A 56,413-nucleotide genomic window follows, 5' to 3' on the forward strand; every position below is an offset into this window, starting at 1 on the left:
AGATGTGTATAAGAGACAGGGCCGAGGCAAGGCTCTACGGCTCACGTACCCTGGGCCAGTGGATCAAGCTCGTCGTGCTCTTCGCCGTCGGCGGAGTGGCCGCCGCAGCGATTCTTGTGCTCGCCGCGCGCGGCGTGACGACGCTGCCGGGCGTGCCCGAGTTCCTCGAGAGATACCCCGGCGCGTATGACCTGCCCGATACGGTGGAGCCCGGCTTCCCGTGGTGGGCACAGTGGGCGCACTTCCTGAACATCTTCCTGATGGTGCTCATCATTCGCTCCGGCTATCAGGTGCGCATGCAGCAGAAGCCGCCGGCGTACTGGACGCCGAAGCGCGGTGGCAAGAAGATCAGCATTAACCTGTGGCTGCACCAGTCGCTCGACATTTTGTGGCTGGCCAACGGGCTCATCTTTGTGGTGCTGCTGTTTGCCTCTGGCCGCTGGATGCGGATCGTGCCGAGCAGTTGGGAGGCCGTCCCGAACGCGCTCTCCGCGCTTCTGCAGTACATGACACTGGACTGGCCCGTTGAGACCGGCTGGGTGAACTACAACAGCCTGCAGCAGATCATGTACTTCGTGGTGGTCTTCATCGCGGCCCCCCTCGCTGCGATCACGGGTGCGCGCATGAGCGAGTTCTGGCCGAAGAACGCGAAAACGCTGAACAAGGTCTACCCGGTGGAGGTTGCGCGCGCGGTGCACTTCCCGACCATGCTGTTTTTTGTGCTGTTCATCCTCATCCACGTGTTCCTCGTGTTCGCGACCGGTGCGCTGCGCAACCTGAACCACATGTTCGGCGGCACCGACGTGGTGAACTGGGCCGGGTTCTGGCTCTTCGCGGCCGCCATCGCCATCACGGCGGCCGGATGGTACGCCGCCCGCCCGCTGGTGCTCGCGCCCATCGCGAGGCTGTTCGGCCAGGTGAGCAGCCGCTAGGCCGGAATTCCCGCGTTCAGCGGCTCAGCAGGTAATCGGCCACGCCGTCCGGGTTTGCCAGGGCGAGGAGATGGCCGCCGGGCAGGACGTCGGGCTCCATTCCGAGGCGTTCGCGGGCGAGCCGTTGTTGGAAGGCCAGGGGAAAGAACCGGTCACCCTCTCCGGCCAGGACACGGGTCGGGATACCGGGCCAGGCCGTGAAGTTGCAGGCCGACTCGAACACCGCCTCTGCTTCGGGGCGTTGGTGCGGTTCGCCTTCCGCGGCGACTTCCGGCGGAACGTCGTGCAGGAAATAGGTGTCCGTGTCGAACTCAGTGCTGTACCCGTGGGCCCGGGCCGCGCTTTGCTGCGCCGCAGCCCAGCCGGTGGTGTCCCACCATGCGCCGGGGGTCTCGCCCGGTACGGGAATCATCGCATTGACCAGGACAAGCCCGGCGACGGGGGCTTTTTCGCACACCAGCGGGGCGGTGAAGCCACCCAGCGACTGCGCAACGAGCACCACGTCCTGGCGTCCACCGACGGCTTCGAGCACCAGGCGCGCGTACTCGGGCAGCCCGGCGCTTTCATCGTCGCCGGGCAGATCGACGGCAACGGCTTCGTGGCCGGCCCCCTGCAGCAACGGAACGACGCGGCTCCAGTACCAGGCCGCGCCGCCCGCTCCGGGGATCAGGACGAATCTGCTCACCGCAGCACCAGCCAAAGCACGACGGCGGGACCCCGGGTCCGGACCGGCAGGCGGCGGCCGTTGGGCCGGCTTCGTTTCGATGCGGATCTCATCTCCCCATTGTCACCCCGCCCGCGTCGACTCCGGCACCCGCAATACCCCCACCGCCGCCATCAAATACGGCACCGGATCCGGGTCCGTCCCGGCGGCCCACTGCATCCAGGCCTCGAACGTCGCGCCGATCAGGGCGGCACAAAGATACCCCGCGACGTCCCCGGAGACCCCCGCGGACATCAGGTAGGCCCGGGTCCGTTCGCGCTGCGGGGCCAGGGACTCGTAGCTGCGGCTGGCCAGCTCGGGGTGCTCGGCGATCAGCCGGAGCCGGCCGCGCGTGACTGCAAGGTCCGGCAGGACAGCAACGCCCGCGACGGCCGCGTCGCGCAGCCCCGCCTGGATGTCGCCGCCGGGACCTTCAGCGCGGGCCGAATCGAGCACGAGACGGGAAGCCTCGACCACCGGCTCCATGCCGCCCCAGACGAGCTCGGCCTTGCTGGAGAAGTAGCGGTACAGGCTCTTGCGCCCGATCCCCGCCTCGCGCGCGATGTCCTCCATGGAGGTCTGCTCGTAGCCGCGCTCGGCGAACAGCCGCAGCGCGAGGGCGGCCACGGCGTCGGGATCAATCGTCACCGGGCGCCCGGGGGGGCGCGGAACGGCGGTGGTCACGGCATCCGAAGGCATCCCACCAGTATTCACCCTTACATAATGACACAGAGTGTCATAAGCTGGGCCGCATCAGGATGAGCAACGTCTGGAAGGACATCATGGGCAACGCAGCTTCATGGCAGGAAGCCACCACCACCGGCCGGTTCGCCGGCAAGACCGTCATCGTCACCGGCGCAGCCTCGGGTATCGGCCAGGCCACCGCGCTGCGCATCGCCAGGGAAGGCGGCCGCGTCATCGCCGCCGACATCAGCAAGGAACGCCTGGATGACCTCGTGGCCGAGAACGCCGGGCTGGACCTGGTCCCGGTGGCCGGCGACATCTCCACCGAGGAAACCGGGGCCGCCGTCGTCGCCGCTGCCGGCGGACACATCGACGCGCTGGCGAACGTCGCGGGCATCATGGACAACTTCGCCCCGATCCACGAGGTGGACGACGACACCTGGGACCGTGTCTTCCGGATCAACGTCACCGCCCTCATGCGCCTCACCCGCGCGGTGGTGCCGCTGATGCTGGACGCCGGCACCGGCTCCGTGGTCAACGTCGCCTCCGAGGCCGGCCTGCGCGGGTCCGCCGCGGGCGCTGCATACACCGCGTCCAAGCACGCCGTCGTGGGCCTGACCAAGAACTCGGCTGTGATGTACGGGCCGAAGGGCCTGCGCTTCAACGCCGTGGCCCCCGGCCCCACCATCACCAACATCGTGGCCACCTGGGGTTCCCAGCTCGCGGCCGAACGCCTCGGCCCGCTGATGCAGGCCACCGTCCCGACGCCCGCCACCGCCGCGCAGCTCGCCGCGTCCATCACGTTCCTGCTTAGCGATGACGGCACCAACATCAACGGCGCCATCCTCGCCTCCGACGGCGGCTGGTCCGCGCTGTAAAGCACCTCACCAAACGCAGGCGGGCGACGGCGGGAAGTCCCGGCGTCGTCCGCCTTCCTGTAGGAAGGGAGCGCACCGAGGAACCCCGGCGTTCGTGGTGGCTGCGGCCGGGAGGGCCTGTTTCTATGGTGCCGACCGCCGTAGGCTATGGGCATCCACCACATCGAGGAGGCACTCATGCGCACGGCAACACCCAAGAACCAGGCCGACCAGATCCGCCATCTTTCAGAGAATCTCATCTCTCAGCTCACCGAGGGGAGGGAGTGGGCCACTCCCGGGGTCGAGGCGGCATTGAAAAGAGTGGTGGCCGGGCTCGATGCCGGGATTGAATCTGCGTCTCCGAGGATCCAGACCGGACTACGGCGGCTCGCTGACGACCTCGCCGGGGGAGTGGAAACTCTGGCTCCCCGTGTTCAAGAGGGCCTGAAACGGGTTGCACCGAGTGTTGTCACGGCACCCGGCCGGGCTAAGTCGCGGCGGACGGCGTCCGGGAAGGCTTGGGTGATTGCCGGAGTGGCGGCGGTTGCGGTGACCGCGGGAGTCGCGGCCTGGCTCTATCTTCGCCGTGCGGATAACGAGCCGGTGCCGTCCGTGGATGCGCAGCGAACCAGGGGCGTGGACCCCGACCTGCGCGCCGCCTCCACAGAGGACCAGACCTGAGGGACCCTACGACACCTGGGAGCCCTCCGCGTCCGACGCGGACAGGCCCGTCAATCCTCAGGCGCTTCGACGGCCCCGCCCGTTGACACTCCGCTCAGGGTGTCAATGTAATCGAGCGTTTTGGGACTGACATGCCGCACGGCCCCAAGAGCCTCCCGGAGAACGGCTCTGCGGGCGTCGTCGCCAAGTGCTCCTCGGAGTTCGACTACAGTCTCGATGCCCTGGCTCTCGAACACGCGCGTCATGTCCTCAACCTGGGCGAGGCGGCCGGGGGACGGCCAGCTGATAACTTCGGAAAGCATCCCGGTATCGAGGCGCCGCCGGAATCCACTGGTCGTGGCGGCATCAGGCCATGCCCCGACCAGAGCGGCAACGCGCGGCCTGACGGTCGCGTGGTAGTTCTGTCGCCGCTGCAGCGCCGCATCGACAATGATGGCCCCGATGTGGTCCCAGCCACGGCTGACTTCGATCGAGTCGTCCGTGCCGTGGGAGTCCGATTGCGCCGGGAGGTTGGCAGCATCATTATCGATAGTCATAGGTGAATACTCCCATGCGACAGAAGTGAGCGTGCGGCTGCGGCCGCCCAGATCGGAGCGAAACCGGGGGTATTCCGCTATCAGCAGTCCTGGCTGCCGTCCGACTGCCGGTTATGTGCCCCCGCCGGCGGGATTCATCCGGGTGACTGACGTCTGATGGAAGCTGAAATTCGATCCTCCATGGCTCGAACGCCGCCGACCGCCGCGGGCCCCATCTGCTGCCTTGCACGGTTCACCGCGTCACGGACTTCGCGACGCACTACCCGTTCATTCTGGCTCGACGACTTTTCTCGCGTTTCCCTGGCTAAATCGAGCAGAGCCTGCGGAGCGTAGTGATTGACGCTCATGTCCGTGAGCAGGGGTAGCTGCACCCTCAGATCCTGTTCGATGGCGGTGCGGAGCGGGCCCAAGCGAAGCAGTTGGGTGAGGAAATCCGGACTCAACACCGGCGACGCAGGGGCTTGCGGGCCAAGGCGCTCCCGTAGGTGGTCCTTCATCTTCATGGCTGTTCTGTCGAACGTCAGCCACCATGCAAGGTAGCCCATGGGTGATGGTCCAATCGTCCGCCGATACTCGATGACGCCGACTGAGTTTTCGACGTCGTGGGCAACCAGGCGAGACCGGGTCCCTTGCTCGGCTCCGTAGTCACCTCGTTGACGCCTTCTCTCGTGAGTCTCATTCCATAGTTCCTGAACTGCACCCCGGAGTTCGGTCGAGGCGGCATTCGAGTACTCAAGGAGACTCTTGGTCTCGATAGAGAATTCGTCGGCAAGGTAGTCGCTGACGTCCTGCAACGGCTGTTCTCGTCCACAGATGTTCCGTTGCCAGTCCAGGAATTCAGTCTCTGGTCGGCCCGAGAGCACGAAGGCCGAATAAAGGAAGGGCACTCTTCCCGACCAAGGCGACGTTCTGTTGTGACCATAAGCAACCGCCAGGTTGAGGTGTCTTTCAACTTCTTCGACGACTCCGTCCGTTACATATAGAAGCAACCCTGCGTCGACCGCTGCGCGCATCAGAATCGTAAAGTGGCGCTCTTCCGGATCGTCTACCAGGCTCTCTCCGATAAGGGGCAGGATCGCGGTGGTGTCCATCCATATGTCGCCTTCACTGAAGACGTTGAGCACGACTTTTTGGACGTCCGGGGTTTGTTTCAGGAACGCGAAAAGCGTGTATGCGTCGGCTAGCCGCCGAAGATGTGATTGTGTTTGCGGCGAGGGCTGTTCCAGTACGTGCATTATGGCCGCGGCCGCGGCATCAGAGCTGAGCTCACGGATGCCACCATTAGCTGTAATTCGGTCAGCTATGGCTACAGGGCTGAGTTGGAACGGTGCACCTTTTTCCACGGCTTCGGCAAAAGACTCACCTCGTTCCAGGAGTGTTTCTTCCAACACTGTTCGCAGTTGCCGAGAAATCTCCGTCAACTGTGCTTCGCTCAGTGCCTTCGGTGCTTCGACGGCTCGAACCGCCGCAATGAGTTTCGCATCGAGGGCAGCTTCATCAAGAAGGAACTTGGCTGTCTGATCATTTATCCTCTTGGCCTCCTCAAAACTGAGATGGTAGGTGTCCTCGGCCCCGGACGCTGATTTGTGTTGTTTGATGGGGCCCTTCCGAGACAGGCGGTTCAATGCGCTCAGGGTCAGAGCATCGACCTGCCCTCGCTTCCCCACGGGCATGCGGAGGGCGACGCCATCTTTGATTTCGCTCAGGCGCAGCCTGTTGTATGTGTTCGAATCGTGAAGCGCCGCCAAGACCAATGACTCGAAGCAGCTCTTGGTAAGACTCTGATCGGTTGCCTGATCTTCGCCGTCGAGAGCCAAGTGCAGCACCGCGACTTTGCTCTCATCGGCGGTCAAGGTCGATATTCTTCCGAGGACCCCTCGTTTGGACAGCAGCGGATCCACAAATCGCTGAGCCAGCTCTTCACTGGCCACTCGTCGTTGCGGATAGGACTTCTCGCGGTCCACAAACCACGACCGGTCCCGGATGTCTACGGTTATATTCCGATCACGTCGGGACTCTTCCCTGAGTTCATCGGCAGCCGGACCAATCACCTGGTTAGTGAGGTAGATCACGGTGCTGACCGAAGGAAAATTCCTCTTGAGGGTGTCCAGCGTGCTCGCAATTTTCGACTTCCAACTCGCCGTGACAGAGTACTGAAATGCAACTTTTGGCACCCCATCAATCGTGAATATTTCGGCGTCTCTACCCTTGTCTCCGTTCGGAGCTGCCATCGTCCGCAGGGCTGGATATTCGACCGCTAAGAACTCCGACGCGAACGATTCGAATATCTCCCAGTCGCCAGGGCCAATCCGTTCTAGGGCGAGAGACAATCGCGGGTTCGGCATAACCGAATCATAACCACCACAAACCTTCCTTGAACATCTTCCCCGGTCTCGATAGCCGATTGATTTTCGGGGGGAGCGGCGGCCCGGTTCCGGTGCTTAGCCTCGCGACCTGCTTAGGTTAAAACTTCCGCGCGGAATCACTTGTAAACAGCCCGTTGACTTTCACGTCTCCTGCGAGGACCATGACGAGTGAAAGTCAATGATGGGGGGGATAACTCAAAGTCTGACGTGCCGAAAATATGCATGTGTGCCGATTATTCCCGCGCCAAATTTTAGGCTGCCGCGGAATATCACTTACGCGAAGCTCGTGCTTACGCGTCTGTTAGACAACTCCGAATCTGGGGATCAACGGAGAGAAAATGATTAGCAATTCCTTTAAGCCGGTTGCAGCTGCGCCCGGTGTTTTTACATCTGAACCTCTAGCGTTCGGCCAGAGCGATCGAATTCGTGCAATGGTGCACGGTCGGACAGCAGTGTTAACAGCCGAATGCGATGCAGAGCGCAAGACGCCAGATTTCGTGGTCTCAGGGCCAGCGAGCCCTGGGTTTGACGCAGCTGCGTTCAGTCTGTCGGGTATATGGGACGCGGCTAAGGACCTCACCGGTCGCGCTTGGGACGCAATTAACGATGTTCTGACTAACGAGGGCGGCGGCGGCGGTGGCGGTGGCGGTGGCGGCGGCGCCCTCATAATAGCGAGCCCGGACGAAGCCGAAATCGTCACAACCACTCGCGCGCCGGCACTGTAGGTAAATGACACCAAAGGCAAGCGGACGACGGCGGGAGTCCCGCCGTCGTCCGCTTTGTACGAAGGTGCCGCTGACCCGCCGGGCGGCTATTTGGGGCGGGCGGCCAGGGCGGATGCCAGGCCGTGGCCGCACCCTGTCCTCAGCCGCGGGCTTCCGCCCTTCGAACGCGCTTATCGCCAGCCGGCCCGAACTCAGCCACGGCTATGTAGGTCTCAGACCGACGCTCCTTCCCATTCGGGCGCGAACAAGGAATGATCTTATTGATCAGTAGACTTACTAATTTGGTTGCGACTGAAGGAGCGAATATGAGGGCACTTACCTGGCAGGGAAAGCGGTCGGTCAGCGTGGAGATGGTTCCGGATCCGGTCATTGAGAAGGGCACGGACGCCATCGTCAGGATCACTTCATCGGCCATATGCGGCTCGGACCTCCACCTGTACGAGGTCCTTGGCCCCTACATGAAGGCCGGCGACATCCTGGGGCACGAACCCATGGGCATCGTTGAGGAGGTCGGCTCCGAGGTCAGGAACCTCAAGCCGGGCGACAGGGTGGTCATCCCCTTCAACATCTCCTGCGGCCATTGCTGGATGTGCAAACAGGGGCTGCAGTCCCAGTGTGAAACCACCCAGGTCCATGCCCACAACAGCGGGGCGAGCCTGTTCGGGTTCTCCGAGCTCTACGGGTCGGTCCCCGGTGGACAGGCGGAGTACCTGCGAGTGCCCTACGCCGACTACGGGCCGATAAAGGTCGGGCACGAACTGCCCGATGAGCGGTACCTCTACCTCTCCGATATTCTTCCCACCGCCTGGCAGGGAGTGAAATACGCCGATGTCCCCGCGGGCGGCACACTGGCCGTCTTTGGGCTCGGCCCGGTGGGGCAGTTCGCCAGCCGGGTCGGTCGACACCTCGGCCAGCGCGTCATCGCCATCGAACCGGTTCCGGAACGCCGCCGCATGGCCGAGCGGCACGGGGTGGAAACGATCGATTTCACAGAGGACGTCAGTGACCAGCTTCGCGATATGACGGATGGAAGGGGCCCTGACGCGGTCGTCGACGCCGTCGGCATGGAAGCGCACAATTCGCCCGTCGGCGCCTTTGCGCAGAATGCGGTGGGGCTCTTGCCGGATGCCTTGGCAAAGAAGGCCATGGAGACTGCGGGCGTAGACCGCATGACGGTCCTCCATGCAGCGATCGACTCCGTGCGCCGGGGAGGCACCGTTTCGCTAAGCGGGGTGTACGGGGGTACAGCGAGCCCCATGCCCCTGCTGAGCATGTTCGACAAGCAGATCCAACTCCGGATGGGCCAGTGCAACGTCCGCCGGTGGACGGACGAGCTGCTCCCGCTCGTGGAAGATTCCGCAGACCCGCTCGGCGTCATGGACCTGAAGACTCACGAGGTCGACCTCGACGGTGCCGCGGCCGCCTACGAGATCTTCCAGAAAAAGGAAGACGGCTGCATCAAGGTGGTCCTGAAGCCGTAGCGAAGATGCCCCCGCTCCGGGAGATCTCCTCAGGTCTTCCGTCAGCCGGACCCAAGCGCAGCTGGGCTCCCCATTCGACCGGAACGGGAGCCCAGCTAGGCGACCTCGGTGAAGAGGAATCCCGCCGTCGTCCGCTTGTGTGTGAAACGGCCGCTATTCGCCGGCGGGTTGGAATAACTCGACAACGTTCCCGGACGGGTCCTCCAGCAGGATCTGCTGTCCGCCTGGGCCCTTGACAATGTCGTTCCGGAACGTGACGCCTGCGCCGCGCAACCGCTCCACTTCGGCCGCGATATCGCCCACGATGAGGTGAATGCGGTTCCACCCTCCCGGCACGGGCACCGTGCCGTCCGGCATGGGACGGCCTGCCGAGCTGGCCGGCCCGCTCAGGAGGAGCCGCAACCGGCCGCGGGTGACGTCGGCGAACGCCGGCGCGGCGCTCATCCTGACGGTGAATCCGAGATGCGTTGTATAGAAGTCGACCGCGGCATCGACGTCGGCCACCATGTACCGGACGCTCACCAGCTCCGTAAGGTCGTTGGGCATTTTCAGCTCCTTTCCGAATTCGTTTGGTTGGTGCTCGATGTAGATAGATCAAACTGTCGATCTGTTTCGCACCCAGCGCAAGCCCACGACGGCGGGAGGTTCGCTACGCCCGGGAGGCGCCGGGGCCGGACTCCAGCAGCCCGCCGCCGGCCCAGCGCCTGAGCGCGAGCTTTTCGGCGTCGTCGAACTCCATGAGGGCCAGCCGGCACAGCTCTTCCACGTTTCGGGTCCACGCGGCAGCGAGTTCCCGCGCTGAAATCTCCCCTGCGAGGGAGCCACCGGCGTACACCACGCCCTGGATCACGAAGTTGACGGCAGAGCGGGACACCGGCTGCCCGGCCGCCACGCAGTCGTCCCGAACGGAGCGTGCCAATTCGCTGCGGTTGCCCGAATGGTCGCGCAGCTTCGCCGCCAGGGACAGGAAGACCTGTCTGAACTGTTCTGCCGACAGCGCCGGAACGTCCGTGACCCGGGTGACCTGCTCCTCGATCGCGGGCCGGGCGTCTGAGGCCAGCGAGGAGGGCTCCGGGGAAAACCGCTTCGCGTCCCACACCCAGCCGGGCGACGGCGTGGACGAGTATTGGACGCCCTGGCCGATCTGGGCGATCCAGGCCCCGAACTTGCCGTGGCCGCCCCAATCTGTCTTCAGCGACGGGTCCGCGGTCAGGGCCCGGTGCGCCGCGACCGCTCCCGTGACCGGACCCGGCGCGGCCTGCACCAGGGCCCGGACCTCGTCGGCGGCCGACGTCGCGGACCCGGGCGTGCCCGGGACGGTGCGGATCGGGGCGCCAAGTCCGGCGGACGGGACCATGCGGGGGATGCCGGCCGCTGTCCCGTTGAGGATTGCCACGAAATCGTGGGACTCCACCACGCTGTCGGCCATCTCCCGGTACGCGAATGCCACAGCGCCGGCAGCGATGACGGTGGTCATCCGGTCGGCCGCCCGGAACCTCTGGACCAGCGAGGTGAAGTCGGCGTCCGCAGACGCGACGAAGAACTCCTCAACGTGTGCCGCGCCGGCCAGGGCATCCATTGCGTCCAGCACCAGGTTGATATCGGTGCTGGACTTGCCCCGCTGGGTCAGGGAGGGGCAGTCGATCACGCGGAAGCCCGCGCGGGTCCAGTACGGCCGGTACTTGGAGTAGATCACCGGATTGAGATAGCAGTTACGGATCAGGAAGCGCCGGGATTCTTCGCCCGCGCCGCCGGCGGCCAGCGCCTCCGTCCAGTGCTTGGGGTCCTCGGCGAATCTCTTCGCGGCCGCCGGGTCCAAGGCCATCAGGCCCGTATAGACGTTGTCGAAGTCCACGAACATCGCGGCACGGATGCCAGGCCGCCGGGAATGGGGGAGGGGTTCACTCATCGGCTCAGTGTGCCAGCAGGAGGGCGGCGCGGGCCAGAGGTGCCCGCTTGGTTGCCCATTTGCCGTCGTGTGCCGGACCTCCTGGCGGGAACAGGAGGTCCATAGGTGTGTCCGGGATCAGCCGCGCGCGCCACGCTCCTGCGGGAAGCCGACACCCCGGGCCACGCGGCCGGCGACCAGGTCCTGGAACACGTGGCGCTGATGCTCTCCCAGGCCGTGCGCGGCGCGGACACCGTCACCATCGGGGGGAGCGAGCTCCGGCTGGGCATGTCCGTTGGCCAGGCGGAAACGGCTGTACCGGCGGACGCCGATTCGGCCGCGCACAAAGAACTGGCCACGGCCCTGCTGCTGGCCGCAGATCAGGACATACACCGCGTCAAGACGGAAATGCGCGGGGCCGTGTGCACCGGTTGATCCGCGGGCTTTAACGCCAAACGACGACGGCGGGAGGTGGCTCCCGCCGTCGTCGTTCGGCCTTGCTGCCTGGAACCCGGGCTTAGGCGCCGTGGTTCAGGCTGAGGGTGAAGGTGTTCGGGCCACTGGCGTGGACCGCGATGTTGCTCTTGGCGGTGTTGTGGCGCTCGGAGAGCTCGTGGACCAGCGCGTCCAGCTCGTGGTGCATGGTGGAGCGGTCCCAGAGCTTGTGGGTTACAGAGTTGGCAGTTTCAAACGTCATTGTTCAGTGCTTCCATTTCATGAATCCGGATGTCCGGCTGCCGCACCGATGCGGAGCCGCCGTAGGGGCCAAACCAGGAACGCCTGAGACCGTGGGCAGCTCTGCGAGCTCACCGGTTTGGCCTCATTGCGTCCACCAGGATGGGTGCCCGGCGTTTACTGCGGACGCGGAACGTCGCAGGAATTCGTCAGGCTGCACCGGCAGGAACGTCGCAGTCCCTGCCTTGCCTTTCCATAGTGCACAGCGCCGCGCGGGCGGCTCAAGCCAGATGGCGAAATATGCGCGTGAGACTCATCACAGCCGCTGTGCCGGAACGTGGACGGCGACGACGGCACCCCAGTCCAGCGCGGACGGTTCAGCGCGGTCTAGGGACGGGACCGCTTTGACCGAAAATGCGGAGGGTGGATGTGCATGCGGCTCAGCCCCCGGGCGGGGGCCGGAGAGACCGGTACCGGTCCGCCGGGCTCCGGCCCGGCAGCGGCAGCGGCCCGTCCGTAGCGGGCAGCCAACGGTGCGGCGCTGAAGCCGTGGGCCAGTACGCTGAGCAGTACGGTGGCGGCGATGACGGCCACAGCCTGATCGGACACTGGTCCAAGGGCTTCCAGCGCCAGCAGCGCGAACACGAGGGACGCCAGCCCGCGCGGGCCGAACCAGCCCACGAACAGGACGGTCTTCCGGTCGAGGCCGGCGCCAATCGAGGCCAGCGCCACCGGCAGCATGCGCACCACCGTGAGGCTAAGCACGGCATACGCGATGGTCAGGGGGAGGGAGTGCTCCAGCATGATCGGCACGGTGATGGCTCCGAACGCCAGCCACACGAGCAGGGACACCAGGCCGCTCATCTGCTCAACGAAGGCCAGCTCGGCCGGCCCCCGTTCCCCGGCGCAGGTGCCGAACGCCAGCCCGGCGCAGAACGCGGCGACGAAGCCGTTGCCGCCCACCGCGAGTGCGGCGCTGTAGGAAAGCAGGCTCAGGGCCAGGACGCCGATGCCGGCGAAGTCCTCGGTTGCGGTCCCGCGCCGGCGGGCCAGCTGGAGCAGCCACCCTCCCGCGGCGCCGGCCGCTGCGCCGACGCCGGCGCCGATGAGCAGCTCCATGGCCGCGCTGCCTGGGCCTTCGGCGCTCTCCAGGCCTGCTGCGGCGGCCGCGCCGGCGATGGCGAGCATGACGACCGGGGTGGCGATGCCGTCGTTGAGGCCGCTTTCGACCGTGATCAGCTGGCGGATCCGCGACGGCACCGCCGGATTCGTCACCACGGGTATTCCGAGTGCGGCGTCGGTAGGGGCAAGCGCGGCGCCGACGAGGAGGGCCAGCCAGAACCCGAACTGGGGAAAGAACCAGGCGGCCAGGGCCCACCCGAACACAATCGTCAGCGGCAGGCCGACTCCCAGCAGCCGCACGTAGCGGCTCACGTCCCGGCGCAATTGCTGGAGCGGCAGGCGGGCGGCGTCGGAGAAGAGCACCCACACCAGGGTGACCTCGACAACCGGGGTGATACTCGCCAGGGGCGACGGGCCACTGACCAGCCCGGACCAGGCCAGGGCTGCGCCGACAGCGGTGAACACAATGGGAGCGGTCAGGTCCGCCTGCTGCAGCCGCGCCGACACCAGCGCCCACGCGAACAGGAGGGCGGTGATGAGGACAATGACCGTCAGCTCCATGACGGATCGGCGCCCGTTTCCGTGGGTGCCGCGTGAGGTCGGCACGATTCCAGCAGCCGGATGCGTCCGCCCACAGGGATCACGCTCCCTCCGCCAATTGCACTAAACGTTCCCCTGCAGTTCAGTGAATCCGCCGGCCCGGGACCGCGCCAGAGAACTAAGCCCTGTCCTGTTCCTGCGCCGGCGGTGCCGCGACCGAGCCGCGGCGGATCAGTGCGGCCGTGAATGTCGGTGCGGCCGCCGGTGCCTTGCGGCCTTCGATCTGCCGGATCAGGGCTGAGGCGGCGGCTACGCCCATGTCGTAGACAGGCTGGGCGATGACCGTGAGCGGGGGCGTGGTCAGGCGCGTCCAGGCGAAGTCGTCATACATGAGGAAGGAGACATCATCCGGAATGGAGAGGCCGAGCTCGTGGATCGCTTCCACCACGCTGAGGCCGATCAGCCCGTCGGAGGCGATGATCGCCGTCGCCGGGTCAGGGCGCTGCACCAGCTCGCGGGTGATCTTCTTGATGGACTCGTCGTCGCCGGCGTTGAGGCGGATCAGATCGACGGGCAGCTCCAGCCCCGCCTCCTCGAACGCGCGTTTCATGCCGTCGCGCCGGTCCGAGATCTGGGACGAGTCCAGCTGCAAGCCGTCGTGGTACGGTCCGGCCGTCTTGAGGGTGGAAATGAAGGCGATCCTCCGGTGGCCGGACTTGAGCAAATAGCTGGTGGATTCATGGGAGATGTCCTCCATGTCCACCGCCACGGTGTCGACGTCGAGCCCTGGCGCCTTGCGGTCCAAAAGGACCAGCGGACGGCCGGATTCGTGAACGCGCCGTAAATGTTGCGTTTCCACGGAGGACGCGGGTGCCACGATCAGGCCGTCAACGCGCTTGTCGAGGAGCACCCTGACGGCGTCGATTTCCGCCTCGGTATCCTCGTCCGTATTGATCAGGATGACATTGAATCCACTCCGCTTGGCGGTGTCCGTAATGCCCCGCGTGGCCAGGCCGAAATGGGGGTTTTCAATGTCGCCGACCACCACCCCGATGGTGTGCGATTTCCCGGTGTTCATGCTGCGGGCGAGCTCGTTGGGCCGGTACTCCAGTTCCTCGGCGGCAGCCAGCACCCGCTCACGCACGTCGTCGCTCACGGCCCCGTAGTTGCCCAGGGCGCGGGCGGCCTGGGCCTTGGAAACCTGGGCTGCTTTGGCGACGTCGGCGACAGTGACATCGCGGCGCCGGGAAGCATCACTATTCATTACGGCCTTTCGTAGCGGACCCTTGACGCCTGATGTGGCTTCGATTACATTTCTAGCAATCGATGTGAGTCCGGTCTCAATCCTAGGGACTGAGACCGGACTCAGCAAGACTTCCATCGACAAAGTCCCACTCCACGGGGCCCACTGCCTGCTTGCCCCGCTGCTCACCCCCACGATTGGAAACGCTGTGAACACAGGAAACAAAATGCGCCCCGGGGCGCTCATCGCCGCTGCTGTTGCCGCGGTCCTGGCACTCTCCGGCTGCGGAGGCAGCTCATCCGCCTCGTCCTCGCCGGCGGACAACCCCTACGGCCTGATTGAAGCCGGCACCATCCGCGTTGCCAGCCTGGGTGATTCGAAGCCCTATACCTTTGCCGACGCCCAGGGCAACTTCACCGGCTTCGACGTCGAGCTCTTCAAAGACGTCGCCCACCGCGCCGGAGTCGACAAGGTCGTCTTCACCGGACAGGACTTCTCCGGACTGCTCGCCGCCGTCTCCAACGGCCAGTTCGACGCCGGCGTTGCGGCTATCGGCATCACGGACAAGCGCAAACAAACCGTCGACTTCTCCGATGGCTACCTGGCCGGCTACCTGACCGTCATCACCACGAAGACCTCGGGCATCACCGGCGCCGACGGTCTCGGCGGAAAGCGACTCGGCGTCGTGCAGGGAACGCTGCAGGAGGCTTACGCGGTCAAGAACTTCACCTCCGCGAGCCTGGTGCGCTTCCCGGACAACAACACCGCGATCGCCGCCGTCAACAGTGGATCCGTTGATGCACACTTCCTGGACTACGAGGCCGCCAAGGCCTACGAAACGCAGTATGGGCTGATCAGCGCCGCGGACATCCCGTCCTTCGACGCTCCCGCCGGCTTCGCCGTGGCCAAGGGCAAAACCGCTTTCAGGGACGCCCTCAACAAGGGCCTTGCCGCAGCCATGGAGGACGGCACCTGGAAGAAGCTCTACCAGAAGTGGTTCCCGGGCTCCCCGATGCCCGAGCAGTACCTGCCCAAGGCCGAGCAGACGGCCAGCCCCACACCCAGCAAGTAAGGCCCAGCCAGTAAGCGGCCGGCAACCAATATGCCCCGAACCATCGGCACGTCCGGCACATAGCCCGGCTCCCACCTGACCGGGCGGGCCGCACTGCGCGGCCCGCCCGGGTTCCACAAGCTACCTACGTCTGAGAGCAACCATGGACTGGTTAAGCACCATCACCCGCACCTTCTTCGACTTCGGCGCAATGGCCGAGGTCCTGCCCCAGCTTCTGGGAGTCGGTCTCCTCAATACCCTCATCATCTCCGTTGCGGCGACCATCATCGGCGTTGCCCTCGGCATGGTCGTCGCCGTGATGGGGATATCTCCCTCGCGGTGGCTTCGGGTTCCGGCCCGGATCTACACGGACCTCTTCCGCGGACTCCCCGCCATCCTGACCATCCTGCTGATCGGCCAGGGTTTCGCCCGCTTCAGCCAATCGATCTTCGGCCCCTCGCCCTACCCCCTGGGGATCATCGCCCTGAGCCTGATCGCCAGCGCCTACATCGGTGAGATCTTCCGCGCCGGTATCCAGAGCGTGGACAAAGGCCAGGGTGAGGCCTGCCGCGCGCTGGGCATGAGCTACGCGAAGTCCATGGCCCTGGTGGTGGTTCCGCAAGGCGTCCGCCGGGTCCTGCCGGCGCTGGTGAACCAGTTCATCGCGATCGTCAAGGACTCCTCGCTGGTCTATTTCCTGGGCCTGCTGGTCACGGAACGCGAGCTCTTCCGCGTGGGCCAGGACGCCGCCGTGCTTTCCGGCAACCTCTCGCCCCTGGTCATGGCCGGCATCTTCTACCTGCTGATCACGGTTCCCCTGACCCATCTGGTCAATTACTTCGATAACCGCTTCCGCACCGGCCGACGCCGCCCCGCTGCACCGAGCAGCGGTCTCAAGGAAGTCAAAGAACTCGCCGCGGCTTCACCGCTGACCACCGGGAGCAACACATGAGCCTCGCCAGCAACACCGCACGCAGCACCAGCAACACCAAAGAACCAGTCCCGGACATCGAGACGTTCCACGGCTCCAGCCTGGAACTGAAAAACCTGACCATGGCCTACGGCGACGTCGAGGTGCTCCGCAACGTCAGCCTCAACGTCGCCCCGGGCACCACCACCTGCATCATCGGTCCCTCCGGCTCCGGCAAATCCACCCTCCTGCGCGGCGTCAACCGACTGCACGAACCCAAGAGCGGGGACGTGCTCCTGGCCGGCGAGAGCGCCCTGCAGGTCAAACCGGACCTCCTGCGCAGCCGCATCGGCATGGTGTTCCAGCACTTCAACCTCTTCCCGGACCACACCGCCCTCGAGAACGTGGCGCTGGCCCTCTGGAGCGTCAAGGGCATGCCCAAGGCCGAGGCCAGGGAACGCGCCCGGCGCCGCCTCGCCGAGGTCGGTCTTGCCGAACGCGCCGATCACCGGCCCCGCGACCTCTCCGGCGGACAGCAGCAGCGCGTCGCGATTGCCCGGGCCCTGGCCATGGAACCGGAAGTCATGCTCTTCGACGAGGCCACCAGCGCCCTGGACCCGGAACTGGTCAAGGGCGTGCTGAACCTCATGGCAGGCCTGGGCCGCCGCGGCATGACCATGCTGGTGGTCACGCACGAGATGGGCTTTGCCCGCAAGGTCGCTGATCAGGTCGTCTTCATGGACGAAGGCGAGGTCGTCGAGTCCGGCACGCCCGCCGACCTCTTCGACAACCCGCAAAGCGAACGCCTCCAGCGCTTCCTCTCGGAAGTGCTCTGATGGAGACCCTGAAGGGAAGCGCCGCCGCGGGACCCATCCGCACCGCCGTCGTCGGGTTCGGCATCTCGGGCAAAGTCTTTCACGCACCGCTGATCGCGGCGGATGCCAACTACTCGCTGGAGGTGATCGTCACGGCGGATCCGGACCGCGCCTCGGAGGCGGCGAGGCTCTACCCGGACGCCCGGATCGTCCCGACGCCGGAGGACCTGTTTGCGCTCTCCGGTGACCTCGATCTGGTGGTCCTCGGGACGCCGCCGCTGACCCACTTCGACCTCGCCGCGACGGCCATCGCCCACGGCCTCCCCGTGGTGGTGGACAAGCCGTTCGTCACCACGTCGGACCAGGGGCAGGAGCTCATCTCCCGGGCGGCCGACGCCGGCGTGCAGCTCACGGTATTTCAGAACCGACGCTGGGACGCGGACTTCCTGACGCTGCGGAAGCTTGTCGGGGAAGCAGCGCTGGGGGAGGTGCGCAGCTTCGAATCGCGCTTTGAATGGTGGCGGCCGGAGGGCTTCGGAAACTGGCGGGACACCGCTGCCGTGTCCGAGGGCGGCGGCATCCTCAACGACCTCGGCGCCCACCTGATCGACCAGGCCATCCAGCTCTTTGGCCCGGTAACCGAAAGCTACGGGGAAACGGCGAACCACAGCCAGGATCCGGGCGGCGCCGACACCGAGGCCTTCGTGTCCCTGCTCCACGAATCCGGGGTCCGCTCACGGTTGTGGATGAACGGCATGGCGGCGCAGGTCGGCCCGCGCTTTCACGTCCTGGGCTCCGAGTCCGGCTACACGAAGTGGGGCCTGGACGGCCAGGAACCGGCCCTCGCGGCCGGAACGACACCCACGGACCAGGGCTACGGCGTCGAACCCCAAACCCATTGGGGGACCGTGGGTGTCGACGGAGACCTGCGGCCAGTCGCATCTGAACCCGGCGCCTATCCGCTGTTCTATGCACAGCTCGCGGCTGCCCTCCGTGGCAAGGGCCCACTTCCGGTCGACCCCGAGGAGTCCCTCGACGTCCTGAGGGTCATCGAAAATATCCGCGCCTTCGCATAGCCCGCACACCGCCTCCCAGTGCCCCTGGCGGGCACCCCTGACACCTCTACTTAAGGAAAGGCAGACCCATGTCCTCCACACCCTCAACCAAGCGCATCGCCATCATCGGCGGCGGCATCCTCGGCGTCTCCACCGCCGTCCACCTGCTCCGCGACGGCGCCTCCGTCACCCTCCTGACCGAACACGGCCTGGCCAGCGAGGCCACCGGCCGCTCGCTCTCCTGGCTGAACTCCGCCGGAGAACGGTCCACGCCGTACCACCAGCTCCGGGTCGCCGGCGTGGACCGCTACCGCACGCTCTTCGCCGCTGACCCCGGCCGGGACTGGCTGCAGTTCGGCGGTGGCCTCATGTGGAATCCCGCCGGCCAGGAAGCCGCCACGGAAGCCCGCCACCGCTACGAGAAATCCATCGGCTATGACTCGAAGCTTCTGACACCCGCACAGGTTTCCTCAGCCACCCCCGGCATCGATCCGGTCGCCGTTCCGGAGAACGCCATCTTTAACCCCGGTGGGGGCTGGGTCAGCCTGCCCGATCTGGTGGACTTCCTGATGGAGGAGTTCCACGCCCTGGGCGGTGAACTCGTCCTCAACGCCGGCAAGGTGTCCGTGACGGTCGACGGCGGCCGGGCCACCGGCGTCGAGACGGCCGCAGGGGAAACCTACGAGGCAGACGCTGTCCTGGTGGCGTGCGGTGCCGCAACTCCCGCCGTCGTCGCGCCCCTCGGCGTCGAGATCCCCAACGGATCCCCGGTCTCCATGCTGGTGTTGACCAAACCCGTCGAGCACGAGCTGGAGGCCGTGCTGAACACCCCCAGGGCCGCCGTCCGGCCCAATCCCGGAAACACCCTTGCCCTGGACCACGACTGGTATGAAGGGCACATCACCGAACACGCCGACGGCTCCTTCAGCATCCCCGATGACGTGGTCCAGGAACTCGCCGACGAAGCATCCAAGCTCATCGGCGGCAACCCCGACCTCAAACCGGCCTCCTGGAAGATCGGCTACAAGCCCATCCCGGGCGACGGCGAACCGGTCCTCGGCGAACTCGGCCAGGTGCCCGGCTGCTTCGTGGCCTTCACGCACTCGGGGGCCACGCTCGGCCTCATCGCAGGCGAACTTCTTGCGGGCGAGATCATGACCGGCACGAAGCACCCGATGCTGGCCACCTTCCGGCCGGGACGCTTCTCCTAGCCAGAGCCACAGAGGCTGCCAGGCAGGCAGGGTCGGCGTTCACCGGCCCTGCCTGCCTAAGCCCCGTCCTGCTCCCGTAACGGGAGCACCGCCCGTGGGGCCAGATCCATGGTTGTCAGACGACTGAGACCGGGCTTCGGTCTACGGACTGGGGGAGGGGCTGGGGGACCCGGTCCCGGAAGGGGCGGTGGTGTTCCCGGGCAGCGTGGGTGACGGGCTGCCGGAGGCAGTCCCGGCTCCGGGCGTCGCGGGCATGTACGACTGGTATTCGGGCAGCGTGGAGTCGAGGACCGGAAGCTGCAGCTCGGCCGACTTACCTGTGGAGTCCTCGCTCACCCGGACCGTGACCAGAGACCCGGGGGATCCCGTGGTGGGGTCCAGCATCATGGCCGGAGGTTGGGCCAAAGACGTTTCGCCGTTGGCCTTGACCGGAATCGATACCGTCGATCCGGAAGCGCCGGAGATGGTGACAACCGCGTCTTTGGCGGACGTGTTGAAAACCGTGCCCATGATCCGTCCGGGCTGGTCCGCTCCGTGGGAGAGGATGAGCATGTCCGCCAGCTTCATCGGACCGACCACGGTGTTGATCCCGTTGGTCGCCGGCGTGATCTTCGTGGTTTCCGCGGGGTTGTCGGAGGAGCAGCCGGTTCCGGTCAGCAGCACCCCCAGCGTGAGGGCGGCGATCGCAGATCTGAATCCTGCCAGCAGGGTGGTGGGTGCCACGGCCGGCTCCTCTCGGCAGAAGCTGTCCGGTCACCTCCGATTATCGTCCCGGGCGGCGGGAAAATCGACCCGCCGTCGCTCCTGGTGGCCCCAAGCGGGCGGCGCCCGGCGGCGGCGCCATCGGCCGGCCCGACATGCGGCTTGAGTTCGAGGATCCCGGGGGCCGCACCCGGCTGCTCCTCGGATGACACCAAACGAGGACTATTTACTGATTTGCGGATCAGAATCCCCATAATTTCCGCAAATAGGTGATTATAGAGTCATGCCGAAAATCCGCATCTCCGAAGCAGCACGTTTTCTCGGGGTCAGTGACGACACCGTCCGGCGCTGGACCGAGAATGGGATCCTGACCCCGGTCAAGGATGACTCCGGCCGGCTGGCCGTGGACGGCCTGGAACTTGCCCACCTGGCCCGCGACCAGGCACAGCTTCCCGATGACCCCACCAAGGTGGGCCGCTCCGCCCGCAACCGGTTCGTCGGCCTGGTCACGGGCATCACTGCTGACAAAGTCATGGCACAGGTTGAGCTGCAGTGCGGGCCCTTCCGCGTCGTGTCCCTGATGAGCAGCGAAGCCGTCCGGGAACTGGGCCTGGAGCTCGGCTCCGTGGCGACCGCCGTGGTCAAAGCCACCACCGTCATCATCGAAACGCCCCACGGAAAGAGCATCATATGAGGACTGCCCGCAAGCACGTCCCCGCACTGCTGGCGGCCGGCGCCCTGGCCGCGGGCCTGGCCGGCTGCGCCGCCGGCACGCCCGGGGCAGCCGGAACCGGCTCCAACTCCAGCGCCGGGGCCAGTGAGACCCCCACGCTGTCCGGAGCGATCACCGTTTACGCCGCGGCCTCGCTGAAATCGACCTTCACCAAGCTGGCCAGCGACTTCGAGGCGAAGAACCCCGGCACCAAAATCACTTTGAACTTTGCCGGCTCCTCGGACTTGGCTACGCAGATCACCCAGGGCGCCCCGGCCGACGTCTTTGCCTCCGCCGACACTAAGAACATGGCCAAGCTGACCGATGCGGAACTGATCGACGGCGCCCCGGCCAACTTCGCCACGAACGTCCTGGAGATCGCGGTTCCGCCGTCCAACCCGGCATCGATCAGCTCCTTCGCCGACCTCGCCAAACCGGGCGTGAAGGTGGTGGTCTGCGCACCGCAGGTTCCCTGCGGCGCCGCGGCCGAGACCGTCGAAAAAGCCACCGGCACCACGCTGGCGCCGGTCAGCGAGGAATCGTCCGTCACGGATGTCCTGGGCAAGGTCACCTCGGGTGAGGCCGACGCCGGGCTGGTCTATGTCACGGACGTCAAGAACGCCGGAGACAAGGTCAAAGGCATCCGCTTCGCCGAGTCGGATCAGGCCGTAAATACCTACCCCATCGCCACGGTCGGCACGAGCAAGAACAAGGAGCTCGCCGCTGCCTTCATCGCCGCGGTCACCGGCAGCGAGGGCAAGACGGTCCTGAGCGACGCCGGATTCGGCACCCCGTAAACGGCATGCACAGGCGCAGCGGCACCGGGTACACGGGCATCCCGGCATGGATTTACGCCATCGCGGCAGCAGGGGCACTCTTCGTCCTGCTTCCGCTGGTGGCAATGGTCGCCAGGGTCAACTGGTCCGAGTTCATCCCGCTGATCACTTCCGAATCCTCACTCACCGCGCTCGGCCTGAGCCTGCGTACCTCCGCGGCGAGCACCGCCTCCTGCATCGTCCTCGGCGTGCCGCTCGCACTCATCCTGGCGCGGAGCCCGTTCCCGGGCCAGCGCCTGCTCCGGGCCTTCGTCCTCCTGCCGCTGGTCCTGCCTCCCGTGGTGGGAGGCATCGCCCTGCTCTACACCTTCGGCCGCCAGGGACTCCTGGGCAAAAGCCTGGAACTGGCCGGAATCCAGATCGCCTTCTCCACAACCGCCGTCGTCCTCGCCCAGACGTACGTTGCCCTGCCGTTCCTGGTGGTCAGCCTCGAAGGCGCCCTGCGCACCGCCGGCAACAAGTACGAGGCGGTCGCCGCGACCCTCGGCGCGCGCCCGGGCACGGTGCTGCGCCGGGTGACCATCCCGCTGGTGCTCCCCGGCCTGGCCTCCGGCGCCGTTCTGTCCTTCGCCCGCAGCCTGGGCGAATTCGGTGCCACCCTGACCTTCGCCGGCAGCCTGCAGGGCGTCACCCGCACCCTGCCGCTGGAGATCTATCTGCAACGCGAAACCGACGCCGACGCCGCCGTCGCGCTCTCCCTCCTGCTGGTCGCCGTGGCGGTGGCCGTCGTCGGGCTCTCCTACCGGCGCCCTCGCCTTGGCGTTGCACCGGAAGGAGCACTCCGGTGACCTTTCAGCTGGACGCAACCCTTGCCGCACGGAGTTTCGAGGTCTCCCTCAGCCTCGGACCGGCCGAGACAATCGCCATCCTAGGGCCCAACGGGGCCGGTAAATCGACGCTCCTCTCGATCATCTCCGGCCTGCTGCGCCCCGATGCCGGCAAGGCGACGATCGGCGAAAAAGTCCTGTTCGACCTGAGCGCGGACACCAACATCTGGCGCGCCCCGCACACCCGGGGCACGGCGCTGTTGGCCCAGGAAGCCCTCCTGTTTCCGCACCTCAGTGCACTGGACAACGTCGCGTTCGGGCCACGCAGCGCCGGCGCCTCCAGCGCAGCGGCCCGCGAAACGGCAATGCACTGGCTCAGCGAGGTCGACGCCGACTCCCTCGCCTCGCGGCGCCCCGGACAGCTCTCCGGCGGACAGGCCCAGCGGGTGGCCGTGGCCCGCGCCCTCGCCGCCGACCCCCACCTGCTGCTCCTCGACGAGCCCATGGCCGCGCTCGACATCCATGCCGCCCCGCTGCTCCGCCGGCTCCTCAAGCGCGTCCTCGCCGGCCGCCGGGCGATCATCATCACCCACGACATCCTCGACGCCCTCATGCTGGCCGACCGGGTGATCGTCCTCGAGGGCGGCCGGATCACCGAACAGGGCCCCACCCGCGAAGTCCTGGAAAAACCGCGCAGCCGGTTCGCCGCCGGGCTGGCCGGGCTGAACCTTGTGGCCGGCACCGTCAGCAACGCCGGGGTGACCACGGCCCAGGGCATGGTCGTCGCGGGCCACCAGGACGAGTCCGTCGAGCCCGGGCAGGACGGAGTAGCGGTCTTTCCGCCGTCGGCGGTATCGGTGTTCCTCACCGAAGAGCACGGCAGCCCGCGAAACTCATTCCAAGTGATCATCACGGACCTGGAGCCCCACGGCGATCAGATCCGTGTCCGTGCCGGTCGACTCTCCGCGGACATCACCCCGGCCGCGTCAGCCGACCTCGGCCTCGTCCCCGGAATGAGCGTCTACTTCGTCATCAAGGCCGCCGCCATCGCGATCTACCCGGCCTAGGGAGCTTCCGCACGTTCCGCCCGGCGGAGTAGTCTCGGTGCCGGGCGCTGCCGGCGCCGAGCGACTCCGCGAGGAAAGGAAGGCTATGCCTGGAATGTATGTGGCGACCTCGACCATCACCATCGAGGCGCCCGCGAGCCGCGTATGGTCCGTAATCACCGATCCCGATGCAGCCAAGGAGTTCATGTTCGGCACCGAACTCGTGACCGACTGGACGGTAGGCGGACCCATCCTGTGGCGGGGCACCTGGGACGGCAAGGAGTACGAGGACAGGGGCAGCATCCTCGAGTTTGAACCCGGACGGCGGCTTGTTGTCACGCACTTCAGCCCGTTGAGCGGCCAGCCGGATGCGCCGGAGAACTACCACACGCTGACCTGGACGCTCGAGGACCAGGCCGGTGCCACGCATCTGACGCTCGCCCAGGACAACAACGCCAGTGCCGAGGACGCCGACCACTCCAAGGGCATGTGGGACAGCCTGGTGAAGAGCGTGAAGGGAATCGCGGAGCGGGAAGAGCCAGGGCGCGATTAGGCAGTAGGACCGCGGGGCCAGGTCCCGCTACTGCTGACAGCGGCCCGCCGGTGGGCGGACCACAAGCGGACATCAAAGGGAACGCGACAAGAACGCCCGCCCGGGTGTCCCCAGGCAGGCGTTCCCCTCGTCGGCGGAAGGTCGCCTACAGCAGGCTTGCCGCGATGTCCCTCCCGATCCTCTGCAGCAGGGCGGCGGACAGTCCGGGGTCCTTGGAGGAGTCCTGGTCGGTGTACTCGGCCAGGGTGTAGACCCGGGTGAGCGCCAGTTCGGACCACCTTTCCCGGGGGAGGAGGGAACGGCCGGCCACCGCGATGATCGGGCGGGTTCCGGACCTCCGGGCGACGGCGGCGGGAAGTTTGCCGGCGAGGGTCTGTTCGTCGATGCTGCCTTCGCCGGTGATGACGACGTCGCAACTGTCCCTGCGGTTGTTGAAATCGAGCAGGTCCAGGAAGTAGTCGGCGCCCGAGACCTGCTTGGCGCCCAGCAGCAGGCAGGCGAAGCCGATGCCGCCGGCGCTTCCGGCGCCCTCACGCTGCGCCAGTGCCTCGGCGTCCTCAAATCCGGCGTCCGTCAACGTGGCGACGAGGTGCGCCAGCCCGTGCTCCAGCGCCCCAACGTCCTGCGGTCCGGCGCCCTTTTGGGGCCCGAAGACCGCCGGCGCGCCGCCGGGCCCGAGCAGTGGATTGTGGACGTCGCTGGCGACTACGAGCTCCGTGCCGTCCAGTTCGGGGAACCTGGTCCGGCGGATGGTGTGGATCTGCGCCAGCGACTTTCCGCTGCCGTGGAGCTGCCGGCCGCGGACGTCGTGGAAGCCGTAGCCCAGGGCGGTGAGCATTCCCATGCCGCCGTCGGTGCTGGCACTTCCGCCCAGCGCCAGGACGATCCTGGCCGGGTTGAGACTGAGGGCGAACAGGATCGCTTCCCCAAAGCCCCGGCTGGAGGCCGCCAACGGTTCCAGCTGGGCCGCCGGCAGGAGCGCCAGGCCGCACGTGTTGGCGACCTCGACGACGGCGGTGGTGCCGTCGAACGCGATGCCGGCCGGGACGGGCTGGCCGGTGGGCCCGGTGACAGTGTGGCGGTGACGGGTGAAGCCGGCGGCGACGGCGGCGTCCACACTGCCGTCCCCGCCGTCGGCCAGCGGAAGCAGCTCGCAGTGGACCGCTCCGGCCCCGCCAGTGGAGCCGGCTCCGGCGCGGAGCCCTGCGGCCAGGGCATCGGCTACCTCGCCGGCCGTGAGGCTGCCTTTGAACTTGTCCGGTGCGATGAGGGTCCGCACGGTTTTGGGGGCGGTGGTGTGGACCATGTCAGATGGTTTCCGAGTAGGCGGGGCGGCGGTTGTCCTTGGCCGTAGAATCGGCATCGGCGGGTTCTGTGCGCTCCGGGTTGTTGTCTTGGTGCGTGTGGTGGCCGTATTCGATCAGGTCATCGTCGATGTCGCCGTAACCGTCCGGGAGGATCGGATCCTCGCTGGGCAGGGTCTCAACAGTTTCGCCGTTGAAGACGCGGCGGACGCGGTCCGCGTCCAGGGTGCGGTCCCACCAGGCGATGAACAAGGTGGCGACGGCATTGCCGGTGAAGTTCACCAGGGCCCGGCACTCGGACATGAACTTGTCGATGCCGAAGATAAGCATGATGCCGGCGGCAGGGATGGTGCCGAGCGTGGCCAGGGTGGCGGTCAGGGCGATGAAGCCGCCGCCGGCGACGCCGGCCGCGCCCTTGGAGGTGAGCAGCATGACCGCGATGAGGCCAAGCTGCTGGCCGATGGTCAGGTTCGTGTTGGTTGCCTGGGCGATGTAGACAGCGGCCAGCGAAAGGTAGATGGCGGCGCCGTCGAGGTTGAAGCTGTAGCCCGTGGGGACCACGAGCCCGACCGTTTCCTTCTTCACACCGGCGTGCTCGAGCTTGCGCATCAGGCCCGGGAGGGCCGGTTCGGCCGTGGAGGTGCCCAGAATGAGCAGGTACTCCTCTTTGAGGTGGCGGATCATCTTGAAGATGTTCAGCTTCAGGAAGGCCATGACGGAGCCGAGGACCACGACGACGAAGAGGATCGAGGTGGCGTAGAAGAGCGCGATCAGCCCGCCCATGCTGGAGAGGGAGGAGACGCCGTACTTGCCGACGGCGAAGGCCATCGCGCCGAAAGCGCCCAGCGGGGCGGCCTTCATGATGAAGCCCAGGATTTTGAACATGACCCCGGTGAGGCGCTGGACACCGTCCAGGACGGGCGCTCCGACCTTGCCCATGGCGTTCAGCGCGACGCCGAAGATCACGGCGATGAAGATGATCTGGAGGATGTCGCCTTCCACGAAGGGCGCGACGACGCTGGTGGGGATGACGTGGGTCAGGAACTGCCACCATTCCTGGTGGGCGCCGGCGTCGATGAGTTTGGCCGCGGAGTCCGTCGTCTTGATCGCGCTGGCGTCTGCGTTGACGCCGTCGCCGAGGCGGAAGATGTTGATGGCGACCAGGCCAAAGAGCAGGGCAAAGATCGTGCCGATCTGGAAATACGTCAGGGCCTTCAGCCCGGTCATGCCGACCTTCTTCAGATCCGCGACGCTGGCGATGCCGCCGACGATGGTCAGGAACACGATCGGGCCGATCAGCATTCTCATGGCGTTGACGAAGGTGGTGCCGATCGGTTCCATGGCGATGCCCGCAGCCGGGGCCAGCCAGCCCACCAGAATGCCGAGGACGATGCCGGTCAATACCCAGAAGTACAGCTGCCTGTACCAGCGTTTCTTGGGGGCCGGGATGTCCGTGCCCGCGGTGGTGATGTGTCCCATGATTCCTACCTCATTGTGGAATGTCTCTGGAGATGCTTTAAGTGTGGGGGTTTGCACGGGGCGGGAGCCAGTTGGGCGCAGCCGCCCCGTGCGGTGTCTAGCGTTCGACGGCGGCCGCGCGGCCGGCGTCGTCCGTTTCAGTGCCGTCGTCCGTTTTGGTGCTTCGCAGCGCTAAACGGCCGCCAGGGTGCGGGCCAGGGCCTCGATGATGGCGTCAGTGACGTCCGCGGTGGTGGCGTCGCCGCCGACGTCGCGGGTCAGGTGGCCGGCGCCGGTCGCCTCTTCGATGGCGGCCTCGACGCGGCGGGCTTCCTCGTGCAGGCCGAAGTGGTCCAGCATCAGGGCTGCGCTGGCGATCGCGCCGATCGGGTTGCTGATGCCCTTGCCCGCGATGTCCGGGGCCGAGCCGTGCACCGGTTCGAACATGGACGGGAAGCGGCGCTCCGGGTTCAGGTTGGCGCTGGCCGCCAGGCCGAGGCTGCCGGCCAGGGCCGAGCCGAGGTCGGAGAGGATGTCGGCGTTCAGGTTTGAGGCCACGACGACGGAGAGGTCTTCCGGGTGCAGGATGAACTTGGCGCTCATCGCGTCAACCAGGACGCTCTCGGTGGCGACATCGGGGTAGTCCAGGGCAACACGCTGGAAGGTTTCGTCCCAGAGGACCATGCCGTACTGCTGGGCGTTGGACTTGGTGACGGAGGAGACCTTCTTCACCGTGCGGGTCCGGGCGAGATCGAACGCGAAGCGCATGATGCGCTCGCAGCCCTTCTCGGTGAACAGCGCGGTCTGCAGGGCGACCTCGTTGCCCGGGCCGCGGCCGCTGAGGTTGCGCCCGCCGAGGCCGGCGTACTCGCCTTCGCTGTTTTCGCGGACCACAATCCAGTCGAGTTCGGTGGTGTCGGCCTTGCGCAGCGGGGACTGGACGCCCGGGAGGAACTTCACCGGACGGATGTTGGCCCACTGGTCAAAGTTCTGCGTGATATTCAGGCGCAGGCCCCAGAGGCTGATATGGTCCGGGACGTTTTTCCAGCCGACAGCGCCGAAGTAGATGGCGTCGAAATCCTTGAGGGTGTCCAGTCCGTCGGGGTCCATCATCTGGCCGGTCTTGGCGTAGTACTCGCAGCCCCATGGGAACTCGGTCCATTCGAAGGCGAACTTGCCGCCGGAATTCTGCGCCAGGGCGTCCAGGACCCGGCGTCCGGCGGAGACGACCTCTTTGCCGACCCCGTCTGCGGGGATTGAAGCGATGCTGAATTTCTGGGTGGCGCTCATGTGCCTACCTCCTCGTTGAGTGTGTTAGCAGCGTCACACTGCCTTCCTCTTCAAGTAGACGGGCCGGCACCACATGCCGTCCAAGACCAAGATCCGATCCGCTAGATAGGTTCAGCCTATTGATGATGCGCCGGGGGAGGCGTGTCTGTCCTTCCTTGCGGTTGCGGGGCCGCGTGCAGCCGCGCCACCGCCAGGAAGGACCGGGCCGCGGGGGTCAGGTCGTCCCTCCGGCTGAGAACGGCAACATCCAGGTAGGATACGGGTTCGATCAGCAGCGTCCGCAGCCCCGATTTGTGCGCCAGGGGCGCCCACGACGACGGCATCACGGCGTGGCCGACCCCGGCCAGGACCAAGGGCAGGATCGAGGTCCGGTGGGCGACCTCGACGACGATTTCGGCGTCGATCCCCCGCGCCAGTGCATCGTCCACAAGCCAGCGCATCAGCGAGCCGCGCTGGCTCGCGACCAGGCGGTGGCCGGCCAGCTCCTCGCGTTGAATCGTTGTTGCGGCGCCAAACGTATCGGACTGGGGATTGATGAGAAGGATCAGCGGCTGGCGATCGAGCTCCAGCACCTCAACACCGGGAACCTTGATGGGCGTGGGGGAGCCTGCCAGCCCGATCTCCGTGCTGCCGCTTCGGACAGACTCGATGACGTCCTCCGGGGTGAAGGCGGCGCTGACATTGAGCCTGACCAAGGGATGGGCACGGGTGAAGGCGGCGATCATCGAGGACAGGGGCTCGATCCCGGGTGAGGGCATCGTGACGATGTCCAGCCGTCCGCTGCGCAGCCCGCGCACCGACTGCACCGCGGACTGCGCCGCATCGAGGTTGCGCATCACGAGCCGGGCCGGCCCGATCAGCTCCTTGCCCGCCTCGGTGAGCACCGCCCGCCGCCCGATCCGGTGGAAGAGCGGCACGCCCAGCTCCTTCTCGAGGGCGGCGATGGTCTGCGAGAGCGATGGCTGGGCGATGAGCAGGTGCTCCGCGGCCCGGCTGAACCCGTCGTGGTCAACAACAGCCAGAAAATACTTCAGCTTTCGGGTGTCCACCCTGGCTCCTTCACCGGTTTTTGCACTTGACGGTTGCCGTGCGGCCGCCTGATCGATGAGTCCGAGCCTATTTCCTGCGGACGATTCGGATGCGCATTTGTTCCACATCCGCGGCAAAGAGCATGATCGCCGCTCGCCGGATCACGCAACGCCCGCCGTCGTCCGCGCCGCTCGGGTCTTCGCCGCGCTACGGCAGCCGGGAGGGGCGCAACAGCGTGGGGACGCCGGCCTGCCCGGGGTCGAGCGGGACGGGGCTGACCAGCACGGCCGGGCCGCGGCTCAGGAGGCCGGTCGAAAGCGGCTGGCAGCGCACGCCTCCCCGGCCGCGCATGGCGTCGTGCGCGCCCGGGGCAAGCATCCGGTCCATCCACGCGCAGGGGTGGGCTGGCCGTCCGGCCCGGAGCCGGACCACGTTGCCCTTCGATTCAAGCGCGAACTCTTCGCCGAGCAGGGGAGCGAGGTGGGCGCCCCGGAGGACCACATTGCGCCGGGTCAGGAGCGGGTCAAAGGGGCCGGCTCCCAGCTTTTCAGCCATCGCCTCGAGGGCCTCGATCGAGAGGAGGGTGACGGCGGCGTCCATGTGCGCGGCCTTGCCGAAGAACCGGTCGCCGACGATGCCCTTGCCGGCCACCAGTTCCACTTGGTCCGCGTCCGTCGTGGGGACCTGCGCCGCACCATCGCGGGCGCGGCCGAAGTAGGCGTGTGCCGGCGAGACGAGGAGGTGCAGAATCTCGACGTCGTACGTGTAGCTTGCCGTCATGCCCTAAAACTATCCTCCCTCGTGGCGTTGGGCCGCGAAGTCGCCGGAAACGTGCGGACTCGCCGGAACCTTCCGGCGACCTCGCAGGCTTCCCGCGAACCCGGCGGGGCCTTACACGTAGTGTCGCGGCAGCGACCATGCCGGATCAGGGTACGAGCACGATCTTCCCTTTCGCCGCGGTGCTCCCCAGCAGCTCATGGGCGCGACGAACGTCCGAAAGCGGCAGGCGCTCGGCCACCACCGGGTGAATCTCGCCGCGGCGAAGCAACTCGAGCAGCGCGAAGAAGTCTGCCCTGAACCAGTCCTGGTGGTGGATGCGCAGCTTCTGGATCCGGTAGGACAGCACCTTTCGGCGGGGTGACAGCCAGCCCCAGAGTGCGACGCTCCCCGTTGCCGCGTACCAGGCGATCACGCCCGGCCAGTTCTTGCGCCCCTGCGCGATGGTGGCGTAGCGGCCAAACACAACGAGCCGGCCGCCGGGCCGCAGCGCCCGGAAGGAGCGCAGAGACAACGGCCCACCGATCCCGTCGAGGGCAATGTCTACGCCGTCGCCGGTGAGCCCGCGCACTCGGGCCAGGAAATCCTCGTTCTGATAGTCGATCGCCACCGCGCCCAGCCGCTCCACTGCGGCGCGGTCCCGGCCGGAGGCGGTCCCGTAGAGGCGGAGGCGGGCCAGTGCTCCGAGCTCGAGGATGGCGGCGCCCACCCTGCCTGCCGCGCCGTGAACCAGAACGCTCTCCCCGGGCTTCGCCTGGGCCGTCCGGTGCAGCAACTGGTAGGCGGTCATGTAGGGGAAGACGAGGCTTACGACCTCGGCCGGGTCGAGGTCCTCAGGCACATCCACCGCGTATGCCTCCGGCACACAGACGCGCTCGGCGTTGGCGCCCCACACCGTCAGCGCGCCGATGCGGTCCCCGATCCGTACCCGCGAGCAACCGGGCCCGAGCTCATCAACGATGCCGACGAGCTCGTATCCGGGCGTGAACGGCGGCTTCGGTCCGCCGAGGTAGGTGCCGGCGCGGAGCTGGGCATCGGTGAAAGAGACCCCCGAAGCCAGGACCCTGACGCGGACTTCACCCGGGCCGGGCCGTGGATCGTCGATCTCCACCACCTGCAGGACTTCGGGGCCGCCGAAGCGGTCGATCAACACACGCTTCATGGGCTCACTCTACGCTCGGCATACGCTCCGCACACCGGCCACTTTGCCGCCCAGCGCCGAGGCCGCTGGGGTCGATTCCCGACACATTGACACGCCCGAGCAGTCGGACTATCCTACAACCAAATGGTTGTAGATCAGCTCCGAACCCAGCTCAGCGACGACGAACTCGACCGCCTTTTCCAGGCGTTCGCCGACGCGACCCGCAGGGACATCGTGCGCCGGGTGACGGTGGGCGAGTACTCGGTCTCCGGGCTCGCTGCCCTCTACGCCATGAGTTTTGCGGCCGTCCAGAAGCATGTGGCGGTGCTGGAACGCGCTTCCCTTGTCTCGAAGGAGAAGCGGGGAAGGGAGCAGATCGTGCGGGCCAACCATGACGGCCTGCAGCGGGCCCGCCGCCTGCTGGACGACTACGAGGTCATTTGGCGCCAGCGCGCCGACCGGATTGCGGACCTGCTGGCCGAATCGGCCGCCCCGGAACCTGGCGAGACGCAGGCAGGCGCCAGAACAACGAATAAATCGCAAGGCCAAGCTGAAGGAAACTGAAGGATAGGAGAGTTCGTCATGACGGTTGTCAGTTCAGTCAAGAATCTTGAGGCGCTGAGCCTCACCGTGGTCGCCGAGTTTGATGCCGGAGTTGGGCGCGTCTGGCAAATCTGGGAAGACCCGCGCCAGCTCGAGCGCTGGTGGGGGCCGCCCACGTGGCCGGCCACCTTCGAAAAGCACGAGTTCGTCCCGGGCGGCGAGGCCAGCTACTACATGACGGGACCCGAGGGGGAGAAAGCCCGCGGCTGGTGGCGGTTCGTGACCATCAACGCCCCGCACCGGCTGGAGTTCGATGATGGCTTCGCGGACGACAACGGCGACCCCGTGGCCGACATGGGCACGATCCATGGAGTTGTGACACTGGAGCCAATCGGCGACCGCACCCGAATGACCATCATGTCCACGTTCGAGGCGGAGGAGCAGATGGAGAAGATCGTCGCCATGGGCATGGAAGAAGGCATGAGGGAGGCGCTGGGCCAGGTCGACGCGATCATCGCCGAGTCCGTCAACGCTTGACCTGCAACGCAACACGACGACGGCGGGAATCTCCCGCCGTCGTCCGCAAGGCCCTGTTCAGCCCGGTATTAGCGGCGGTAACATGCCGTGTGACATTCACCCACGGTTACGCGGCGAACGGCGACCTCCGCATGTACTACGAGGTCCACGGTCACCCGCGGGCCGGCGAGCCCCCGCTGTTGCTGATTCCCGGCGGAGGCTCGAGCATCGAGACCAACTTCGCCGGCCTCATCCCCGCGCTGCTGGCCGAGAGCCTGCAGGTGATCGCCGTCGAAGAGGAAGGCCACGGCCGGACCGCGGCTACCGCCCGGCCGCTCACCGCCGAAGGATCGGCAGAGGACATCAAAGCCGTGCTCGATGAGCTCAACGTGGACTCCGTGGATGTGCTCGGGTTCAGCGCCGGGGGCCACACGGCGCTCGCGCTGGCCATGGGGCATCCGTCCATGGTGCGGTGCCTGATTGCCGCCTCCACCTTCGCCAGCCGCGACGCTGTGGGCGATGAATTTTGGGAGGGGATGGAAAAGGCAACCCTCGATGACATGCCGGAGGTGTACCAGGACGCGGACCGCCGGCTGAACCCGGAGCCCGGACACCTCGAGCGGATGTTCGAACTGGACCGCCAGCGGATCCTGACCTTCCCCGGCTGGCCGGACGAGGACCTGCGCCGCATCACGGCCCGCACCCTGGTGCTGAGCGCCGACCGCGACGTCGTCAGCGCTGACCATGCCGTGCAGATGTCACGGCTCATTCCCGGGGCACGTCTGATGATCGTGCCGGGCAGCCACGGCGATTATTTGGGCGAGCTGGCCGCGAGCGGGGGCGACCTGCGGGCCATGCGGACCACTCTTCCGTACCTGCTGCGGTTCCTGGAGGAGTAGGGGCCGGTCAGGGCGTTGCCGGCGTGGAGGTCTGCGCCGGACTGGTTTGTGCCGGGCTGGTTTGTGCCGGGCTGGTTTGTGCCGGAGTGGAGCTCCAGTGCTGCCGGTGCAGCCGCTCGAAGCCGTCCAGGAGCAGGTCCAGGGCGAACTCGAACTCGAACTGGTCATCGCACCCCTGGCCCACCACGGAGTCCTGGTGCGCGGAGGCGGTGGCGACCTTCAGAATGTTCGGATACCGCTCGGCCATCTCCCGGAACATGGCCGCCTGCGCTTCCGGCGGAAGGGTCACCAGCCCTGCGGCGTCCCCGCCGGCGGAGTCGTCGAACAGCTCCTGGGTAAACCCCCACATGCGGCTGCCGAGGGCGTGCATGACGTGATGGGTCAGGTCCACGGAGAAGCCTCCGGCCAGGAACATGCCGATGAACGAGTCCATGTAGCCAAGGACCGCCGGCGTTTTATTCGTGCGCGATTCCAGCACTTGCCGGGCCCACGGATGCCGCAGCAGCGCCCCCCTCGCCGAGAGCACCCTCAGGCGCACGGTGTCCTTCCAGCCGGCATCACGGACGGGAGGATCGATCTCGCTGACAAGGGCGTCCACCATGCAGTCAAGGAGTTCCTCCTTGTTTGCCACGTGCTTGTACAGCGCCATCGGGACGACGCCGAGTTCCTGCGCCAGCCGGCGCATGCTCAGCGCCTCGATCCCCACCTGATCGGCCAGCACGACGGCGGCAGCCAGGACGCGGTCCCGGCTCAACGGGATCCGGCGCGTGCGCTCCGCTTGCTGGGTCATCCGGCCACCCTTCCCTAACGGTTCTCTATTGACAAGTGTACGCCGTACACCTAACGTGGCCGCATCAGGTGTACGCCGTACACCGCGCGATTCATGTACCACCGCCACCAGCCATCCCAGCCAAGGACCACGTCGTGACAACACACGCCAGCAGCGCCCCCGTCCCCCGTGTCCGCCGCCGCCCCCAGTGGCCAGTGGCCGCCGGATTGATCCTTCTCAGCCTCATCCCGGTGATCGCCGGCGCGGCGCGGCTGACGGAACTGACCGGCGGTGCCGCCATCACCGCCCAGAACGCCCGGTTCTTCGCCTCGCCCGTGCCTGTGGTGACGCACATCCTTAGCGTCACCACCTACAGCCTGCTCGGTGCGTTCCAGTTCCTCCCCGCGCTGCGGGGCCGCCGCGGCTGGCACCGGGTCGCCGGGCGCATCCTCGCGCCGGCGGGCTTGCTGGCCGCCCTGTCCGGCCTGTGGATGGCCGTCTTCTATCCGCTGCCGCCCGGGGACGGACCGGCGCTGTTGGTGCTGCGGCTGGTCTTCGGCTCGGCCATGGCGGCGAGCATTGTCCTGGGAGTCGTGGCGGTTGTGCGCCGCGACTTTGTGCGGCACGGCGCGTGGATGACGCGCGGCTACGCGATCGGCGTCGCCGCGGGAACGCAGGCGCTGACAGGGCTGCCGTGGATGCTGCTGGTGGGCCCGCCCGACGAGCCGACCCGGGCGGTGCTCCTGGGGGCAGCCTGGGTGATCAACCTTGCGGTGGCCGAGTACGTCATCCACCGGCGCGCCAGGCGGACCGTGCGCACCAGACGGACCGTGCGCTTGCCCGCCGTCGTCCCCGAACCTGCCGCCGTCGTCGTCGTCGAAGTCGCCGGAAGCGTGCCGGAACGCCGCACTTTTCCGGCGAAGCGGACGGTTTCCGGCGACGTGGAGGCCGGGCGGCTAGACTCACGCGCATGACAATTGTGGACGATCAGGGCCGCCCGGAGCCTCCCCTCGCCTCCGACGAAACCGCGACCCTCCTGGGTTTCCTGGACTACCAGCGGGCCACGCTGGCGTGGAAATGCGCAGGGCTGGACGCGGCCGGCTTCGTGGCTACTACCGCTGCCTCATCGATGACGCTGGGCGGGCTCCTGAAGCACATGGCCTATGTGGAGAGCGAATGGTTCTCCCGTTCCCTGCACGCCCGGGACCGGGAGGCCCCGTTTGCCGCCGTGGATTGGAAGGCCGACCCGGACTGGGAGTGGCACTCCGCCGCCGGGGACACCCCGGACCAGCTGCGCACCCTGTGGCAGGACGCCGTGGACCGGTCCCGGGCCAGCGTCACGGAGGCCCTGGCCGGCGGCGGCCTGGACCAATTGGCTCGTCGCCCGTGGCCCGACGGTTCGGCACCGAGCCTGCGCTGGATCCTGTGCCACATGATCGAGGAGTATGCCCGGCACAACGGCCACGCCGACCTCCTCCGCGAGGCCCTAGACGGCGAGACGGGGGAATAGGCGGCGAAACAGGGGAGTAGCCTCGAGGCACCACTCTAACCACCCGTTGCGCTATCGGTCATGGCGGTTATGGACGCCGAATGACGACCAGGACTGATAGCGCAACCAGGTAGGCAGGGTGGATTTAGTAGGCCTTGACCCGCTGTTCGACGACGAGGTGGACCAGGGCGAACACACCGTCCCGGTCGATGGCGGCCAGCGCCGCCTCGAGGGCGGCCGGCACGTCCTTATCCTCGGTGACGGTGATGCCGAAACCGCCGAACGCCCGGGCCATCATGCCGAAGTCGGGGTTCTTCAGCTGCGTCCCCGACACCCGGGACGGGTAGTGGCGTTCCTGGTGGGTGCGGATGGTGCCGTACTCCTGGTTATCCATCACGATGATCAGCGGCGTGGCTCCGTACTGGGCGGCCGTGGCGAGCTCCTGGCCGTTCATGAGGAATTCCCCGTCGCCCGCGATGGTGACCACCCGGCGCTCCGGGCTGGCCAGCGAGGCGGCGATGGCCGAGGGCACCGAGTACCCCATGGAACCGTTCCGGGCGCTGATCATCGAGGCGTAGCGCCGGGTGGGGAAGTACCGGTGCGCCCAGTTGGTGTGCTCGCCCGCCCCAAACGTCACCAGGGCGTCCTCCGGCAGCAGCGGCACGAGGTTGGCCATCAGGGTGTCCATCTTCGCGGGCCCGTCGCCGGGGACCGACGGCGGCAGGCTGGCGAAGGAGCGCTGCTCGGCGCGCATCCGGGCCGTCCACGCCTTCCACTCCTCCTTGACGGGCAGGTCGATGTTGACCAGGTCCCGGACGAAGGCGTCCGGCTTGGCCAGGATCTGGCGGGAGACCGGACCGGAGCGGCCGCGCAGCGAGGGATCGATGCTGACGAGGAAGTTGTTCTTGTTCCAGTCCTGCCGGCACACGAAACCGTCCGTGATCACGTCCCCCGGGACCGTCCCGACGAAAACGAGCAGGTCGGTTTCCTCCAGGAGGTCATAGGTGGGGCGGGGCCGGCCGTAGCCGATCGGCCCCACGTAGCTGGGCGAATCAAAGGAGACGGTCCCCTGTGTCCGCCACTCCGCCGCGGCCGGGATGTGGTGCTTTTCGAGCCAGCGGGTTAGTTCCGAGGCGGCTTCCTGGGTCCAGTCATTCCCGCCGGTGACAAAGAGCGGCTTCTTCGACTGTGCCAGCGCCTCAGCCAGCGCACCGGCATCGGTGCTGCTCATCCCGCCCGCGGCCACCGGGATGGCCGGGTGCAGGGCCGGATCAATGGGGACCCGGATGATGTCCTCCGGCAGGCCCACTACCACGGGCCCGGGACGGCCGCTCATGGCCGCGAACATTGCCTCCGCGACAATTTCGGAGGCCCGCTCGGGGTGGTCCAGGACCATCACGCGTTTGGCGCCCGTGTCGAACCACGCCTTGATGTCGAACTCCTGGAACGCCTCGCGGTCCCGGTGCGCGAACGGAATCAGTCCGACGAAGAGCAGCATCGGGGTGGAGTCCTGCCACGCGGTGTGCAGGCCCACGTGGGCGTTCGCTGCCCCGGGGCCGCGGGTGACCATGGCGACGCCGGGACGCTGGTTCATCTTGCCGTCGGCCTCGGCCATGTAGGCGGCACCGCCCTCGTGCCGGCAGACCACGGTCTCGATCTCAGAGCCGTGCAGCCCGTCGAGGACGTCCAGGAAGCTTTCCCCGGGGACAACAAACGTGCGTTCTACCCCGTGCGCCGCGAGCGAATCAACAATCACGTGGCCGGCGGACTTGAGGGTGCTGGCGCCGTTGCGGTTATCCAGGACAGCCCCTGGGGCCGTCTGCACGGGTTTGATGGTGTCGCCTTCAACTGGGTGCGTGTCGGTTGCGGTCATTATGGATGCAGACTCGGTTTTCATCACTACTTGTCTTCTTGGGTTGGGTTGGGTTGGCGGGCATGGCATGTCCACTGAATCCAGCGGAACGGTGGCTAGTCTGTTTCCGGTCCGGTGCAGAAGAAGCAGACGTCCTCGCAGCTGTCGTTCGACGCCGGCGGCTTGTCTTTGTGCGCAGCTGGCGGGTCGAGTTCCTGCAGAGTGCTGGTTCGGCCGGGACTCAGCGGGTTTCGTGGCTTCATGAAGGCTTTCGCGTTGGGTGCCGGGTTGCGGGATTGGTCGGCACTGGGATGTTCGATTAGCGGATTGGAGTCCGGTTGGCCAGCACGGGCGCGGCGCCAGTGAAGCCGTCGCGGGTTTCGGCGATGTCGTGGATTTGTTTCCGGCAGGCGTACCAGCCGCCTACCATCAGCGCGCAGGCCACCAGGGTCACCAGCAATGTGAGCGGGGAATCGATGAAGACCATGACGAGGACCCCGAGCAGGAATACCAGGGAGAGGTAACCGGTGTAGGGGGCGCCGAACATCCGGAAAGTGGGGCGCTCAAGCCAGCCTTTGTCTGCCCACCGTTTGAGCTGGATCTGGCAGAGCACAATGGTGGCCCACGTGACGACGATGCCTACAGCGGCGACGTTCAGGACGATCTCGAAAGCCTGGCCGGGGACCAGGTAGTTCAGCGGGACCCCGAGGAGGGAGACGCCGGCGGTGATGGCGATGCCGCCGTAGGGGACACCGGCCTTGTTCATCCGCTGGGCGAACTTCGGGGCCGATCCGGCCACTGACATGGAACGCAGGATGCGGCCGGTGGAGTAAAGACCGGCGTTCAGCGAGGACAGGGCGGCCGTGAGGACCACGAGGTTCATGATGACGTCCACGCCCTGGATACCGATGGATCCGAAGAACGTCACAAACGGGCTGACGCCTTTTTCATACGAGGTGTAGGGCAGCAGCAGGGCGAGCAGAATGACCGAGCCGACGTAGAAGACGGCGATCCGGAAGACCACGGAGTTGATGGCCTTGGGCATGATTCTTTCGGGGTTTTCGGTTTCGCCGGCGGCGGTACCGATCAGTTCGATCGAGGCGTAGGCGAACAGCACGCCCTGCATAAGGATGATCATGGGCAGCAGCCCGTTGGGGAAGAGGCCGCCATTGTCGGTGATGAGGCTGAATCCGACTTCCTGGCCTTCCACGGGCGTGCCGAACATGACGAAGTAGGTGCCGACCAACAGGAATGCGACCAGGGCCGCGACCTTGATCAGGGCGAACCAGAACTCGAGCTCGCCGAACACCTTGACGGAGACGAGGTTGAGGCAAAGGACCACGACGAGGGCGATCAGCGCCCACGCCCACTGCGGTACGGCCCCCATCCAAGGGATGTATTTGCCGAAGAAGTTCATGTAGAGGGCCGCGGCGGTGATGTCCACGATGGTGGTGGTGGCCCAGTTGATCCAATAGAACCAGCCGGAGATGAACGCGGCTTTCTCTCCGTAGAATTCGCGGGCGTAGGACACGAACGATCCTGACGAGGGCCGGTGCAGCACCAGTTCACCCAGGGCGCGCAGGATCAGGAACGCGAAGAAGCCACAGACGGCGTAGGCGATGACCAGTGACGGGCCTGCCGCGTTGAGCCGGCCGCCGGCACCCAGGAACAGGCCGGTCCCGATGGCCCCGCCGATCGCGATCATCTGGATCTGCCGGGGCTTCAGGCTCTTGTGATAGCCCGAGTCCTCCGCGTGGATCAGGGAATCCGAAGCGTGGGCGTGGCCGCCATCGGCCTGGTACAAGCCAACCTCGTCATTGGGGTTGTTGGGCATGGGTGTTCCTTTCGATCTGTCAGAGATCTAAATGGGGTTCTGGAGGGAGATTGTGGGGACAGCCGGACGTCAGATCAGAAAATCGACCACCCGGTCCGGTCGGACAGGTCAGCGAGAGCCGCCGTGCCTGCCAGGGAATTTCCTTTGGAATCCAGCCGCGGGCTCCAGACGCAGATGGCGCACTGGCCGGGGACAATCGCCAGGATGCCGCCGCCTACACCGCTTTTCCCGGGAAGTCCCACGCGGTAGGCGAACTCGCCGGCTGCGTCATACATGCCGCAGGTCAGCATGATGGAGCCGATGCGCTTAGCCTCGCTCCTGGAGATCACCGCGCCTTGTACTCCACGACCATCCTGCGCGAGGAATAGACCTGCCTTGGCCACCTCCACGCAGGTCATCATGATTGAGCACTGCCGGACGTAGTTCTCCACCACGGCTTGTGCGGGCCGCCGCAGGTTGCCGAATTCCTTCAGGAAGTGGGCGAGGGCCAGGTTGCGGCTGCTGCTGGAGAGTTCACTCTTTGCGGCCGCCTCGTCGATGAACGGACCCTGTCTTCCATTCTGGTGACCCACCTGGCCGGTGAGGAAACGCAGGACCTGGGCGGCGGCGTCGGGAGTTCTTTCCATCAGATGGTCGGTGACCACCAGGGCGCCCGAGTTGATGAACGGGTTCCGCGGGATCCCGTGCTCGACTTCAAGCTGGACCAAAGAGTTGAAGGACGTCCCTGAAGGCTCGCGAAGGACCCTGGACCACAACGAGCCGGAGTCATCGGCGCCGAGCGCCATCGCCAGGGTGAAGACCTTGGAGATGCTCTGGATCGAGAACGGAAGATCGGCGTCGCCGGAACTGAATAGCTCCCCGGACGTTGTGGCAACCGCGATGCCGAAACGGTCGAACGGCGGGGACTGCAGGTGGGGAATGTTTGCGGGGACTGACCCCGCTTCCGTCCGGGGCCGGTGGCCGCGGACAATGTCATCCAGTAATAAGGCAAGCGGCGGCGAATCAAGTGTTGTCATCATTTCTTGCCCACGTGCTCCTTCTGTGTGCCGGACCACTCCTGAACATGCAGCAGCGCGACCAGTGCATGGCGGGGATTGCCGAAGTCCAGGCCGGTGACCCGGCTGACCTTGCCGATCCGGTAGTAGACGGTGTTCTTATGCAGCTGCATCCGCTTCGCGCACTCGGCCACGTCGAGTGACGCGTCGAAGAAGGCACGCAGGGTTACGGCCAGTTCCGCGTCGTCGCGGAGCAGGGCCCAGAGGCTGCGGTGCCGGAAGGCCGCCGTCGTAAAGTTCTCCACTGCGTCGTGGAAGAGGATCTCGGCTTCGAAATCGTCCACCGTGGCAACCGAAACTTCGCCGGAGCGGCGCATGCAGCCCAGCAGCGCTTCGCATATTCCGGTCACGGAATGGATTGATAGCAGATCGGGAACAGCGGGGCCGACGGCAGCAAAGGGGCTGATGCCGAGGTGCTTGTTGGCGTCCTTGACGATTGCCTCGGCCAGACTCCGCAGACCGGCCCCGGCGTTGGCGGACTGCAGCCCGGGAAGGATCACGGCGGTGTCGCCGTGAAACTGTCCCACGATGGCTGAAGGCTTGTAGGCGGCTGCATGGATTGAAGCGAGGTTGGCCAGCTCGCCGTGTTTGAGTGCGGCGTCGTTCTCCTGGGCTTCGGACGCGGAGAGGCCAATCAGGATCAGGGCCGCAGGGCGGTCCGCTGGGATTTTCTCGCTGTGCGCGCTCGCCGCAGCCTCCGCGGGACCCGAAAGGAGGCGCACGATCCGGTCCTCGCGCATGTGCACGGATTGCTGGTTGCGGTACCGGATCAGTTCGGCGGAGGCCCGCGCGGCCGAGCCGGTGAGCACATAGTCGACGTCGTCGCCGAAGCCCCCGCCGGTTTCCTGGAGCCAGATGTAGCCCATGATGCGGTCACCGGCGAACAGGCTGATGGCGACGCGCTCCCGCAGGCCGTCCTGGGGCCGGGCGGGAACCCGGACCGGCAGGCGCGTCCGGTGCAGCTCGCGGTAGGCGCCGAGGTCCTTGAGCAGGAGTTCGTACTTGCGCGGGCCGCGCCGGGCCAGGATCGAGGCCTTGCGCAGCTCGTCAATGGCGTTGGTGACCGTGGAGTAGGCCAGGACCTTGTTGGCGGCGTCCTCGATCACCACGTGGCTGGAGGTCAGGCGGGCCGTGGTCTGGGCGATGGCGAAGAGGTCTTCTTCGAGCAGGGTCAGCACTTCGCGCTGGTAGCTGGGCGGCTGGATCCGGTCCTTGGCGATGGACAGCAAGCGGTCCCAGTCTGCCGCCGGGTCCACCAGCAGCAGGCCGGTTCCGGCGGCGCGGAGCAGCTCTTCGGCTTCCGCCAGTTCGTCGGGGCTGCCCTTGACGGCCAGGACCAGGGGCGGGCTTTTCAAGAGGCGCCGCACTGCGGGCAACGCGGAGCGTCCGCGAACGCCGATCAGCAGGACGAACGCAGTCGCGCCGTCGGCGGTCTCGTCATCGGCGTCGACGATCAGAAAGCGTTCGATCACAGCATCCGTGCGGGAAGGCCGAAGCATCAGGCTGGCGAAACCCAGCGGAAGATCCGCGAGGATGTCGTCCACTGTAGCTGCGGCCATGGGCTTCTTTCTGACATTGGCACCCTTCCCGGACGGCTTTGTCCGGACACCTCAGCCTATCCAGCAGGCATCGCCCAAAGTATGGAAAAGTTCCTAAATTACGCGGCCCGTTTTAGGTCTACGGACCAAGGTGAGGTCTGCAGAGCTGCGGGGGCCTCATCGATTGCTCCGTAGGTGCCGTAATCACTCGTCAAAAGGGCTTTTACGGAGCAACCGACGGGGTTTGAGGACCGGAAGGGGACCGGTCATCATTGAGTGTTGGTGCGTCACTGCGGAACCGACGTCCGCCGCACCCGCCGCCACTGGCGCTGACGCCCTTAGGAGAACGCATGGAGACGCCCCCCGACCTGATCGACTTCACGGCAGGCGGCGCCCGGTCCGGAGACCTCGAGGTGGCCTGGATCCACGGCTCGGAGTCGGCGAAGCACAACACGGACCCGGACATCCAAGTCCACGCCTACGACGGGCACACGTTCATCCTGCGCCAGAACATGGCGGTCAACTACGAGGCGCCGTTCATGTTCCTGCTGTTCGGCAACGCCAGGGCCGTCCTGATCGATACCGGCGCGACCGCATCCGCGGACTTCTTCCCGCTGCGCCGCGTTGTCGACGGCCTCATGGACGCGTGGCTCGCCGCCCATCCCCGCGACGGCTACGGCCTCCTTGTCCTCCATACCCACCCGCATGGCGATCATGTCGCAGGCGATGCCCAGTTCGCCGGCCGTCCCGACACCGTTCTGGTGGATGCGGCCCGGGACAACGCCTGGGAATTCTTCGGATTCACTGACGCCAGTGACCCGGACGCCGGCGACTCTGACGACGGCGACCCGGACGCGGGTGCCCCGGACGCCGGTGGCGCCGGTCAGCCCGCGCAGGTGGACCTCGGCGGGCGCGTCCTGGCATGCTGGCCCAGCCCGGGGCACCACAACGCGGCCGTGACGTTCTACGATCCCCACACCGGGTTCCTGCTCACCGGAGACACGGTCTATCCCGGCCGGCTCTACATCCAGGACTGGCCAGCGTTTGTGAGCACCATCGAACGGCTGATCGGGTTCTGCGCCACCCACACCGTCACCCATGTCCTGGGCTGCCACATCGAAATGTCGCGGCAGCCCGGCGTCGACTATCCGATCTTCACCACCTACCAGCCCGACGAACCACCGCTGCAGATGACCGTGGAGCAGCTCCGGCAGATCCGCCGGGCCATCGACGAGGTGGGCGGACGCCCCGGCCGGCATGTGTTTCCCGGGTTCATCCTCTGCCTCGAGGGGGAGTGAGCGGACGGTAACGCCGGTCTCCAGCCCTCAGCGCCCCCGTAGCGACGCCGCGGCCGGGACGCCGGGCGGGAAATCGGGCAGCGCCCCGGCGGGCGTGTGGAAGATCCACAACGAGAGCGCACGATAGGTGGCCCAGTCGTCGTCGGCCGCCCGCAGGGACGCGATCTCGGTGCCGTCGGGTTGCCTGGTGGTGCGGATGACCTGCAGCCGGACCGGCGCGGCCTCCGGCAACCGGAGCGTGACTGTCCCCGAAGCCGGCAGCGTGCCGTGCGGGAAGCGGACTGCGGCGCCTCCGACCGAAATGTCCAGCAGCTCTCCGCTGGTGCCCTCGGCCTCCACCGGCGCGGACACCTCCATCCGGTAGGCGTTGCGGCGGGATGTGGCGAATTCGGCGGCCCGGATCCTGCGCGTCCCGAGCACCAGGACCGCGCCGGCGAGCACCAGCCAGGCACCGGACGCCACCGTGGAACCGGGCGTCGTGCGCCAGGGCACCAGCCCGGCCAACCCGGCGGCCGCGTAAAGAATCACCGCGGAGATGAGGACAACCATCACGATCAGGATGCGCGGGGTCCGGCCCCGGAGCCGGAGGTCGGCGGCGCCCTTGGGCGTCACCTGGAACTCCAGGATGTTCCGGGACATGAGCCACCAGAGGCACGCCAGGCCGACCGGGACGCGGAAAATCCGCAGGGCGAAGGCCGTGGGCCAGTGGATTTCGTTGCGCATCAGCTGCTTGGACCCCCACAGGCGCACGGTGAACATGACCAGGAAGACCCCGGTGAAAAGCAGCGGCCCGGCGGTGGAGGTCTGCGCCCCGGACAGCATGATCACCACCGGAATCAGGAAGGCCACCAGCGTGGCGATGCCCTCCAGCCACCACAGCGTGCCGTTGAGGTACTCGTGGTAATTCCGCCACGACAGCCACCCCTTCGCCGCCCACAGCTTCTCGTGGACGAGGATCTGCATGGCGCCCATGCCCCAGCGCCGGCGCTGCAGCAGGTACTGGTCCGGCGTCGCCGGCGCGAGCCCGACGGCGAGCGTCTGGTGGTGGTAGACGGTCCGCCAGCCGCGCCGGATGAGTTTGAGCGTGGTGTGCATGTCCTCGGTGATGGTCTCGGTCGCCACGCCGCCCACGTCCTCCAGGGCGCTCAGGCGCAACAACGACGTCGACCCGCACCAGAAGGGTCCGGCGCCGGGTACGTTGCGGGACGCCATGAGGACGTTGAAGAAGGTGCCCTGCTCACCCGTGATGCCGTCGTCGTCGAACGCGCCGCCGTTGTAGAAGGACTGCGGACCCTGGATCAGGGCGATCCCGGGGTCTTCGAACCAGCCCAGGGTGGCGGTGAGGAACGTGGGCAGCGGGACGTGGTCGCAGTCCAGGACCGCGATGATGTCGATGCCCGGGCCGCCGGCGGCCTTCTCCGAGGCCATCAGGGACAATGCGTGGTTCATGTTGCCGGCCTTGGCGTGGTCGTGGACGGCCCGGCGGACATACCGGGCGCCGTAGGCGACGCACATTTCTTCGACCCAAGGCCGGTCGCCGTCGTCGAGAACCCACGTCTCATGCGCCGGGGCCAGTTCGCAGGCCGCCGCAACCGTGGGCGTCAGAACCTCGATGGGCTCGTTGTACGTGGGGATCAGCACCGCCACCCGCATGCCGTTCGGGGCCTCCGTCACGGGCGCGGCGGATGGCTGTCGATGTTCCACACTGACCACGCCTTCAGGATGAGTCCGGCCAGCGGCAGGGCCTCGAAGGTGACCAGGATCCAGGCGATGGCCAGGTTCCATTCACCCGACGGCATCGTGAACAGGACACGCCACGTCAGGTAGAGGACTAGGGCGGCGATGGCCGCGATACCGCCGACATGGGCCAGCCTCCGGGACCGGGGTGCTTCCGCTCCGGGAGGGCCGAGCCGGGCGGCCCAGCCGGCAATGCCGGCCCGGGTCAGGGCTGTGGCGTCCGGTGGTACGGGCCGCGGCGCAGCGGATGTGGTTCCGTCGGACAGCCCTTGAGCCGATGCATTCTCGGCGCGCTGCCGCAGATCTTCACGCAGATTCTCACGAGGCACGTGATCTCCCTCAGCTAGATCCGGTGCTCAATGTCCGATCAGCGTAGCCGCGGCGTGGCACCCGGGACCGGATCCGCCGGAATCCTTGCGCAAAACTGCGTAGGGAGTCCGCTTCGTCCTACTGCTTTGATCTATTGCTTTGCAACGTGCTCCGCGTCCTCGGGTCCGACGAAATTGCACGAGCCGGGGTGGCGCTTGGGCAACGTGCACGTGCGCCCGGTGGGCAGGTGGACGTTGGCGCACCGGCCCGCCATGGCCACGTCTTCGCGGACATGCGTGACGTGCGTGCTGCTCTGGTCCTCGGGCGCTTCCTCGCTGCTGGTTTGTAGGGGGCTTCCGGACGCGCTCTGGTTTTGGCTGTTCACGGCTGCAACTCCTCGGGATCTGCTGTGCAGAAAAGATGGGAAGGACGCTTAGTTTTATCCGAAGTCCCCAGCTTCGCACGGGTGGGTTAACACCGGGTTACGGGTGTGTAAGGATCCCGTCTCGGCGAGGGGGCGGGTTGCAATGGCCGCGGTTTGCTGCCGCGCGGACCTTTTGCCGCCGCCCGGCTGTTCCTCATACTGGAAGGCAGATCCGCGATTCCGACAGGCGAGGACGGTGGTGACTGATGAGCAGCGGGGTCAGTGGTTCCAACAGCGCTTTCCGGCGCCGGGTGGAGCGTGCCGCGGAACTCCGGGCCGTGCGGGCCTCGGGCAGCACCGCGCAGGAGAACGACGAGCTCAACACCGCCGAGGAGGAACTCCGGCAAAAGCGCGCCAAGATCGACGACGCCGCCAAGGCCGAGTACCTGATCCGGGATGCCATGGCGCAGGGCAAGTTCGACAACCTCAAGTACGCCGGCAAACCCATTCCCGGGCTGGGCGAGGCGTACGACCCCGACTGGTGGGTCAAGGGCCTGATCCAGCGGGAGAACATCTCCGGCCTGGGCCCGAAGGCCATCCTGCTCCGCACCGAGGACGCCGAGCTCGACGCGCGGCTCGATGCCCAGTTCAGCGAAAAGCAGGTCCGCGAGATCGTGGAGGACTTCAATGCCCGGGTCATCGACGCCCGGCGGCAGCTACAGGGCGGGCCGCCCGTGATCACCAAGACGCGGGACGTCGACGTCGAACTGGACCGCTGGCGGGGCCGCCGGGCTGCCGCGGCCGCCGTCGCCCCTCCGGAGCCGGAGCCGAAGCGGCCCTGGTGGCGGCGGCTGTGGAGCGGGGCGGGCCAGGCGCCGCCGAACTAAACGCCCACAGGCTACGGGCGCCGTCGAACTCCTTCGGCTTATTACCCGGGTTACCCGGGTGCCCGCCCTTCGCAGCTGCCGCAGAGAAAACATCTAGGAGATAACAATGTCTGAACAGGAACCCGTTCTGGTTGTCGGTGCAACGGGATCGCTCGGTGGGCAGGTCGTCGACCGGCTTTTTGACCGGGGCAAGAAGGTGCGGGCGCTTGTCCGCCCGAGCTCGGACGCGGGCAAACTCGAGGCCAAGGGCGTCGAGATAGCCCGCGGCGACATGCTCGACCTCGATTCGCTCATCGCCGCGATGACCGGCGCCGCCGCTGTGATCACGACGGCGGCCGGGTACACCGGGAAGAACAAGAACGCCCACGAGATCGACACGCGGGGCAACGCCAATCTCGCCATCGCCGCCAGCAAAGCCGGGGTGCCGCGCTTCGTGCTCACCAGCATCCTCACGAGCGACCAGACACCGAATGTGCCGCATTTCTGGCACAAGAAGCTCGCCGAGGACAAACTCGAAGAACTCGGCGTCCCGTTCGTTGCCCTGCGTCCCGGTGCATTTTTCGATCAGATCGCCCAGATGGGCGGTGACCCGTTCGAGAAGGGCCGGATCGTCTGGCTTGGCTCTAAAAGCGTGCCCCTGACATTCGTTCTGGTCAGCGACGTCGCGACTTATCTCGCGGAAGCCGTTGACGCGGACATCGCCGCCGGGGAACGCATCGATCTGGGCTGGAGCCGGCCGATCAGCATGCAGGAGGGCGCTGGGCTGGTGTCGCGGCTGGCGAATAAGAAAATCAGGGTCGTGTCCATTCCCGCCGGTCTGCTCCGCGCTGTGGGCAAGGTTGCGGGAAAGTCAGCCCCGCTCATGAAAGACATGGGAGCCATGGCGGCCTGGTTCGATACCGGCCGCTACGTGGCCAAGACGAGCCGCCAGGCAGAGCTCTTCGGTCCCGCGCCAACTCCGGAAGACGCGGTCGCGCGCTTCGCTGCGCGGTTGGGCCATGGAGGAGCGCAGTCCTAATGGGTGTGGCGGGGTCCAGACTAACGGGCGGTCCCGCCGGGTCGCACGTGCGGCCGCGAGATGCCGGTCAAAGGTCCGTGGCTCCGCGGACGCAATCGGCGTAGCCTGCGCTTAGGGGAGCACTTCGCGCACCCGCGCGTCGGCACGAAACGGACGATGCCATGAAGAAATACGGCACAGATCATGATCCGCGGCCGGCGGCTTCGGCCGGGTCTGGGCGCCCGTCATCAGCCCGTGCACCGCTTCGCCTCGCCGCCACCCTGGCGTTTGCCGGCTTCACCCTGTCCGTGGTCGCCGGGTTGCTCCATGCCGATACGGCCAGCGCAAACGACCACCCGACGACGTTCGCGGAGTACGCCCGCAGCGGTATTTGGACGGCGGTCCACCTCGGCCAGTTCGCCGGCATGGCGCTTCTCATCTCCGGGCTGCTGGTCCTGCTGGTGGTCCTGAAAGCACCGAATGGGGCCATGGCCTGGACGGCCCGCTTCGGCGCTGTCGCCGTGGTCGCCGCGCTGGCACTTTACGCCGCGCTCCAAGCCGTCGACGGCGTTGCCCTCAAGCACGCCGTGGACGCCTGGGTTGCGGCCCCGGAGCCGGAGAAAGCTGCGCGGTTAGCGACGGCCGAGGGTATCCGTTGGCTGGAGTGGGGCATGCGCAGTTACCAGAGCTTCGTGCTGGGCGTGGCCCTGATCCTGACCGGTGCCGTGGTTGTCGGGGCGCGCCGCGTCTCCCGGCCGATCGGCTATCTCATGGCGCTGTCCGGGCTCGCCTACCTCGCGCAGGGCTGGATCATCGGGGCCGAAGGCTTCTCCCCGGCGAACACCATTCCCACGCTGGCGGGCATTGTCCTCATCCTCGTGTGGTCCGTGTGGCTGCTGGTCAGTGCCTGGTTCGGGAAGGACGCTCCACCCGGCGACAGGTGACTCGGCTGGCGGACCCTGTCCCCGCCCGGCCGAATTCGCCGGAAGCCTGCCAGTTCGCCGGAAAAGTCCGGCGACTTCGGAGGCATCCGGCGAATTCGCGCCCTTCAAGACCGGCGGCCGTCGGCTACTTGGCTCAGGGCAGCCGGTAGCGGATGCCCCAGCTGAGGTGCCAGGTCTCGCCGGGGGCCAGCCAGCGCAGGCCTTCGCCACTGTTGAAGGCGTCCGCCGGGGCCGTCATGGGCTCCAGCGCCACCGCCGTTACCGGGCCGCTCTCGCTGGGGAAGACACGGGTGGTGAAGGCCTGGACGTAGCCGAAGGACGCATCCATGAACAGTTGCACCTGGCGGCCGTCCGGGGCTTCCAGATAGTGCAGTGAGCTGCCGTCCGGTTCCCGGAGAACGCCGCTCCAGGCGTCGTCGAGGGCGACCTCGCGAATTAGCTGCCCTGCCCGGAAGTCGTGCTTAGTTCCGTGGACAGCCGTGGTGGCACCGGTCGGATTAAGTCGGTCGTTGACTTCGAGGTGGGCGCCGGCATTGATGACGAGCTTGAGGTCTTCCGTGGGCACAGCACCCACCCGGAGGAAAGGGTGGGCCCCCACGGCGACCGGGGCGGCCTTGGAGCCGGTATTGGTCAGGCTGTGGGTGACAAGAAGTCCATCTGCCGTGAGCTGGTAGCCGACCGAGGTCGCGAGTTGAAAGGGGTAGCCCGGTGCTGAGGTGATATCGGCGGCCAGCGTAATGCTGGCCGCCGTCCGGCGTGCTACCCGGTACGAGGCGCCGGACAGCAGCCCGTGCAGGGCGTTGCCGTTGCCGGGTTCTGTAATTTCCAGCTGCTGCGGGACACCGTCGTAGGTCCACTGGCCATCGGCCACCCGATTGGGCCACGGCACCAGGACCCAGCCGGCGCACGAGGGCGGAGCGGACTGGGCGGGGTAGTCCTGCAGGAGGGCGACGCCGTCGATTTCCAGCGCGCGCAGGCTGGCGGCGATTTCCGTGACGACGGCTTTTTGGCTGCGGCCGTCCAACATTCCCTGCAGTTCGTAGTGCTCACCCATCGGCGAAGTTCCCTGCCTTGGCACGGTCAGCCTGTCCGTGACGCGGGTGCGGGGATGGTGCCGGGGGTTGGGCCGAGGCCTGCGGGATCGGCCAGGAATGGGGTGAAGGCCAGTTCCGCGGCGCCGATCATCATCAGATCTGACCCGAGTGCTGCGCGGTAGATCTTCGCCTGGCCCGCGGGACCGTCCATGGCCTGCGACCGCAGGATTGCGTCCAACGACGCCGGGGCGAGCGCGTGCAGCGTTCCCAGGAAACCGTCCAGGACAATCGCATCGGGGTTGAAGATGTTCACGGCGTTGCGCAGGGCTATACCCAGATACGTGAGCTGGCGGCCGACTTCATCGTCCACCGCGGCGCTGCGGCTGTTCCCGAGCGCCTCTTCGAGGTCGGCGGTATCGCCGCTGCTCAACCCGGCCAGTTCCATGAGGCGGGACTGGGAGACTTCGGTTTCCAGGCAGCCCGTGGCACCGCAGTGGCAGGCGCTGCCGCCGGAACGGACAAAGGTGTGGCCGAGTTCCCCCGCGTAGCCGGAGGCACCCCTGAGCAACTGTCCGTCGGCGATGATCCCGCCGCCGATGCCGCTGGCGCCACCGTTGAGATAGATCAGGTTCCCCTGCCCGGCGCTGGTGCCGGCACCAGCGCCGAAAATCAGCTCGGCTTCGGCTCCGAGGGAGGCGTCGTTCGCGGCCTGGCACGGATAGCCGGCGGCCTCGCTCAGCATGCGGGCGACCGGTTCATTGCGCCAGCCCAGGTGCGGAGCGTGCCGCACGACGCCGTCGTCGCGGTTGACCAGGCCCGGCACGGCCATGCCAACGCCGGTGATCCGGTAGGACGCATCCAGCTCGGACCGCATCCCGGCGATCACGGCCGCTGCGATATTCACCGCCTCCCGGGCGCTCGGAATCCGTTCCGTTTCGAAACGGATCTTCTTTTGCACTTTCCCGCCGAGGCTGACCAGGCCGATGGTGACGGCGTCGACCTCCGGGTTGACGGCCAGCGCCGCAATCGACGGGCTGGGGTGGACCTCGGGACTCGGCCTGCCTACCTGCCCCTCGCCGGAGGGCGCCGATTCGTAGACCAGGCCCAGGGAGGTGAGGTGGCCGATCAACGTTCCGACGGTGGAGCGGTTCAGCCCCGTTTGGCGGGTCAGTTGGGCGCGGCTGAGGACCCCGTGGTGATGGACGAGGGAGGTCAGCAACGACAAATTGTTGCGGCGCGACGGATCGGGCTCGCCCGTCGGCGCGGAAGCTTGGGTACGTGGAGGCATCATCGTGACAATATCAGCGGCCGAATACCGTGCGGTCCAGGAACGCGTTGCGGAATTTTCCGGCCGGATCCAGCCTGCCGGCCAGGGCTGTGAACTCGGCAAAGCGCGGATACAGCGGGGCGAGGGCGGCGGCGCCGCCGTGGAAAAGTTTGCCCCAGTGCGGCCTGGCGCCGAACGGGGCCAGTTCCGCTTCGAGGCGGGGCAGGATCGCGGTGACCGCGGGCTCGTCCCGGCGCCAGGTGAAGTGGAGGCCGATTCCGTCGCGGCCGTAGTTGGGGCTGAGCCACAGGTCATCGGCTGCGATCGTGCGGACTTCCCCGACCAGGAGCAGGGGAGTGACGATTTTTGACAGGCCCCGTATGGTGCGGATGGCCTCCACGGCGTGCTCGCGGGGGATCAGGTATTCACTCTGCAGCTCCTCACCCTTGCTGGGGGTGAATTCCATCCGGAAGTGCGCGAGCCGGTCGGACCACGGCCCGGGAACGCCGAGTTGCTCGGTGCAGTTGCTCCCGGACACGCCGGGCAACGGGTGCCGGGCCTGCGTGGCCGGGGTGCCGGAGAAGAATTCCGGGAATCCGGCGGACAGCACCGCCTGGTCCGTGCGGTTCTTGAGCCATGCCTGGCCCACCTTCGTCCCGCTCCAGTCGGTGAACAGGCTCACGCTGTAGGCCGCGGACGTCACGTCGTCGAAGCTTTCCAGGACCTGTTCCCAGTCCAGGCCCTCAAAGACGCTCTGGACAATCTCGAAGCTGGGTTCAATGTCCAGGGTCAGGCGGCTGACGATGCCCAATGCGCCCAGTCCCACCACCATGCCGGCAAAGTCCGGGTCGCCGCCGCGCGCGGTGACCACGGCGCCGTCGGCGGTGATTAGCTCCAGCGCCGCCACGGCGGTGGCGAGGTTGCCGTTGCGGTCGCCGGAGCCGTGGGTGGCGGTAGCAACGGCGCCCGCCACCGAGATGTGCGGCAGCGAGGCGAGGTTGTGCAGGGCGAAGCCCCGGCGCTGGAGCTCTGCGGCGAGCGTCCCGTAGCGCGTGCCACCGCTGACGGTGACGGTCATGTTCTGCGCATCGACGCTGATGCCCGCGTCGAGCCTGTCCAGCACCACCAAGGTGCCGGCGGTGTCCGCAATGTCGTTGAACGAATGGCGGGACCCCAGCGCACGGATCTTCGCGGCACCCGTAACCATGTCCTGCAGCTCGGCCACGCTGGCCGGATGGGCTATCTGCGGTGCCTGGTAGCCGTAGTTCCCCGCCCAGTTGCGTTCGGTCACCATCTGATCGATCACGGTTGCATCCTTCGCTCGGGGCTCTTTGCCCACGTCACAGCCATAGTGATGCCGCGGACACGGCCGATTTTGCTGTTTGTCACAACATAACAGTCGCGCGAAGATTCCGCTACAGCGGGCACCACATTACCGGATTGGGTCTGGAGTGAGTGGTTGACATCACGAAAATCCATAATATGTTTGTCTCTAGAACAATTCATTCTGAACCTGACCCATCGACGACCACCCCCTACCCTCGGAGCATTCAATGGCGATTCAGCCCACCCGTGACGACAAGTTTTCCTTCGGCCTCTGGACGGTGGGCTGGGAGGCCCAGGACCAGTTCGGCTCCGCCACCCGCCCGCCGCTGGACACGGTGGAAGCCGTCAACAGGCTCAGCGACCTCGGCGCCTACGGCATCACCTTCCACGACAACGACCTCTTTCCCTTCGGCTGCTCCGCGGCTGACCGCCAGCGCGAAATCGACCGGCTGACCGGCGCGCTGAAGGCCACCGGGATGATCGTCCCGATGGTCACCACCAACCTCTTCAGCCACCCCGTCTTCAAGGACGGCGGCTTCACCAGCAACGACCGCGGCGTCCGGCGCTTCGCCTTGCGCAAGGTCCTGGACAACGTTGACCTCGCCGCCGAGCTGGGTGCGGAAACCTTCGTCATGTGGGGCGGCCGGGAAGGCAGCGAATACGACGCCGCAAAGGACATCCGCGGCGCCCTGGAACGCTACCGCGAAGCCGTGAACCTGCTGGGCGACTACGTCACGGACAAGGGTTACAACATCCGGTTCGCCATCGAGCCCAAGCCCAACGAACCCCGCGGCGACATCCTCCTGCCCACTCTGGGCCACGCCCTGGCGTTCATCGAAACCCTCGAGCGCCCCGAGCTGGTGGGCATCAACCCCGAGACCGGGCACGAGCAGATGGCCGGACTGAACTTCACCCACGGCATCGCCCAGGCGCTCTATCAGGGCAAGCTCTTCCACATCGACCTCAACGGCCAGCGCAGCATCAAGTTCGACCAGGACCTGGTGTTCGGCCACGGCGACCTGCAGAACGCGTTTTCCCTCGTGGACCTGCTCGAAAACGGCGGCCCCGACGGCGGACCGGCCTACGACGGCCCGCGCCACTTCGACTACAAGCCCAGCCGCACCGAGGACATCGACGGCGTATGGGACTCCGCGGCCGCCAACATGCAGACCTACCTGCTGCTCAAGGAACGCGCCAAGGCCTTCCGCGCCGACCCCGAGGTCCAGGCCGCGCTGCAGGCCTCCCGCGTGGCGGAAATCAACGAACCCACCCTCAACCCGGGCGAAGGCTACGAACAGCTCCGCGCCGACCGCGCCTCCTACGAGGACTTCGACGCCGACGCCTACTTCGGCGGCAAGGGCTTCGGCTTCGTGAAGCTGCAGCAGCTCTTCATCGAGCACCTGCTCGGCGCCCGCTAAGACCGTGACGGCTGCTCCTATGAACCTTGTTGCCGGCGTCGACTCCTCCACCCAAAGCTGCAAAGTGGTGGTCCTCGACGCCGGCACCGGCACGCTGGTCCGCCAGGGCCGGGCCGCCCACCCGGACGGAACGGAAGTCCACCCGGACCACTGGTGGCGGGCCTTGTCAGCGGCGTTCGACGACGCCGGCGGGCTGGCGGACGTCAGCGCGCTCTCGGTGGGGGGCCAGCAGCACGGCATGGTGCTGCTGGACCACGCCGGCAACGTAGTGCGCCCGGCGCTGCTGTGGAACGACACCCGATCGGCGTCGGCGGCGGCCGCACTCACCGATGAAGTGGGGGCGGAGGACTTTGCCCGCAGGACCGGGCTGGTCCCGGTGGCCTCCTTCACCATCACCAAGATCCGCTGGGTCCGGGACCACGAACCGGACCTGGCGGACCGGGTGGCGGCTGTTGCGCTGCCCCACGACTGGCTGACCTGGCGGCTCCGCGGTTACGGTCCGGCAGCAGCCAGCCCGCTGGGCCCGGATCTGGACCAGCTCACCACCGACCGCTCCGAGGCCAGCGGCACCGGATACTGGAGCCCTTCGGCCGGCGAATACGATCTGGAGCTGTTCAAACTGGCCTTCGGCCGGGACGCCAGGCAGGCCAGCGGGGGTGCCGGGCACCGGGATCCAGGCACCGTGGTTCTGCCGCGGGTGCTTGGCCCCGGGGACGCCGCCGGGGCGGTCCACCCCGGCTGCTTCGGTTCCGCGACTCAGTTGCCCGGCCAGTCCGGATCAAGCCCGGCAGGACCCGGTCACCGCATTCTCCTCGGCGCCGGCGCCGGGGACAACGCGGCCGCCGCCCTCGGTCTGGGGGCCGAACCCGGTGACGTGGTGGTGTCCGTTGGCACCAGCGGCACGGTGTTCTCGGTGGCGTCCCGTGCCGTCGCCGATCCCAGCGGAACGGTGGCGGGCTTCGCGGACGCCAGCGGAGAATACCTGCCCATCGCCGTCACGCTGAATGCCGCGCGCGTGCTCGGCTCCGTGGCAGGCATCCTGGGCGTGGACTTCGACGAACTTGCGCGACTTGCCCTGGGCGCCGAACCCGGCGCCGGCGGCGTGGTGCTGGTGCCGTATTTCGAAGGTGAGCGCACGCCCAACCTGCCCCACGCCAAAGCCAGCTTCCACGGGCTCAGCATTGCCTCCAGCACCAGGAGCAATCTGGCCCGGGCCGCCATCGAAGGCATGCTCTGCGGGCTGTCCGGCGGCCTGGATGCCCTCCGCGCCCAAGGGAGCCCCGCAACACGGCTGCTGCTGATCGGCGGCGCCGTGCAGAACCCCGCGGTGCAGGCCATCGCGGCCCAGGTCTTCGACCTGCCGGTCGTGGTCCCGAGCCCGGGGGAGTACGTGGCCAGGGGTGCTGCCGTCCAGGCAGCCTGGGCGTCCAGCGGCAACCGGCCGGCCTGGCCGGTCGCGGTGGACGCCGCACCCGCCCCGGACTTCCACCCAGCCATCAGGCAAAACTACCTGCGGGCGAGCAGTCGCGTTGACCCCGGCAACTGAGCCGCTGCTGGCCGTAACAGTGCTGCTGGCCTCCGGCCACCAGGATCCGCCCGGTTTCCGCCGTGCCAACGGCGACTAGTGCCGCGGAATCTCCGGTTCCGGGTCCCCGGCGGCGGGAGCGGCCGTCGACTCCCGGACCACCAGGTGGGTGGCGAGTTCGACCCGCCGCGAGTCGAGCTCCTCGTTGTTGGCCAGCCGGAGGACGGCGCGCAGTGCGGCGCGGCCCATCTCCTGCAGCGGCTGCGTCACGGTAGTCAGGGCGGGGATGGACTGCTCCGCTTGGTACGTGCCGTCGAAGCCCACCACGCTCAGGTCTTCGGGGATCCGCAGCCCGTGCCGCCGGGCTTCGGCCAGGACGCCGAGGCCAATGCTGTCACTCCCCGCGAAGATGGCGGTGGGGGGCTCGGGGAGGGCCATGAGCGCCTTGAGCGAGCGGATTCCGTGTTCGGGGCGGAATTTGTCCAGCATGACGTAGTCGGGCCTGATCTGGACTCCGCCGGCCATGAGTGCCGCCATATAGCCATGGAGGCGGGCCTGGTTGCATTCGGCCGATTCCGGTCCGCCAATGTAAGCGATCCGCCGGTGGCCGAGGCCGAGCAGGTGCTCCGTGGCTTCCTTGCCGCCCGCCCAGTTCGTGGCCCCCACACTGACAACCTCCGACGGCGGCGGGTTGAGCGGATCGATCACCACCACCGGGATGTGCCGCCGGCGGAAGGCGCTCAACTGGGCCGTACTGAAGCCGGACGTCACCACAATCAAACCGAGCCGGCCTTCATCCAGGATGCGCTGGGCCCGCCGTTCCGGACTGAGCGTCATGGCCGCCGGGTGCCCGGTCACATCGACCAGGACCTGGACGTCAATGGACGCGGCCTGCTCCAGCACTCCGTTCAGGACCTCGACGGAATACGCGGAGTACAGCGAGTCGAAAACGACTTCAACGATCCCGGTCCGGCCCTCGGCATGTTTGCGCTGGTGCGTGGACTGGTAGCCCAGCTGTTCAAGGGCCGCCAGGACTTTGGTGCGCGTGCTCTCGGCAACGTCCTCCCGCCCGTTGATGACCTTGGAGACCGTGGGTGAGGAAACGCCGGCCTCCCGGGCGACCGCCGCCAGTGTTGGCCTGCCGGAACCCTGGACTATTGACACGATGACTCCTGTACTTTCGAAATATTTCGATAGCAAGAAGTCTCGTCTTGTTTGTCCGGTGCGTCAAGCTTATTTGGCTCAGATGAGCCAAGGTTTCCAAATTCGCCCTTGACTGTGACTGTTGTCACCACTACTTTAGTTTCAGAAGTTACAAACTTTTACGAAACTTTTCGAAACTTAGCTTTACCCCATCAGCAGCGGCAGCGCAGCCTTCCTTAGGAGGGCAGAGCTGCCACTCCCATAACCGGGCCATCAGCGCAGACCCCGGAGGACGAATGGAATCCCAGATGAAAAATCGTACGTTTCGCAGTGCCGCGATGGCCCTTTCGGCCGCCGCAGTTTCGATCAGCCTGGCCGCCTGCGGCTCCAGCGGACCGGCAGGAACTGCCGCCAGCGCTGATTCGGCCACGATGTGGGGGCTGACGGGCGGCAATCAGCCTGTCCTGCAGCAGTCCGTCACAGACTGGAACTCCGCCCACCCGGACTCGTCCATCAAGCTGGATTTCTTCGCGAACGACGCCTATAAGACCAAGGTGCGCACCGCCGTCGGTGCCGGCC

54 protein-coding genes (1 of these 54 cut by a window edge) are annotated in these 56,413 nt (G+C 66.8%); 26 read left to right on the top strand and 28 right to left on the bottom strand.

Going from position 1 to position 56,413, the window contains the following annotated elements; translation table 11 throughout:
- Nucleotides 1-948: 948 nt before the first annotated feature.
- Nucleotides 949-1,617: an alpha/beta fold hydrolase gene (locus tag ARTB_RS17315; protein WP_243181641.1), complete on the bottom strand. Its 669-nt coding sequence runs from the start codon at nt 1,615-1,617 to the stop codon at nt 949-951.
- A 102-nt stretch (nt 1,618-1,719) separates the two neighbouring features.
- The gene (locus ARTB_RS17320) at nt 1,720-2,334 is read right to left on the bottom strand and encodes a TetR family transcriptional regulator (protein ID WP_243181642.1); all 615 of its coding nucleotides are present in this window, start codon (nt 2,332-2,334) and stop codon (nt 1,720-1,722) included.
- Between the two features lie 83 nt (nt 2,335-2,417).
- Here ARTB_RS17320 and ARTB_RS17325 point away from each other — a divergent pair, with 83 nt between their 5' ends.
- Complete coding sequence (locus ARTB_RS17325; RefSeq protein ID WP_243181730.1) at nt 2,418-3,197, top strand: SDR family NAD(P)-dependent oxidoreductase; 780 nt, start codon at nt 2,418-2,420, stop codon at nt 3,195-3,197.
- A 177-nt stretch (nt 3,198-3,374) separates the two neighbouring features.
- Complete coding sequence (locus ARTB_RS17330) at nt 3,375-3,857, top strand: hypothetical protein (RefSeq protein WP_243181643.1); 483 nt, start codon at nt 3,375-3,377, stop codon at nt 3,855-3,857.
- A gap of 50 nt (nt 3,858-3,907) precedes the next feature.
- On the opposite strand, the gene ARTB_RS17335 is transcribed toward ARTB_RS17330, so the two are convergent.
- On the bottom strand, nt 3,908-4,393 hold the full coding sequence (locus tag ARTB_RS17335) for a hypothetical protein (RefSeq protein ID WP_243181644.1): 486 nt from the start codon (nt 4,391-4,393) through the stop codon (nt 3,908-3,910).
- 134 nt (nt 4,394-4,527) lie between these two features.
- On the bottom strand, nt 4,528-6,738 hold the full coding sequence (locus tag ARTB_RS17340; protein ID WP_243181645.1) for a hypothetical protein: 2,211 nt from the start codon (nt 6,736-6,738) through the stop codon (nt 4,528-4,530).
- Between the two features lie 1,051 nt (nt 6,739-7,789).
- Here ARTB_RS17340 and ARTB_RS17345 point away from each other — a divergent pair.
- Entirely contained in the window at nt 7,790-8,965 is a 1,176-nt protein-coding gene (locus ARTB_RS17345; protein WP_243181646.1) for a zinc-dependent alcohol dehydrogenase, read from the top strand.
- 153 nt (nt 8,966-9,118) lie between these two features.
- Here ARTB_RS17345 and ARTB_RS17350 read toward each other — a convergent pair whose 3' ends face one another.
- Nucleotides 9,119-9,511: a VOC family protein gene (locus ARTB_RS17350; RefSeq protein ID WP_243181647.1), complete on the bottom strand. Its 393-nt coding sequence runs from the start codon at nt 9,509-9,511 to the stop codon at nt 9,119-9,121.
- A 103-nt stretch (nt 9,512-9,614) separates the two neighbouring features.
- Nucleotides 9,615-10,874 (bottom strand): NYN domain-containing protein, encoded by a 1,260-nt coding sequence (locus ARTB_RS17355; RefSeq protein ID WP_243181648.1) that lies wholly within the window; start codon nt 10,872-10,874, stop codon nt 9,615-9,617.
- Between the two features lie 105 nt (nt 10,875-10,979).
- Between ARTB_RS17355 and ARTB_RS17360 the strand changes: the two genes are divergently transcribed.
- Nucleotides 10,980-11,288, top strand: coding sequence for a hypothetical protein (locus ARTB_RS17360; protein WP_243181649.1), 309 nt, complete (start codon nt 10,980-10,982; stop codon nt 11,286-11,288).
- 82 nt (nt 11,289-11,370) lie between these two features.
- Here the strand turns inward: ARTB_RS17360 and ARTB_RS17365 are convergent, their stop codons facing one another.
- The 3 genes from ARTB_RS17365 to ARTB_RS17375 form a co-directional block, all read right to left on the bottom strand.
- Nucleotides 11,371-11,550: a hypothetical protein gene (locus tag ARTB_RS17365; RefSeq protein WP_018775517.1), complete on the bottom strand. Its 180-nt coding sequence runs from the start codon at nt 11,548-11,550 to the stop codon at nt 11,371-11,373.
- Nucleotides 11,551-11,915: 365 nt separating this feature from the next.
- Nucleotides 11,916-13,256: a cation:proton antiporter gene (locus ARTB_RS17370; RefSeq protein ID WP_243181650.1), complete on the bottom strand. Its 1,341-nt coding sequence runs from the start codon at nt 13,254-13,256 to the stop codon at nt 11,916-11,918.
- A gap of 112 nt (nt 13,257-13,368) precedes the next feature.
- Nucleotides 13,369-14,454 carry a LacI family DNA-binding transcriptional regulator gene (locus ARTB_RS17375; protein ID WP_243181651.1) on the bottom strand — a complete coding sequence of 362 codons (1,086 nt, stop codon included), beginning with the start codon at nt 14,452-14,454 and terminating at the stop codon, nt 13,369-13,371.
- Between the two features lie 205 nt (nt 14,455-14,659).
- Here ARTB_RS17375 and ARTB_RS17380 point away from each other — a divergent pair, with 205 nt between their 5' ends.
- From ARTB_RS17380 to ARTB_RS17400, 5 genes are all read left to right on the top strand, one after another.
- A complete protein-coding gene (locus ARTB_RS17380; protein WP_243181731.1) occupies nt 14,660-15,505 on the top strand; it encodes an ABC transporter substrate-binding protein in 846 nt (281 codons plus the stop codon).
- 142 nt (nt 15,506-15,647) lie between these two features.
- Nucleotides 15,648-16,436 carry an amino acid ABC transporter permease gene (locus ARTB_RS17385; protein ID WP_018775513.1) on the top strand — a complete coding sequence of 263 codons (789 nt, stop codon included), beginning with the start codon at nt 15,648-15,650 and terminating at the stop codon, nt 16,434-16,436.
- Nucleotides 16,433-17,230, top strand: coding sequence for an amino acid ABC transporter ATP-binding protein (locus ARTB_RS17390; RefSeq protein WP_279294383.1), 798 nt, complete (start codon nt 16,433-16,435; stop codon nt 17,228-17,230). Before ARTB_RS17385 ends, ARTB_RS17390 begins: the two co-directional genes overlap by 4 nt.
- On the top strand, nt 17,230-18,285 hold the full coding sequence (locus tag ARTB_RS17395) for a Gfo/Idh/MocA family protein (protein WP_243181652.1): 1,056 nt from the start codon (nt 17,230-17,232) through the stop codon (nt 18,283-18,285). The genes ARTB_RS17390 and ARTB_RS17395 overlap by 1 nt, the downstream gene beginning before the upstream one ends.
- 68 nt (nt 18,286-18,353) lie before the next feature.
- Nucleotides 18,354-19,475 (top strand): NAD(P)/FAD-dependent oxidoreductase, encoded by a 1,122-nt coding sequence (locus tag ARTB_RS17400; protein ID WP_243181653.1) that lies wholly within the window; start codon nt 18,354-18,356, stop codon nt 19,473-19,475.
- 141 nt (nt 19,476-19,616) lie between these two features.
- Here the strand turns inward: ARTB_RS17400 and ARTB_RS17405 are convergent, their stop codons facing one another.
- Nucleotides 19,617-20,198, bottom strand: coding sequence for a hypothetical protein (locus ARTB_RS17405; protein WP_243181654.1), 582 nt, complete (start codon nt 20,196-20,198; stop codon nt 19,617-19,619).
- Between the two features lie 262 nt (nt 20,199-20,460).
- On the opposite strand from ARTB_RS17405, the gene ARTB_RS17410 reads away from it, so the two are divergent.
- The 5 genes from ARTB_RS17410 (at nt 20,461) to ARTB_RS17430 (ending at nt 24,091) form a co-directional block, all read left to right on the top strand.
- The gene (locus ARTB_RS17410; RefSeq protein WP_018775502.1) at nt 20,461-20,871 is read left to right on the top strand and encodes a TOBE domain-containing protein; all 411 of its coding nucleotides are present in this window, start codon (nt 20,461-20,463) and stop codon (nt 20,869-20,871) included.
- Nucleotides 20,868-21,686, top strand: coding sequence for a molybdate ABC transporter substrate-binding protein (gene modA / locus ARTB_RS17415; RefSeq protein ID WP_243181655.1), 819 nt, complete (start codon nt 20,868-20,870; stop codon nt 21,684-21,686). Before ARTB_RS17410 ends, modA begins: the two co-directional genes overlap by 4 nt.
- 5 nt (nt 21,687-21,691) lie before the next feature.
- Nucleotides 21,692-22,513: an ABC transporter permease gene (locus ARTB_RS17420; protein ID WP_028275168.1), complete on the top strand. Its 822-nt coding sequence runs from the start codon at nt 21,692-21,694 to the stop codon at nt 22,511-22,513.
- On the top strand, nt 22,510-23,559 hold the full coding sequence (locus ARTB_RS17425; RefSeq protein ID WP_243181656.1) for a sulfate/molybdate ABC transporter ATP-binding protein: 1,050 nt from the start codon (nt 22,510-22,512) through the stop codon (nt 23,557-23,559). Before ARTB_RS17420 ends, ARTB_RS17425 begins: the two co-directional genes overlap by 4 nt.
- Nucleotides 23,560-23,644: 85 nt before the next feature.
- Nucleotides 23,645-24,091, top strand: coding sequence for an SRPBCC domain-containing protein (locus tag ARTB_RS17430; protein ID WP_243181657.1), 447 nt, complete (start codon nt 23,645-23,647; stop codon nt 24,089-24,091).
- A 145-nt stretch (nt 24,092-24,236) separates the two neighbouring features.
- On the opposite strand, the gene ARTB_RS17435 is transcribed toward ARTB_RS17430, so the two are convergent.
- The 6 genes from ARTB_RS17435 to ARTB_RS17460 form a co-directional block, all read right to left on the bottom strand.
- A complete protein-coding gene (locus ARTB_RS17435; RefSeq protein WP_084475842.1) occupies nt 24,237-25,397 on the bottom strand; it encodes a glycerate kinase in 1,161 nt (386 codons plus the stop codon).
- A 1-nt stretch (nt 25,398) separates the two neighbouring features.
- Entirely contained in the window at nt 25,399-26,874 is a 1,476-nt protein-coding gene (dctA, locus tag ARTB_RS17440; RefSeq protein ID WP_028275164.1) for a C4-dicarboxylate transporter DctA, read from the bottom strand.
- 171 nt (nt 26,875-27,045) lie between these two features.
- A complete protein-coding gene (locus ARTB_RS17445; protein ID WP_243181658.1) occupies nt 27,046-28,143 on the bottom strand; it encodes a tartrate dehydrogenase in 1,098 nt (365 codons plus the stop codon).
- Between the two features lie 116 nt (nt 28,144-28,259).
- On the bottom strand, nt 28,260-29,192 hold the full coding sequence (locus ARTB_RS17450) for a LysR family transcriptional regulator (RefSeq protein ID WP_243181659.1): 933 nt from the start codon (nt 29,190-29,192) through the stop codon (nt 28,260-28,262).
- 187 nt (nt 29,193-29,379) lie between these two features.
- Nucleotides 29,380-29,952: an MOSC domain-containing protein gene (locus ARTB_RS17455; RefSeq protein ID WP_243181660.1), complete on the bottom strand. Its 573-nt coding sequence runs from the start codon at nt 29,950-29,952 to the stop codon at nt 29,380-29,382.
- 145 nt (nt 29,953-30,097) lie between these two features.
- Complete coding sequence (locus ARTB_RS17460; RefSeq protein ID WP_243181661.1) at nt 30,098-31,111, bottom strand: medium chain dehydrogenase/reductase family protein; 1,014 nt, start codon at nt 31,109-31,111, stop codon at nt 30,098-30,100.
- 123 nt (nt 31,112-31,234) lie between these two features.
- On the opposite strand from ARTB_RS17460, the gene ARTB_RS17465 reads away from it, so the two are divergent.
- The 3 genes from ARTB_RS17465 (at nt 31,235) to ARTB_RS17475 (ending at nt 33,048) form a co-directional block, all read left to right on the top strand.
- Complete coding sequence (locus tag ARTB_RS17465) at nt 31,235-31,654, top strand: ArsR/SmtB family transcription factor (protein WP_243181662.1); 420 nt, start codon at nt 31,235-31,237, stop codon at nt 31,652-31,654.
- An 18-nt stretch (nt 31,655-31,672) separates the two neighbouring features.
- Nucleotides 31,673-32,170: an SRPBCC family protein gene (locus tag ARTB_RS17470; protein ID WP_028275161.1), complete on the top strand. Its 498-nt coding sequence runs from the start codon at nt 31,673-31,675 to the stop codon at nt 32,168-32,170.
- Between the two features lie 89 nt (nt 32,171-32,259).
- Complete coding sequence (locus tag ARTB_RS17475) at nt 32,260-33,048, top strand: alpha/beta fold hydrolase (protein WP_243181663.1); 789 nt, start codon at nt 32,260-32,262, stop codon at nt 33,046-33,048.
- Nucleotides 33,049-33,055: 7 nt separating this feature from the next.
- Here ARTB_RS17475 and ARTB_RS17480 read toward each other — a convergent pair whose 3' ends face one another.
- Nucleotides 33,056-33,838 (bottom strand): TetR/AcrR family transcriptional regulator, encoded by a 783-nt coding sequence (locus ARTB_RS17480; protein ID WP_243181664.1) that lies wholly within the window; start codon nt 33,836-33,838, stop codon nt 33,056-33,058.
- A 134-nt stretch (nt 33,839-33,972) separates the two neighbouring features.
- On the opposite strand from ARTB_RS17480, the gene ARTB_RS17485 reads away from it, so the two are divergent.
- Nucleotides 33,973-34,791 carry a DUF2306 domain-containing protein gene (locus ARTB_RS17485; protein WP_243181665.1) on the top strand — a complete coding sequence of 273 codons (819 nt, stop codon included), beginning with the start codon at nt 33,973-33,975 and terminating at the stop codon, nt 34,789-34,791.
- Entirely contained in the window at nt 34,788-35,327 is a 540-nt protein-coding gene (locus ARTB_RS17490; RefSeq protein ID WP_243181666.1) for a DinB family protein, read from the top strand. The genes ARTB_RS17485 and ARTB_RS17490 overlap by 4 nt, the downstream gene beginning before the upstream one ends.
- Before the next feature lie 124 nt (nt 35,328-35,451).
- On the opposite strand, the gene ARTB_RS17495 is transcribed toward ARTB_RS17490, so the two are convergent.
- From ARTB_RS17495 to ARTB_RS17510, 4 genes are all read right to left on the bottom strand, one after another.
- On the bottom strand, nt 35,452-37,179 hold the full coding sequence (locus tag ARTB_RS17495; protein ID WP_243181667.1) for a thiamine pyrophosphate-dependent enzyme: 1,728 nt from the start codon (nt 37,177-37,179) through the stop codon (nt 35,452-35,454).
- Between the two features lie 298 nt (nt 37,180-37,477).
- Nucleotides 37,478-38,992, bottom strand: a complete 1,515-nt coding sequence (locus ARTB_RS17500; RefSeq protein ID WP_243181668.1) for an amino acid permease — start codon at nt 38,990-38,992, stop codon at nt 37,478-37,480.
- A 74-nt stretch (nt 38,993-39,066) separates the two neighbouring features.
- A complete protein-coding gene (locus ARTB_RS17505; RefSeq protein ID WP_243181669.1) occupies nt 39,067-40,011 on the bottom strand; it encodes a glutaminase in 945 nt (314 codons plus the stop codon).
- On the bottom strand, nt 40,008-41,606 hold the full coding sequence (locus ARTB_RS17510) for a PucR family transcriptional regulator (protein ID WP_243181670.1): 1,599 nt from the start codon (nt 41,604-41,606) through the stop codon (nt 40,008-40,010). The genes ARTB_RS17505 and ARTB_RS17510 overlap by 4 nt, the downstream gene beginning before the upstream one ends.
- A gap of 329 nt (nt 41,607-41,935) precedes the next feature.
- Here ARTB_RS17510 and ARTB_RS17515 point away from each other — a divergent pair, with 329 nt between their 5' ends.
- A complete protein-coding gene (locus ARTB_RS17515) occupies nt 41,936-42,883 on the top strand; it encodes an MBL fold metallo-hydrolase (RefSeq protein ID WP_243181671.1) in 948 nt (315 codons plus the stop codon).
- Between the two features lie 27 nt (nt 42,884-42,910).
- Here ARTB_RS17515 and ARTB_RS17520 read toward each other — a convergent pair whose 3' ends face one another.
- From ARTB_RS17520 to ARTB_RS17530, 3 genes are all read right to left on the bottom strand, one after another.
- Nucleotides 42,911-44,587, bottom strand: a complete 1,677-nt coding sequence (locus ARTB_RS17520) for a glycosyltransferase family 2 protein (protein ID WP_243181672.1) — start codon at nt 44,585-44,587, stop codon at nt 42,911-42,913.
- Nucleotides 44,554-44,949 (bottom strand): hypothetical protein, encoded by a 396-nt coding sequence (locus ARTB_RS17525; protein ID WP_243181673.1) that lies wholly within the window; start codon nt 44,947-44,949, stop codon nt 44,554-44,556. Before ARTB_RS17525 ends, ARTB_RS17520 begins: the two co-directional genes overlap by 34 nt.
- Nucleotides 44,950-45,080: 131 nt before the next feature.
- Entirely contained in the window at nt 45,081-45,314 is a 234-nt protein-coding gene (locus ARTB_RS17530; protein WP_243181674.1) for a hypothetical protein, read from the bottom strand.
- Between the two features lie 245 nt (nt 45,315-45,559).
- Between ARTB_RS17530 and ARTB_RS17535 the strand changes: the two genes are divergently transcribed.
- From ARTB_RS17535 to ARTB_RS17545, 3 genes are all read left to right on the top strand, one after another.
- The gene (locus tag ARTB_RS17535; protein WP_243181675.1) at nt 45,560-46,180 is read left to right on the top strand and encodes a J-domain-containing protein; all 621 of its coding nucleotides are present in this window, start codon (nt 45,560-45,562) and stop codon (nt 46,178-46,180) included.
- Between the two features lie 106 nt (nt 46,181-46,286).
- The gene (locus ARTB_RS17540) at nt 46,287-47,198 is read left to right on the top strand and encodes an SDR family oxidoreductase (RefSeq protein ID WP_243181676.1); all 912 of its coding nucleotides are present in this window, start codon (nt 46,287-46,289) and stop codon (nt 47,196-47,198) included.
- 161 nt (nt 47,199-47,359) lie between these two features.
- Complete coding sequence (locus tag ARTB_RS17545) at nt 47,360-48,121, top strand: DUF4386 family protein (RefSeq protein WP_243181677.1); 762 nt, start codon at nt 47,360-47,362, stop codon at nt 48,119-48,121.
- A 133-nt stretch (nt 48,122-48,254) separates the two neighbouring features.
- Here ARTB_RS17545 and ARTB_RS17550 read toward each other — a convergent pair whose 3' ends face one another.
- Genes ARTB_RS17550 through ARTB_RS17560 form a run of 3 tightly spaced genes read right to left on the bottom strand, consistent with a single transcriptional unit; the run spans nt 48,255 to nt 51,716 of the window.
- Nucleotides 48,255-49,175, bottom strand: a complete 921-nt coding sequence (locus tag ARTB_RS17550; protein WP_243181678.1) for an aldose 1-epimerase family protein — start codon at nt 49,173-49,175, stop codon at nt 48,255-48,257.
- A gap of 26 nt (nt 49,176-49,201) precedes the next feature.
- Nucleotides 49,202-50,446: an ROK family protein gene (locus ARTB_RS17555; RefSeq protein WP_243181679.1), complete on the bottom strand. Its 1,245-nt coding sequence runs from the start codon at nt 50,444-50,446 to the stop codon at nt 49,202-49,204.
- A 10-nt stretch (nt 50,447-50,456) separates the two neighbouring features.
- Nucleotides 50,457-51,716, bottom strand: a complete 1,260-nt coding sequence (locus ARTB_RS17560; RefSeq protein ID WP_243181732.1) for an FAD-binding protein — start codon at nt 51,714-51,716, stop codon at nt 50,457-50,459.
- A 259-nt stretch (nt 51,717-51,975) separates the two neighbouring features.
- Here ARTB_RS17560 and xylA point away from each other — a divergent pair, with 259 nt between their 5' ends.
- Nucleotides 51,976-53,166 (top strand): xylose isomerase, encoded by a 1,191-nt coding sequence (xylA, locus tag ARTB_RS17565; RefSeq protein WP_243181680.1) that lies wholly within the window; start codon nt 51,976-51,978, stop codon nt 53,164-53,166.
- Nucleotides 53,167-53,185: 19 nt separating this feature from the next.
- Nucleotides 53,186-54,712, top strand: a complete 1,527-nt coding sequence (locus ARTB_RS17570) for a xylulokinase (protein ID WP_243181681.1) — start codon at nt 53,186-53,188, stop codon at nt 54,710-54,712.
- 75 nt (nt 54,713-54,787) lie between these two features.
- On the opposite strand, the gene ARTB_RS17575 is transcribed toward ARTB_RS17570, so the two are convergent.
- The gene (locus ARTB_RS17575) at nt 54,788-55,858 is read right to left on the bottom strand and encodes a LacI family DNA-binding transcriptional regulator (protein ID WP_439954145.1); all 1,071 of its coding nucleotides are present in this window, start codon (nt 55,856-55,858) and stop codon (nt 54,788-54,790) included.
- A gap of 284 nt (nt 55,859-56,142) precedes the next feature.
- Between ARTB_RS17575 and ARTB_RS17580 the strand changes: the two genes are divergently transcribed.
- Nucleotides 56,143-56,413: the 5' end (the start) of an ABC transporter substrate-binding protein gene (locus ARTB_RS17580; RefSeq protein ID WP_243181683.1), read on the top strand. It continues 992 nt past the right edge of the window; the window shows 271 of its 1,263 coding nt (coding positions 1-271); the start codon lies at nt 56,143-56,145; its stop codon lies beyond the right edge, outside the window.

Origin of the sequence: Arthrobacter humicola, assembly GCF_022803015.1 — a bacterium.
GTDB classification, from domain to species: Bacteria; Actinomycetota; Actinomycetes; order Actinomycetales; family Micrococcaceae; genus Arthrobacter; species Arthrobacter humicola_A.

Bases quoted from the DNA above. Each gene is read 5' to 3' on its own strand.
- ARTB_RS17515 (WP_243181671.1), top strand. From the start codon at position 41,936: ATGGAGACGCCCCCCGACCTGATCGACTTCACGGCAGGCGGCGCCCGG.
- ARTB_RS17365 (WP_018775517.1), bottom strand. From the start codon at position 11,550: ATGACGTTTGAAACTGCCAACTCTGTAACCCACAAGCTCTGGGACCGC.
- ARTB_RS17335 (WP_243181644.1), bottom strand. From the start codon at position 4,393: ATGACTATCGATAATGATGCTGCCAACCTCCCGGCGCAATCGGACTCC.
- ARTB_RS17380 (WP_243181731.1), top strand. From the start codon at position 14,660: ATGCGCCCCGGGGCGCTCATCGCCGCTGCTGTTGCCGCGGTCCTGGCA.
- ARTB_RS17505 (WP_243181669.1), bottom strand. From the start codon at position 40,011: ATGATGACAACACTTGATTCGCCGCCGCTTGCCTTATTACTGGATGAC.
- ARTB_RS17490 (WP_243181666.1), top strand. From the start codon at position 34,788: ATGACAATTGTGGACGATCAGGGCCGCCCGGAGCCTCCCCTCGCCTCC.
- ARTB_RS17420 (WP_028275168.1), top strand. From the start codon at position 21,692: ATGCACAGGCGCAGCGGCACCGGGTACACGGGCATCCCGGCATGGATT.
- ARTB_RS17555 (WP_243181679.1), bottom strand. From the start codon at position 50,446: ATGATGCCTCCACGTACCCAAGCTTCCGCGCCGACGGGCGAGCCCGAT.
- ARTB_RS17570 (WP_243181681.1), top strand. From the start codon at position 53,186: ATGAACCTTGTTGCCGGCGTCGACTCCTCCACCCAAAGCTGCAAAGTG.
- ARTB_RS17535 (WP_243181675.1), top strand. From the start codon at position 45,560: ATGAGCAGCGGGGTCAGTGGTTCCAACAGCGCTTTCCGGCGCCGGGTG.
- ARTB_RS17560 (WP_243181732.1), bottom strand. From the start codon at position 51,716: ATGGTGACCGAACGCAACTGGGCGGGGAACTACGGCTACCAGGCACCG.
- ARTB_RS17460 (WP_243181661.1), bottom strand. From the start codon at position 31,111: ATGAAGCGTGTGTTGATCGACCGCTTCGGCGGCCCCGAAGTCCTGCAG.
- ARTB_RS17390 (WP_279294383.1), top strand. From the start codon at position 16,433: ATGAGCCTCGCCAGCAACACCGCACGCAGCACCAGCAACACCAAAGAA.
- ARTB_RS17480 (WP_243181664.1), bottom strand. From the start codon at position 33,838: ATGACCCAGCAAGCGGAGCGCACGCGCCGGATCCCGTTGAGCCGGGAC.
- ARTB_RS17385 (WP_018775513.1), top strand. From the start codon at position 15,648: ATGGACTGGTTAAGCACCATCACCCGCACCTTCTTCGACTTCGGCGCA.
- dctA (WP_028275164.1), bottom strand. From the start codon at position 26,874: ATGGGACACATCACCACCGCGGGCACGGACATCCCGGCCCCCAAGAAA.
- ARTB_RS17325 (WP_243181730.1), top strand. From the start codon at position 2,418: ATGGGCAACGCAGCTTCATGGCAGGAAGCCACCACCACCGGCCGGTTC.
- ARTB_RS17395 (WP_243181652.1), top strand. From the start codon at position 17,230: ATGGAGACCCTGAAGGGAAGCGCCGCCGCGGGACCCATCCGCACCGCC.
- ARTB_RS17350 (WP_243181647.1), bottom strand. From the start codon at position 9,511: ATGCCCAACGACCTTACGGAGCTGGTGAGCGTCCGGTACATGGTGGCC.
- ARTB_RS17455 (WP_243181660.1), bottom strand. From the start codon at position 29,952: ATGACGGCAAGCTACACGTACGACGTCGAGATTCTGCACCTCCTCGTC.
- ARTB_RS17445 (WP_243181658.1), bottom strand. From the start codon at position 28,143: ATGAGCGCCACCCAGAAATTCAGCATCGCTTCAATCCCCGCAGACGGG.
- ARTB_RS17340 (WP_243181645.1), bottom strand. From the start codon at position 6,738: ATGCCGAACCCGCGATTGTCTCTCGCCCTAGAACGGATTGGCCCTGGC.
- ARTB_RS17345 (WP_243181646.1), top strand. From the start codon at position 7,790: ATGAGGGCACTTACCTGGCAGGGAAAGCGGTCGGTCAGCGTGGAGATG.
- ARTB_RS17470 (WP_028275161.1), top strand. From the start codon at position 31,673: ATGACGGTTGTCAGTTCAGTCAAGAATCTTGAGGCGCTGAGCCTCACC.
- ARTB_RS17510 (WP_243181670.1), bottom strand. From the start codon at position 41,606: ATGGCCGCAGCTACAGTGGACGACATCCTCGCGGATCTTCCGCTGGGT.
- ARTB_RS17540 (WP_243181676.1), top strand. From the start codon at position 46,287: ATGTCTGAACAGGAACCCGTTCTGGTTGTCGGTGCAACGGGATCGCTC.
- ARTB_RS17495 (WP_243181667.1), bottom strand. From the start codon at position 37,179: ATGACCGCAACCGACACGCACCCAGTTGAAGGCGACACCATCAAACCC.
- ARTB_RS17330 (WP_243181643.1), top strand. From the start codon at position 3,375: ATGCGCACGGCAACACCCAAGAACCAGGCCGACCAGATCCGCCATCTT.
- ARTB_RS17465 (WP_243181662.1), top strand. From the start codon at position 31,235: ATGGTTGTAGATCAGCTCCGAACCCAGCTCAGCGACGACGAACTCGAC.
- ARTB_RS17500 (WP_243181668.1), bottom strand. From the start codon at position 38,992: ATGCCCAACAACCCCAATGACGAGGTTGGCTTGTACCAGGCCGATGGC.
- ARTB_RS17435 (WP_084475842.1), bottom strand. From the start codon at position 25,397: ATGGTCCACACCACCGCCCCCAAAACCGTGCGGACCCTCATCGCACCG.
- ARTB_RS17410 (WP_018775502.1), top strand. From the start codon at position 20,461: ATGCCGAAAATCCGCATCTCCGAAGCAGCACGTTTTCTCGGGGTCAGT.
- ARTB_RS17320 (WP_243181642.1), bottom strand. From the start codon at position 2,334: ATGCCTTCGGATGCCGTGACCACCGCCGTTCCGCGCCCCCCCGGGCGC.
- ARTB_RS17400 (WP_243181653.1), top strand. From the start codon at position 18,354: ATGTCCTCCACACCCTCAACCAAGCGCATCGCCATCATCGGCGGCGGC.
- ARTB_RS17550 (WP_243181678.1), bottom strand. From the start codon at position 49,175: ATGGGTGAGCACTACGAACTGCAGGGAATGTTGGACGGCCGCAGCCAA.
- ARTB_RS17355 (WP_243181648.1), bottom strand. From the start codon at position 10,874: ATGAGTGAACCCCTCCCCCATTCCCGGCGGCCTGGCATCCGTGCCGCG.
- ARTB_RS17375 (WP_243181651.1), bottom strand. From the start codon at position 14,454: ATGAATAGTGATGCTTCCCGGCGCCGCGATGTCACTGTCGCCGACGTC.
- xylA (WP_243181680.1), top strand. From the start codon at position 51,976: ATGGCGATTCAGCCCACCCGTGACGACAAGTTTTCCTTCGGCCTCTGG.
- modA (WP_243181655.1), top strand. From the start codon at position 20,868: ATGAGGACTGCCCGCAAGCACGTCCCCGCACTGCTGGCGGCCGGCGCC.
- ARTB_RS17430 (WP_243181657.1), top strand. From the start codon at position 23,645: ATGCCTGGAATGTATGTGGCGACCTCGACCATCACCATCGAGGCGCCC.
- ARTB_RS17545 (WP_243181677.1), top strand. From the start codon at position 47,360: ATGAAGAAATACGGCACAGATCATGATCCGCGGCCGGCGGCTTCGGCC.